This is a genomic window from Amycolatopsis sp. NPDC003731, assembly GCF_053586895.1.
The window spans coordinates 1-55142 of record NZ_JBSFNC010000055.1 but is presented as its reverse complement, the minus strand read 5'-3'; the positions used below and the strand labels follow the sequence as shown (position 1 = coordinate 55142).

Here is a 55142-nt window from a genome sequence, read left to right as displayed (position 1 = left end):
AACGGGCGCGGTTATCCGGCCGACATGCTCGAGGTCTACGGGGTCGAACCGCCCGTGCTCGGCAACGACCTCGACGTCATCGCGGCGCCCACGGAAGCCTGACGTCCGTGCGACCATGGGTGCGGGACGGGATGGCTCCCGGGAGGCGCGATGCGCGACGACGACATCGCCTCGGAACGCTCCGGCGGCGTGCTGGTCGTCGAGATGTGCGGCGAGCCGGGTATCCGGACGGTGCTCGCCTGGGCCTCGCTGCTCGAAACCGCCCTTTGCGAGCTGCCGAGCCCCCGGTCCCTGGTGATCGACCTCGGCTCGCTGGGGTTCTTGACCGCCCGCGGGGTCCGTGGCCTGTTGAGCGTGTTCGAGGTGTGCCGGAAGCGCGAGATCTCCGGCTGCCTGATCGTCTCGCCCGGGGGTGACGTCGAACGAGTGGTCCGGCTCACCGGGCTGGCCGGCCAGGTCCCGGTCTTCCCGCACCGGCTGCTCGCGGTCGCCCGCTACCAGCCGGCGGAGATGCGCTGGCTGCTGTGCTGAGCGTCAGCCGAGGCCGTAGGTCTGCGGGTGGTCCACGGTGCAGACGAGGGCGTCCCGGCGGGCGCGGCCGCCCTCCGGGGCGATCAGCGGGCTGGCCGTGTGCAGGAACCGCGCGTCCTCGAACACGATGAGCTGCCCCGGCTCCAGCCGCTGGGAGTGCACCACCGTGTCCGGGGCCTCGGGGCGGAAGAGCGTCGTCTCTGCACCGGTGCCGGCGCGGTCCACGACGTAGACGAAGACGAACTCCTCGCCGTCGGCGTGCGGGCGCGTGACGACGTTGGTGAACGTCCGGAAGAGGTTGACGCCGAACGTCCCCCGCGCCCGGCGCCGGCCGTCCGGGATGAGGCCGAGCGCGGCGCGGATCCAGGCCGCGAACAGCGGATCGTGCGCCACCGGCGTGCGCGCGTACTCGCGCCGCTCGGGGCGGCCGCCGCGGTCCTCGATGGCGATCTCGGGGTGTTCGGCCAGCACCGGCGTCTCGCCGTGCCAGGCGTACTCGACGACGTCCCGGGCCCGCTCCCGGTCGGCGGGGATGTCGCCGGGGTAGCAGTGCAGCACGTCCGGGGTGAAGTACGTGCGCAGGAGGTGCTCGCGCAGGCGCGTGCCGGGCAGGCCGAGCTCGTCGTCGGACACGACCAGGAAGCCGTCGGTGTCGAGCCGCTTCCGGTGCAGCCGGGCGTTTTCGGAACCGGGAAAAGCGAAAGCCATGCGTTGTCCCAACGTGAAGGGAAGGGGATCAGCCGAACTGCGCGGTCTGGATCTCGCGGATCAGGGCGCGGCTTTCGTCGGGCTCGAGGGACGCGGCCACGAGGGCGTCGTGGTAGCCGCGGTAGTGCTCGACCGTCTTGGCGGTCTCGATGTGCCGGAACCCGGCGTGGGTTTCGATGTGCACGATGTCCCGGTCGAGCTCGTCCTCGAACTCGAAGTAGGCGTACATGCAGCTCATCGAGAACAGCGGGGGATGGGCGAAGGGGAACACGCGCAGCTCGATGTTCGGCGCGGTGGACCGCTCGACCAGGTGGTCCAGCTGGGCGTGCATGATCTCGCGGGAGCCGACGAACTGCCGCAGGGCGGATTCGTGGGTGACCGCGACCAGCCGCAGCGGCTCCATGTCCTCGCGCTCGGCGAGCACGTGCTTGCGGTGCTCCCGCAGTTCGACGAGCCGCTCGACCTCCGTGGCCGACCACCACGGCTCGTGCGTCGAATACTGGGCGCGGGCGTATTCGGGGGTCTGCAGGAGCACCGGCAGCAGCGGGATCGTGTAGATCCGGGCCACCGTCGCTTCGGACTCGTACGCGAGGTGGGCGTCGAGGCCGGGGGTCGCCGTGGTCTGCGAGTAGTCGGTCCACCAGCCCTGCCGGCCGGACGCCTTCACCCAGCGCATCAGCCGGTCGGCCAGCTGCGTGTTCTCGATGCCGTAGAACCGGACCAGGTCGCGGACGTCCCTGGCCTGCGGGCTGCCTTGGGCGTTCTCGAGCCGGGACAGCTTCGACGTCGAGATGAGCAGTGCTTCGGCCACTTCTTCGAGGGTGCGCCCGGACTCGTCACGCAGGCTCTTGAGCGTGTCCGCGATCCGGCGGCGCGGCACGATCGGACCTTGCGTGGGGGCCATGGGACCTTCGTTCTCGCGGTGGGCCGTCCGCGATGGGACCCGGTTGGTGGGTTTCCCATCGCGTCGCGACCATACTCCATCTGGCCGCTTCCCCGGTGAAGGGCGGCCCAGTGGCGTGTCGAGCGAGGAGTTTTTCCTGATCAAGCCGCTGTTGCGCCGAACGGGTGTTCCATGCTGGGATTCCTCAGTGGGAATTGCAAAGCAAGCTTTCCCGGAGTGACACTTGCAGGGCAAGGCCGGAGTCCGGCCCGGGACCCGAGGACAGTGAGGACGCGCCAGAACGACGACCAGGGGACCGCGCCGGCCTCGGCGGACGGAACCGAGGGGAAGGAATGGCCGTGTTCGTCGTGCTGAAACCAGGGGTGCTCGTCCGGGTGCTGGCCGCCACCGCGTTCCTGGCCGTCGCGCTCTTCCTGCTGCTCGGCGGCCTCGTCTCGGGCCCGCCCGGGTCATCCGGGACGCCGCCCCCGGATCCCGCCGGCGACCTGCTCGCGCGCACCACGCCGGTGCCGTACGTCGTCACGGGAACGGGTCGGCACGGCCTCAACGTCCGGTCCTGCGCGGCCTCGACGTGCCGCCGGGTCGGCTGGGTCGCCGAGGGCGGCACCTTCGAGGCGGAGTGCTGGACGCACGGAACCCCCGCGTCCGGCGACGACCGGTGGCTGCGCGGCACGGCGGCCGGGCGCACCGGCTACGCGGCCGCGCACTTCCTCCGCGGCAGCGGGACGCCGGAGTGCGGGACGGATCCCGCGCGCCGCACGTGAAGGGTCACTCGCCGCGCATCGAGCGGCGGATCTCGGCCAGCCTGTCCTTGGCGGCCTGGTCGCGATCGGCGATCTTCTTGTCGAGGGTCTCGGCCGTGTTCTCGGTCCCGAGGCCGGCGACGTCGACCGAGCCGAGCGACGTGGTGTACCGGTTCTCGATCTTGTCGCGGACGAAGTCGAAGCTGGGCACGCCACCCTCGCTGTAGTCCGCCTCCGGCAGCGGCGGCGACGGGATCGCCAGCGCCTCGGTGGGGGTGTCGTCGACGATTTCGCCCTCGACCACGTTCGGGTCGCCGTCGGGTTTGCTCATCTCCCGACTTTAGCGCCGGTGTGGGCACTCCGGCCGTGACCAGTGGGTAATTCGGCCGTGGGCCCGGCCGGCGCGGTGGGGAATTCTCGGCGTGCACAGCCGGTGTCCGGAGGGAGCAGACCATGAGTGCCGGGGCCTACCGCGCCGAAACCGCGGAAATGGGAGCGGTCGTACGGGCGGTCGAAGACGTCGGGTCGTCCTTCCTGTCGGCCACCCGCGACCTGGAAGGCCTGGTGCTGGACGCGTTGTCCTTCGCCGGGATCGGCAGCGGCGTCGCGGCCGCCAACACGGCGCTGCACTCCACGCTGGGCAGCGCGCTGCAGAAGCTGCTCAGCTTGCTGGTCAACGTCAACCAGAACGTCCAGAAGGCCGCGGACGGGTACCACGCGGCCGACTCCGACGTCGCCCAGGCCTACGGCGGCGGTGGGCAGGGCGGGGGTGGCGCCGCGGCGGCTGCGGCACCGCAGCAGCTCGACCCGCGGGTCGTCGACTCGATCATGCGGTCCGAAGGCGCGACCGGGGAGCAGGGCGGCGTGCCCGAGGCGTACGGCTTCCGGCAGAACATGCACAACGGCTACGACCGGATCATCGCCGCGCGCGAGCAGTACGGGATCGGCAGCGCCGAGGAACGCGCCGTCGTCGCCGACCTGATGACCGCGAACGCGCGCACCGCCGGCGCGCTCAACTTCACCGACCCCGGCACCCAGGCCGCGATCATGTCCGGCGCGCACATGCGCGGCGCCGGCGGGGTCCGCGCGATCCTCAACCACATGGCGGGCGAGGACATCGTGCGCAGCTCGCGCACCCTGAGCGACGCGACGATCCAGCACGTCCAGGGGCTGACGCCCGAGCAGTTCCAGCAGGAGTTCCGCGACGCCCGCGTCGAGTACGACCGCCAGGTCTACGGCGGGACGACGACTACCCAGGGCGGGCACACGCAGAACTGGTGGGACCGCTACGGCAACGGCCTGACCCGCCGCTACGACCGCGAGCAGGCCGAATTCCTCGGGCTTTCGCAGCCGCCGAACTGATTCGAAGATCGCCCGAATGGGCACTCCCGTTGAGTAGCCGAACGACAACGGGAGGCACACGATGAACCGGAGGATGATCGCACTTCTGGGCGGGGTCGCCGCGATGGCGGGGACCGTGGCGTTCGCGGGAACGGCCGAAGCGGCGTCGACGCCGTGCAGTGCCGAAGCGAAGGCCTGCGTCCAGCGCAGTTCGAATACCGCGTGGCTGACCGACGGCGCCGGGAACGTCACCTACGGCGGCGTCCCGATCACCGTGGGGCTGCCGAAGTACCCGACCCCGGTGGGGAAGTTCCACGTGCAGTACAAGGACATCGACCACTACAGCAAGCAGTACAACGGGCCGATGCCGTACTCGGTGTTCTTCACCACCACCGGGGTCGCGTTCCACCAGGGCAGCCTGAAGGTGAAGTCCCACGGGTGCGTGCACCTTTCGCACGCGGCCGCGGTGAAGTTCTACACCTCGCTGCACCCGGGTGACGTCGTCGAGGTCGTGCCCTGATCCGTCCGGTGTGGACGGTCGAGGAGCGCGCCGGTGACGGCGCCGAACACCAGGTGGTCCAGGATCTGCGGCCCGCGTGGCAAGGCCCGCACGGCGGGGTAGGCGCGGGCCGCGATCCCGAGATCGAGTGCGGCGATGGCGAGTCCCGCGATCGCGCCGCCGCCGGCCCCGAGCCGGTGGCGGCGCGCGATCGTGGCGAGCACGCCGGTCCAGGCCGCGGAAACGGCGAGGTGAGCGATCAGCCCGGCGACGACGCCGGGCCGGTCGCGCCGTCCGGGGAGCAAGGTGCCGGCCGCTCTGGTGGCGGCCAGGACGTCGGCGCCGGTGAAGAGCGCGTGGGTGGTCGACGGTAGCCCGCTGACCACCGCGGCGATGGCGCCGGCGTGGGACGGTCTCACCGTCATCCCGCCAAGTAAGCCGCTACCCGGATCCGCAGGCCTCGGACGCGGGGGAACGCGATGGTGAACGCCTGCGCCGGCCGGTATCCGGGCCAGGGGTCACCGTGTGTACAAGGGCCGGCGAAGTAGACGAAGCCGTCTTCGTCGTCGTAGCGGCCGGGTGACCAGATGGCCGCGTCACCCGCGCGACGGTCCGGACAGGCCGCCCGGGCGATCCAGTAGTCGTCCTTCTTCATGACGCGGCGCAGCTGCGCCGCGAACTCCGGCAGTTCGGCCTCCGGCAGGCCGAGGCCGCGTCCGCTCCACACCCGCGGCGCGCGTTCCGGCGTGCGGGCGGGGCAGCCGAAGGTCACCGCGGCGTCGGCGTACTGCCGGGTCCAACGAGCGGTTTTCGGGGCCGGTGCGGCGAAAGCGGGTCCGCCGGTGAGTTCCAGCGTCATGGGGGAACGATAGTCGATCAAGCGGCCAGGGGTACCGCCGCGCGGGTGCCGATCTTTCCGTACATAGTGTATACAGTATCCAGTAGCCTGGCGAAGGAGGCCGCTTTGTACACAGTCACCAACCCGGCGACGGGCGAGCTGGTCGACGAGATCACGAACGCGGCCGACGAGGAGGTCCGCGTCGCGATCGAGCGGGTGCACCGCGGGTACGCGGCCTGGCGGGCCCGGCCGGTCGCCGAGCGGGCGGCGGTCGTCCTGCGCGCGGCGGACCTGTTCGCCGAACGCGCGGACGAGCTCGCCGCGATCATGACCCTGGAGATGGGCAAGCGGATCAACGAAGGCCGCGGCGAGGTCGGCGTCGTCGCCGACATCTTCCGGTACTACGGCGAGCGCGGCCCGGACCTGCTGGCGGACGAGCCCCTGCCGATCCGCGGCGGCCGGGCGGTGCTGACGAAGGAGCCGATCGGGGCGCTGCTCGGCGTGATGCCGTGGAACTTCCCGTGCTACCAGGTCGCCCGGTTCGTGGCGCCGAACCTGGTGCTGGGCAACACGATCCTGCTGAAGCACGCGTCGATCTGCCCGCGGTCGGCGGTCGCGATCGAGTCGGTGCTGCGGGACGCCGGCGTGCCCGCGGACGCGTACGTGAACGTCTTCGCGTCGAGCCGTCAGGTCCCGTGGATGCTCGCGGACCCGCGCCTGGCCGGCGTGTCGCTCACGGGCAGTGAGCAGGCGGGCATCGCGGTGGCGGCCGAAGCCGGGCGCAACCTCAAGAAGTGCGTCCTGGAGCTGGGCGGCTCCGACCCGCTAATCGTCCTGGACGCCGACGACCTGGACGAAACGGTCAGAACCACGGCAACGGCCCGGATGCGCAACTGCGGCCAGTCGTGCAACGCGCCGAAGCGCATCATCGTGCTGGGCGAGCTGTACGAGGAGTTCGCCGACCGGTTCGCCAAGCGCGTGACGGAGTATTACGTCCCGGGCGACCCAGCGGACCCGGCAACCACCCTGCCCCCGCTGGCATCAGCGTCGGCGGCCGACAAGGTGGCGGCCCAGATCGAGACGGCGATCGCCGAGGGAGCAACGCTGCGAGCGGGCGGCCACCGAATCCCGGGCCCGGGGGCGTACGTGGAGGCAACGGTCTTGACGGACGTGACACCACAGATGGCGGCCTACCACGAGGAGATCTTCGGCCCGGTGGCGCTGCTGTTCCGCGCATCGACGGAGGAAGAGGCGGTGACCTTGGCGAACGACACCCCGTTCGGCTTGGGGGCGAGCGTGTTCGCCACCGACCGCGTCCGAGCGGCCCGAGTGGCCCGCAGGATCGAGGCGGGGATGGTGTACGTGAACAAGTCGGGCGGCTCGGAGGCGGACCTGCCGTTCGGCGGGATCAAGCGGTCGGGGCTGGGTCGGGAGCTGGGGGCGTTGGGGATTGAGGAGTTCATGAACAAGAAACCGATACGCCTCTGACCTGCTGTTTTGTTGCGTTTAGCCCCGCCAGGCCGTCGTCAGGCCGTCACGGAATCCTGGGCCGGTCGGCGGGGCTTGAACACTCGGTTGGTCGCTGCGCGAGCCCGCTTGTGGCTCGACGGGACGAGGTGGGTGTAGATCCGGAGCGTGTATCCGGGGTCGTGGTGGCCGAGGTACTCGGCGACCTCCTTGATCGACACGCCATTGGCGAGCATCGTGGACGCGAAGAAGTGCCTCATGGCGTGCATCCCGTCCCGACGTTCGACGTAGTCGAGCCCCGCACGCGCGAAGGCCGGCCGCCAGGCGTGGTACGCGAAGTTCGATCCCTTGATCACGTTCCCGATCGGCTGCCCGGCATAGGCACTGCGCTTGATGACCCGGCCGATCAGGACGCGCACCGTCTCCGGCCTGCCGCCCGGTTCGAGCCAGGGGAGCGTCAGCGTGACGGGCTCGAAGGTGGCCATGTAGTCGTCGATGTCATCGAGCACGCCTTGCCCGAGCGGCACCACTCGCGTCTTGCCACCCTTCGGCGGTGAGAACACCGGCTGAGTGCCGATCCACCGGATCTGACGCTGAACGTTGACAATCATCTCGTCCCGGTCGATGTCGTCCGGGCTGAACCCGAAGATCTCCATCTGCCGCAGCCCGAGTCCGGCCCCGAGCGGCACCGTGACGGTGTACTCGGCGGGCAGAGCGAGCCGTACCGCACGGACCCGGCTGTCCGGCCACGGGATGACCTTCCGCTGGACAGGCTTGGGCCGCTTGACGCTCTTCGCCCGGCAGGGGTTCGCCCGGATCTTCTTGTCGTCGTAGGCCGCCTGGAGGATGGCTGACACGGTGTCGAACAGCACCGCGCGTGTAGACGCCATCAGGCCGCGTCCGCCTTCGCTCTTCGGCCGTTCCAACCAGTCGAGCCAGTCACGAATGGTGTCGGTCTTCGCGGCCACCTTGAGTGGCTTGTCGCCGAGGAACGGGAAGATCCCGGTCTTGAGGTGGTTGCTCACCGTCTGCCGGGTCCCCGCGTCGGCGGACTGGCCCTTGCGCCACTGGGCCGTGTAGTCGCGGAACTTCTCTTCGCCGGACTCGGCCGAGATGTACTCACCGGCGAGCACATCGTGTTGCATCTTGGTCAGGAAGGTCTTGGCCTTCGTGAGTTGCTTGTCCGGAAAGGACTTGCTCCGTTCGTTGCCCTCGGGGTCGTAATACCGGACCTTGTACCGGTCGCCTTTGCCGAACAGTTCGGTCTTCTCGCGGACGGGATGACCCTTGGCGTTGAAGACCGGCTTACCGTCCTCGTCTTTCTTCTGCCGCCACCATCGATCTTGCACGTGGCCTTTCATCGTTTCTCCGATCCTGGTTGGGTTTTGATGCGGCTTAACCCCATGCCCGGGGTTGATCGGGCATGGGGTGTCGTAGCCGGGAACTCTTACGCGGCACCGTCATGGCTGAGCTGGTCGATCCAGGCTCGAACCGTGTCAGGGGAGTACCGGACGTGTTTGCCCATCCGAAGCCACGCGGGGCCGTAGCTCTTGAAACGCCAGTCCCGCAGGGTCTTCTCAGGTATCCCGAGGAAGGTGGCCAGGTCCTCAGGCGTCCACAGGCCCTCGATGCTCACCACCTTGATCCGTGCACTCATGTCTGCCCCCTCAGGCCGCCAGAGATGGAGTTGCCGAAGAAACTTCGCCCGGTGGTCCGGCCGCGAGTAGCGCCAGGTCGTACTCGGCCTTCCACGTGATCCGCTCCGAGATCGCCCGCATGACCAGTTGGTCCCGTGGCGGGCAGTGGGTGTCGCCGGGCTCGACTTTGCGCCACACGAACCGATCCGGGGCCGGTTCCGGTTTGCTGATCCCAACCGCCGCCAGGGCGGACAGCACGAAGCCCCGGCGGTCGGCCTTGTGACCGGCCACTGTCTTGCCGGACCACTTGCGCGACACGAGGACTCGCCGCCCCGGTAGCCCGAGGGTTGACCGACGATGCGCACGCCCCTTGCAGTGGCCCGGAACGGTCTTCCCGTTCGCTCCCTTAGGGTTGATGCCATACAGCAGCCACACCGCGCAGCGTGGCGAGCACGGTGTCACGGCCAGGTGGGCGTGAAGCATGTCGTGGTGGTCCCGCTGGCCGGCCGTGTCCGCATCGACGACCTCGCCGGTCGACTTCGTCAGGTACTTGGTCAGGTAGCCGATGTGCCGCCCGGCCTCCTCTGTCCCGCCGAGGATGCCCTTCGAGTGCACCTGCGTGCCGAACCGCACGACATGAGCCGGTTCCTCCACGGCAGCCACCGCGTCATCCCACGCCGTCAACGGCTCCCCGGTCTCCGGGTCCACAAAGGAACGGAAATCGGGATCCCACAACGGGTTCCGATCCGTGTAGACCAGTTCATCGTGAGCAGGCCACCATACCTGGTGGTAGGTCGCTTCGGTGACGAGCCGGATGGTTTCGTGCGAGATCGCACCCCGCAACGCCGTGTGCAGATGCGGGGCCGCCCGTCGCTGCGGCTCGACCGTGGCGAAGTACTGCACGTCCCAGCCGACGACCCGGCGCAGATTCTGCCACCACCGATCCACCAGCGCCGCAAAGTGCACCGCATCCCGAGCCGCCCGCCGGTAGTCGTATGACGCCGGGTCGACCGGGGACCCATCGGACCGGACCCTGCCGTAGGTGTCGCATGTCAGCGTGACGAACATCGACGGCCGGAACTTGCCCGCGAACTCCCGCCCCACCGTCGTCTTTGCGACCTTGCGCCGGGGCAGGTTCGGCGCGTCCTGCCGCCGCTTGGTCGAGCGCTTCACCGCCTTCCGCTCCGGCACGTCCAGGGCGGGCAGGCGACCGGTCATGCCCGAGGCCCGCAGTTCCGCGTCCACGCCCGCGACCTCTGCCCGCAGCTCTTCGGCCTCTGCCTCGTCCCCGGCCGCCATCACGTCGCGGTAGTGTGCCGCCAGATCGGCCCGGTAGGTCAGCAGCTCGGTTTGGGTCTCCGAGGGCTTCTCCCTGGTGATCATCGGCTCTTCGGTCAGGTGCCACCCCTCGCGGCACTGGGCCTGCCGCAGCGCCTTCGCCTTCCGCGCGCACGGCAGGCACACCGACTCCACGGTGGAGCCGCAGGGGACGGGGACGTAGCGGACTTCGCCGGTTTCGGTGTCGCCGACCTCCATCGTGAACGGCCGGATACACACTCCGTGCTTCTCCGCCGTGGCTTTGACGACATCGGCGGATAGAGCACCGCGGATTCGCTCGATCGGGGTGGCCGGCACCGTCGGGGCCTGCGGGTCTTCGCTGGTGGTGGTCATGCCGACCTCCCTTCGCCCGTGCGTCGATCGGACAGGCTGATCACCTGGGCGCCGCCGTTGGTGACGTAGTGCTCCAGTTGCTTGATCGTGTGATCGGGCACCCATCCGGCCCGCACACGCAGCGGTTCGCGGATGCCTTCGCCCCAGACGTACCCGACGCCAGCCGCCGATTCCGGGATGCGGTTGGCCCACGCGCCACGCTCGTACGCGCCGTCGCCGAGGACCATCGGGACCTGCGTCTTCGAGGTCAGCCGCATCGCGATGCGCCGGGGCAGCAGCTCCCGCACCGGCACCGTGTCTTTCGTCGGCTCCTGCACGTAGCCCCGGACCGTGAACCCGAGGGCCCGGCCTTGGGTGGTCAGGATCGCGACCTTCTCCACGATGGCGTCGCGGGCCTTGCGGTCGGTGTACTTGGTCAGCGCGCCGATCTCGTCGAACTCCAGCAGCTCCACCGGGTAGTCGGTGGAGATCGGGACCTGCCGGGTGTGTCCGGCGAACTCGCGCTTGCGCGTCTCCAGCTCGTCCAGGAGCGCGTCAAGGACCTGCACCGCTTCCTGGCCGCTCTGGCCGTAGCGGGCGAAGATCCCACGACCGTAGGACAGCTCCATCGCCTTCGGATCGATCCCGGACACCCGCACCAGACCGGCCCGGATCGCCGAGGCCGCCGCGACTAGCGGGCACCACATCACCGAGTTCTTGCCCGACCCGGTGGCCCCGGCGACCAGGGTGTGCGCGCCGGTACCGACCAGCGGGAGCCGCCAGGGCTTGCCGTACTCGGTGGACCCGGCGAACACCGCCCGCAGGTCCACCCCGGTTCCGTCCACGGAGATGAGGTCGGGCACCGGCAGGCACGTCACCGGCGAGGCCAGGAGGTCCCGGCGCATGAAGTCGATCGACACGACGTCGGGCTCGAGTTCCCGGATCTGGCAGCGGGTGACCTTGCGGGCGACCGCCAGCGCGCGGGCCCCGTCGTCGAAGTCCTCCGGCTTCTGCCCCGGCACCAGCCGCACCCGAACCTCGTCCCACGAGGCCCCGGACCGGACCGACAGCAGCATGGGCACCGCGACACCCGCCGAACGGTCCTGACTACGGGCGACCGTGCTCTTACCGCGCCGACGGCCGACCAGGGACACCGTCACGTCGACCGGCACCGATGCGTCTCGGATCACCAGGCCGCAGGCGGTCAGCCAGCCGGGCAGCTTCCGGCCGTAGAGCGCCCAGCGCAGCCACCACGAGCGCAGCCACCGGCCGCACCACTGGTCATAGCTCACCGCGTCCAGCCGCCACCAGACGAGCTGGACCAGACCGAGCACGACGAGGGTGACCAGGAGCGAGAGTCCGCCGAGCCATCGCCACCAGGCCCACGCCGCGACGAGGGTGAGGCAGGTCCGCCAGTGCGTCACGAGTTGCCGAACAACCCAGGCGACCACGCGCGCCAGGCCCCAGAGCACCATCCCGAGGACGGCGAGCGCGGCCAGCATCTCCGCCAGGCCGGCTAGTGCACGGCCGATCTTGGCCAGCACCCACAGCAGGACGGCCAGGCCGCCGCCGACCGCCATCAGCGTCATCACGCCGTGCGCGTCCATCAGCGACCACCCCGCACATCAGCCGTGCGGAGCACCAGCGGCAGCATGCCCAGGCACGGGGCGCACTTGGTCTCTCCGGGCAGCAGACGCGCGAACTTCTTGCATTCCGCGCAGCGCATCCGGGTGACCCCGCTTGACTGGCGTTGGTTGTCATCATTTATCGTTCGCATTGTTCACTTCTCCAGTGGACAGACGCAGAACCGGCGAAAAGGTTGGTAGCCAGGGAACCGGTTCTGCGTTCTTAGGGATCGTTTTAAGTACGTGAGGACGCGTTTATCCGTCGCACGTCCCCACGTGCGAAATTCTCGATATTCAGTTCTTTGGACGTTTGCTACTGCCCAGCGGCGTCCGTGTGTCCACGCAAGGCCAGCAGTGCCAATACGACACGATCCTCACCCAGCGCGTCAGCGAGCGCGGCGATCACCTGTAGTGACCCTGGGCGACGCGATCCCGTCTCGATCGCTTGCAAGGTCGACTTTCCGACCTTCGCGCGCGCCGCAACGGCCGTGAGGCTCAACGACTCCCGTTCCCGTGCCGCTCGGAGGTACGCACCGAATTCGACGTCCGGCAGCGGCGGAAGCTGTTCCTCGCTCAGGCGGGCCGCAGGAGCAACGGGGGCGCCTGTGGGATCTACTCCCTCCCGTCCGTAGTCCGATTTCCACTCAGGCTTCTTGGTCAGGGTCTCCACTTCGCGCCGCTCCCGGTCGGACCAGTAGAGCGCTTCGTGGTGGTGTCCACGGTCGAGATCGGCCACGGCCCGGTACATCCGCGCGTTCGCCCGCCGAAACGCCACCCACGCCGACACGGGCGCGTCGCGTCCCGGCATCCGCGCATACGAATCTTCGTGCGCCTCCTGCAGCGTCCGAGGCGGACGAGCCTCAGCTTTCACCGTTGCCGTTCCCATCACGCCCGCCCGGAGTCGCCAGGCGAGCCGTCAGCAGCGTCGCCAGGTCGTCCACTCCGTCGCGGAGCCGGAGAAGGAACGCCACGCATGCCGGCCATTGGTCCAGGTCCTCCGGCACCGCGAGCGAAACCACGGTCTCGCCGGTCACGACGAGCATCGGGGGACTGGCTGGATGTGTGCCGGTCTCCTCCACCGTCACCGAGTCCCGTGGCTCCACTGTCCACGTCACGCCGAACCCGTCGACTCGAAGCTTCATCGCCGTCTGCCTTACTCGCCCAATCCTGTGCCAGCTCGGCGAACCCTTCGGCCGCCGACTCCAGAGCCGCGACGCACCACCACGGCAGGCCGCGCGACCGCGCCAGCGCATGCCACGCCCGCGACACCCGCCCCGCCGCATTCGATGCGTTGATCGAGGCGCCCGGCGAGAAGACCCGCGTGCCGTGCTCCCACGCCGCCATGTAGTCGCGGTACGCCGATTCCCACGCCCGGACCAGCTCGTCGAACGCCGCAGCATCGCGAACCGGCCCGGACGCGTTCATCCCGCTCACGCCGCCTTTGTCGCAGCTTCGCCAGCCGTGGCGGAGCGTGCCGACTTCGAACCGCTCCCGGCCGCCTTGAAGCCGGTCGCCCGGAAGGCGTAGGACTGGTACTTGAATTCGCCCTGACCAGCCACCTTCGGTTCGGCCGTCAGCCCCTCCAGCTCGATGGGACGCATTCCGGGCAGAGCTTCCGAGGTGGCCGGGACCGGCTGGACGTCGGCCAGCAACGTGATCTCGAACGAAGCGCGCTTCGCCTTCGTCTCATCTGGGTCGGTGACCGTCGCTTTCCACTGGCGCTTGCCTGTCACCTCATCCACTCGTTGACGCGCCGGGCGACCTGCCGTCCGGTCCTCCCGGGACTGGTACTCGGTGTCCGCCGTAACCTCTCCGATCATGACGAGCCCCTGGGGGAACGCCTGGTCAAACGCAATTTCGAACCTGAAACCCTTGGCGATAGCCATCTTGTTAGCTCCCTGGATATTGCTTCTCAGTCAGTGACTTCCGGCGCCTGGTCGTCGACTCGTGCCGTCGAGTTCAGTGCGGCTCGCACCTCTTCGAGTTCCTTGCTCAGCACCGCAATGGCGTCCGAATCCACGAGCAGGACCACCGGGAACGCCTTGCCGAACCGGATCTCTGCCCGGTTCGCGTAGGCGAGCGCCCGGACCCGGATGGGGAGGTCTGCCGTGACGTGGATCTGGACCGTGTCACGCATGCCGGTCGCGCCTACGCCGCAAGCCGGTCGAGTGCCCGTGTTCCCCTGCCACGCGACACGCTTCGAGTCGTCATGCCTGCCTTCCTCTCTTCGCCGCCGGGCGGACCCCGGCAATCTGACCTCCAATCTCCGGCAAAAGGCGGGACATGATCACCACGTGGCGGGACATCTCGGGACGTCCCTGGTACGGTCGAAGACGTCCCTAAAAGTCCCAAGGGGTGCTGATGCCGAACGAACGCCTGCGTGACGCGCTACTGCGCAACGGCCTGACCTTGGAACAGGTCGCCAAGGCCGTCGGCGTCGACCAGAAGACCGTTGAACGCTGGATCACCAAGGGCCGTCTGCCGTACCCGAAGCACCGGCACAAGATCGCGGCGATGGCGCGCGAGTCAGAGACGTACCTGTGGCCGGACTCGGTCGCACCGGAGCGCAAGGCCGAGACGGCGGCCGCCGAAGTCGTGCGGGTGTTCCCGCACCGCAACGCCATCCCGGTCGAGCTGTGGGACCGGCTGATCAAGGAGGCGTCGGAGACCGTTGAAGTCCTGGTGCACGCCGCGCTGTTCTTAGTCGAGCGGCCGCGCTTCATCAAGGACCTGATGGCCAAGGCTGCGGCCGGCGCGAAGATCCGCCTGGCGTTCGGTGACCCGGAGGGGGGAAGCATCGCGCTACGCGGCGAGGAGGAGCAGCTCGGAGACGGGACGCTTCCGGCGCGTATCCGCAACGCCCTTGCGTTCTACCGACCGTTGATCGGTGTGGAAGGCATCGAGATGCGATTCCACAACACGACGCTCTACAACTCGATCTTCCGGTTCGACGACGAGATGATCATCAATACGCACGTGTATGGGTTCCAGGGGGCACATGCCCCGTCACTCCATCTCAGGCGGCTTTCCGCCGGGGACCTCTTCGAGACGTACTCGGAGAGCTTCGAATCAGTCTGGAACCTCGCTAAGCCCGCCACCTTCTAGGAGGCAGCATGACCCGAGTCGACTACTACAACGACCCTAACGCCCCTAAGGCAAACAGCATCGCTGTGGCGGTGTCGGCATTCATACAGGATGGCGATGACCGCATTTTAATGATCAGGCGCACGGACAACGACCTGTACTCCATCCCGGGGGGTCAGCTGGAACTAGGCGAGACTCTATCTCAAGCGGCGATCCGGGAGGTCCGCGAGGAAACAGGTATCGAGTGTGAGGTTACTGGGGTGATCGGCTTGTATTCAGATCCCAAACACGTCATCGCGTACGACGACGGAGAAGTTCGCCAGGAGTTCTCCATCTGCTTTCGAGCTCGCTACTTAGGTGGCACTGAAGCTGTTAGCGATGAAAGCAAGGAAGTGCTATGGGTTTCTCTGGAAGACCTGGCGAGTCTGCGAATTCATCCATCCATTCAGCTGAGGTTATCTCACGCCATGAATGTTGGTGATCCTCCGTTCTTCACGTGATTCAGGTTGTGGGCGGCTATGGATATATGGTCGGTGCCAAGCGACTACTGATTTGTCTAAATTGCTTATAGTCCATTTGCTGGTTGGCGCGACTGTTGATTGTTGACTCGGGTATGCCGGCTTCGAGAAGTATTGCGCATCCTAGCATCCATCTTAGTGAGTGGGACAACGCGTAGCTCACTTCCCATTCCTCGCCGACTCCGTCGAGCATGTGAGCGTAGCCGTTCCTTGCGTTTTTAACACGTCGAATCCACTCGGCTTCTCGCCCTGTGATTCCTGGTAGGGATCCTTCCGTTAGTCTGATAAGTCTATTGAGTCTTTCCGGAAAAGTGCTCCGATCGAATTGCCCGAGCGCCTCTCTGGCCCTATTGGCAATCTCATTGCCAAGCTCGTCCTCGATGGACTTGACGGCAATGCTCCGGGCTCGCCTGGCTCGACTCCGGGGGATGACCTTTTTGTCGCCGTATTTCCTCCGGTCAAACCCTTCGGCGCAAGCTGCAAGCTGAAGAACTAAACTTTCGATGGCCTGGTCGTCATTCGTCCCGAATGTTGAGTAGATAATGTTTGGAATTGGCGCGAAATCTGCCGCCTTTGCAATCCAATTCGCCAAGCTTTCGATTCCTATGTCTGACAGGAGTAGAAATTCGAAGCCTGGATCGATCTCAGGCTGCTCTGCATCTGGCTTGATGGTGGGATGGTGAACACTAGATCGCTTCCCGTGAGGCTTGAAGGAAACATCAAGCTCTGTTAATTCACACTTTCTGCCAACCATTATTGTCATAAGGGACAATGTTGGAAGTATGATGGACTCAAGTAGGATGCTAAGTGAATCTATCTTGAGGTCAGTGAAGCTTAACCATGCTCGATGCTTCATATGTATCTCCCTGCCTACTAGTGGCAGAATTGGAGATTGGAATTCGGTCTTGACTGTGCCGCGCCCCTCTGGGATATCGGCAGACTTCGAGGCGGGTTGACGATACTCAAGTATCAATGGCTCTTCGCTGTGGTTGGTCAAATCCGTTAATCCGTCATCGTCAATCCATCTATCTAAGTGCGTGAATTGAATTGACGCATACTCGATTACGTCGCCCGGACTCACATGGCAACCTCTGATTGTCCACACTCCACTAACTTCATGTGTTCCATTAAGCATCCCATCAGTGGAGTGTGGGTGATGAATACCGTTTGTCCGGCGCGATTTAGTGAAAGCATCAAGTATTGTAACCTTGCGTAGTCCTCCGACGGTTAGTTCGCCGTGAATAGTAAAAGATTCTTCCCTTGCGGGAACCCAGGGCGTGAGTTGCCCGCGGATCGTGACCGTGGGTCTTCCTGTCGAGAGGTCCAATACTCCTGGAAGGCGACGTTCAGGGGCATCTGCTAACCAGAAATCGCCCCAGTGTTGAGAATCCGATTCTAGTGGCATATCTAGACCTTCGATTGGTGTTTGCCGAATTTGGCTCTATGGGATCAAGGCGCGCCGCCGTCGGCGGCGCGCACGTCACCACCCGTGCGGCGGGCCCGCCCTCATGCGACACGGACGGCCTGCCGCTCCGCTTCGGCCGCCGGTCGCCGGGCGGCCCGCCGGAGGGTCGGCCGCGTACGCGCGCCGCCGTGAGCTGGTTGATCCACTCGTCCCCATACGCCCACAGACGTCGCCGAGTCGATCAGCGTTACGCCGACCGGAGCACGACCTGGTGGCCGCTCCCTCGTCAGCGATCGTTTAACACCGGCCGTCCGCCATCAAGGGCGCCTACGGCGTCGCTGCGCGATGGACGCAAGCGCCCACCCTTGACACCGGCCCTCCGGTGCTAACGGCAGCGGGGACGAGGAAGACGGGGGAGAGCTGCCACCAGGACAGATGGGCACAGGGCCAGCGAGGAGCCAGGCCGTCTACAGGCCGTCAGACGTCCAGACAGGCCCGGACGCGACCGGACCCAACAGACGCAAAAGAGCAGGTCAGAGGCGGTAAGCCCAAGAACGCCCCCAGGCCCATTGACCGCCTGGATAGTTCATGAACAAGAAGCCCATCCGCCTCTGAGGCCTACTTCTTGATCGACTGCATGCAGTACGTGGTCGCCGTGAACGAGCCCGGCATGCTCCAGGAGGCCGCCTGGTCCGCGCCCGGGAAGTCCTTGCAGATCTCCTGGATCGTCTTCGACAGGCCGTCCAGCTTGCTCAGGCCGTCCACCTGGCCGAGGACCTTCGCCGCGCCCTTGGTGCAGGGGGCTATGTGGAGCTCGTCGTTCGCGCCGGGTGCCATGCAGTCGCCGGGTTTGGGCCTGCGGTTGTCCGGGTTCTTCAAGTCCTCCAGGCACAGGATCTTCGAGGACAGGCTGCCCTGGCGCTTCCACTCCATCGAGGCTCCGGCGGAGGGGACCTTGGTGCACACCGCGGTCGTGACCCCGGCCAGTGCGCCGCCGTTCTCGATGCCGGCGACCTTGTAGGTCGCCTCCGGTCCGCATGGGACCTTTTCGGTGTGGGCGGCGTCGGAAAGTTCGCCCTTGAGGCAGTCGCCCACCTGGGGCATGCCCTTGCCCGGGTTCTTCAAGTCCTCCAAGCAGAACAGCGTGCCCGTCGAGACCTCGGTGCCCTCCCAATACGCCGCGGTCGCCGTCGGGAACTGGTCGCAGCCGCCGAAGTTCATCGATACCTGGTGCTGGTCCGGGACCTTTCCGACGATCTTGTAGCTCGCCTCCGGGCCGCAGGCCACCGAGCTCACGCTGTCGGCGTGGTCCGGGTTGCCCTTGAGGCAGTCCCCGACGTTGCTGCTCTTGGCCGGGGCCGACATCAGCGCGGTCGCGACCGCGATCGCGCCCACGATCGCGAGGAACACGAGGGGAAGACCGACGCCCAGCGCGAGTTTGAGGCCGCTGCGCTTCTTGGGCGGCACGCCGACCGGGTACGGCGGGTAGTACGGCGTCGGGACCTGGAAGGGATTCGCTTCCGGCGCGGGCTGCTGCGGTCTGTCTTCGGGCGTCGTCATGGAAGGTCCCCCCAGATTTGAGCATGACTGGTGGCCAGAGCTTAGCCGGAGATCAACTCGTCGAGGAGAACGCGCACTTCCTCCGCCTCCGGTGCGCGCAACTCCGTGTAGGCAACCAAAGCCGCTTGAAGGTGCGACAGCGCCTCGACGTCGTTCCCGGCCGCTCGGTGGGCGACCCCCAACCCGTGCTGGGCGATTGCTCGTTCACGAAGGTGACCGGTCCGGCGGGCCAGCGCCAACGCCTTCTCGTACAACGCGATCGCCTCGTGGCCCGTCTTCGTCGCCGCCAGGTCGTTCAGGGCCGTCACTTCGAGATTCGTGATGCCGCCGACCCGGGCGAACTCCAGCGCGCGGCGGAAGTGATCGTCGGCTTCCCGCGGACGGCCCAGGCCCGCGTACGCGCTGCCCAGCGCCGACAGCACCGGGCCGCCCAGGCCCGGCGAGCCGAGGTCCTCCGCGATCCGGCCGCTCTGCCGCAGGTACTCCACCGCCTCCAGGTGGTTGCCGCACCAGCGGTGGTGCTCGCCGATGTTGCACAGCGCGATGCCCTCCAGCAGCGCGTGGCCCGTCCGGCGCGCCGCCGCGAGGGCCAGGTCGTACTGCCGGCGGGCCTCAGGGCGGTGGCCGCGGATGTCGTCGATCGTGGCGATGCTGTTGCGGGTCATGCTCTCCAGCAGGTCGTTCCGCTGCGCCAACGCCAGGGAAAGGGCCTGCTCGAGGTGCTCGGCGGCCGCGTCGAACCGGCCGAGCAGGACCAGCGTCATGCCGACGGCGTGGTTCGCGAAGCCCCGTTCCCGCGTGCCGGCGCTCGTCAGCGCCAGCGCCGTCGTGTGGAGCGTCAGCGCTTCGTGGTGGTGGGCCGCGATGTACAGGTAGCGCCAGAGCGTCGCCGACAGATCGATCACGTGCCCGGCCAGCGCCTCCGGAGTGCTGGTGGCCAGCGCCACCAGCGTGGTCCGCTCGGTGTCCAGCCAGGCCCGGGCGGCCTCGCCGGACGCGAAGGCGGGGCGCGGACCGGGCGGGCGCGGCCGCAGGTAGGGCTCGTGCGGGGAGAACAGGTCCATGGCCGCCGACGCCGAGGACAGGTAGTGGTCGAACAACCTGGTCGACGCCGTGAGGCGGGTGGCCTCGTCGTCGGTCGTGGTCACCAGCTCGGCCGCGTAGAGCTTGACGAGGTCGTGCATCCGGAAGCGGCCCGGCTGGTGCTCCTCCAGGAGGTTGGCCGCGCACAGCACGCGCACCGCCCGGGCGTCCCCGAGCAGCGCCGTCGCGGCCGCGCGGCCGATGTCGCCGGCCGGCAGCAGGCCGAGGAGGCGGAACGCGGCCGCGGCGGCCGGGGAGAGCGAGCGGTGGGAAGCGTCGAACACCGCGCGCAGGCTCGCCGTCAGTTCGCCGGTGTCCAGGGCGTCCAGCCGGCCTTCACGCAGTTCGGCGGCCAGCGCGGACAGCCGCCGGTCCGGCTGGGCCGCGACGCGGGCGGCGACGATCGCCAGCGCCAGGGCCATCCCGCCGCACTGGGTCAGGATTTCCTGCGCCGCCTCGGGTTCCTCGGCCAGCAGCGGCGCACCCACCTTGTCCGCGAGCAGCTCCCGCGCCTGGTCTTCGTCGAGGGTGCGCAGCGGCAGCGCGCTCGCGCCGTGCGTGGTGAGCAGGCCGCCGAGCTCGTGCCGGCTGGTGATCAGGACCGAACAGGACGACCCGCCGGGCAGCAACGGCGTCACGTGCCCGGTGTCGCGCGCGTTGTCGAGGACCACGAGCAGCCGTCGCCGGGCCGTGAGGCTGCGGTACAGCGCCGCCTGCCCGTCCGGGTCCGGCGGGATCGACGCCGGCGCGACGCCCAGCGCGCCGAGGAAACCGCGGACGGCCCGCTCGGCCGGGACCGCCGGCCCGCTCGGCCGGGACCGGCTCGTGGGCCGGGTCGAAGCCGCGGAGGTCGACGTACAGCTGGCCGTCGGGGTAGCGGTTCGCGTGGTCGGTCGCCCACCGCACGGCCAGCCACGTCTTCCCGAGGCCGCCCGCGCCGGAGATCACCGCCACCGCGCCGTCGCACGACAGCATCCGGTCGAGCGCCGCCAGTTCCGCGCTGCGTCCCGAGAACGACGGCGCCGCGGCCGGGAGCTGCCGCGGTTCCGGGCCGCTGCCGGTCAGGATCCGTTCGTGCAGGCCGCGCAGCCGCGGGCCGGGGTCGGCGCCGAGTTCGTCCGCCAGGCGTGCCCGGACTTCCTCGTACTCCCGCAGCGCGTCGGCCGGACGTCCGTCGAGGAACAGCGCTTCGATCCGCTGGGCCGCCGCCCGTTCGTCGCTGCCGCCGGGGACGGGCCGGGCGAGCACGGCGGCGTGGGCGCCGGTGCGCAGCCGGAGGTCGTCGCGGTCCAGCACCGCCGCGTCGCGCCGGCGCTCCAATTCCCTGCGGACGCCGTCGACCCAAGGTGAGTCCAGTTCGCTGAGCGGGGTGCCGCGCCAGAGGGCCAAGGCTTCGTCGTAAAGCGCGAGCGCGGCGTGCTCGTCGCCGGTCTGCTTCGCCTGCCGGAGGAGGCTGTCGAACCGGTGGACGTCCACCAGCAGCGGATCGGCCTTCAGGAGGTAGCCGTCACGTTCGCGCTCGATCGTGACGCCGTCCAGCGCACCCAGCAAGGTCCGCAGCCGTGAGACGTACGCGTACAGCGAGTTCCTCGGCTGCCGCGGTGGCCGTTCGCCCCACACGCGGTCGATGAGCCGGTCGGCCGGGACCGCCCGGCCGGCGTCGAGGAGCAGCACCGCGAGCACGTCACGCTGCCGCGCGGGCCCGATGTCGAGCCGGGTGCCCCCGGTCACGACCTCGACCGCGCCCAGAACCCGCAGTTCCACCACGTCCGCCCCTCCCTGCCTCAGGCGTAGCGGATCGGCGGCGTCCCGGCAAGGTCCGGCCAAGGTTTTCCCAATGGCCCCCGGGCACCGTGACGGCACGGACGACGAGGGGAGCCCCGATGATTTCCGACGCCTACCTCCGCGCACGCATCGCCGAGGTCAAGCAGGAGTTCGCCGCCGCCTACCGGTGGCGGCGGCGCCTGACGCGGCTGCTGGCCGCGCCGGGGAGGCGCCGGCGGAGTTGTCAGAACCCTGATAATCGGGCTCGATGACCTTCCTCCCTCGGAGTGGTGTCGTTCAACGGCGCTGCTCCGACCTGCAGTTTACCGTCCGTTAGCCTGTTCGGTCGATTGCGGTGGAGTCGATCACGGTGTCGAATAATCGCCTACAAGGATTAATCGCCGTGAGGAGCTGGCTGTGCACTGGGGGACCGCGCTCGAAGACGGAGGGGCGGCGGGGCTCGTCCGTCCGTACTTCCGCACCCATGGCCGGACGCGCCCGACGCGGGACCTCCCCGTCGAGACGCTCGTCTCGACCACCGCGCGCGGGCGGGCCATGACGCGCGGGAGCACGCAGGAAGAGTCGGAGATCTGCGTGCTGTGCCGCACTTCGCAGTCGGTCGCCGAGGTGGCCGCGCGGCGGCGGCTGCCGCTCGGCGTGGCGCGCGTCCTGCTCTCCGACCTGGCGGACCGCGGCCTCGTCGCCGTCCACACCGCGAAGCGCGGCAACGGCAACCGCCCCAGCATGGACCTGATGAAGCGCATCCTGCACGGCCTCAGCCGGCTCTGACCCCGGCCGGTAGCGTTGCCCCGGACGGGGAGGGGCAGCGGTGCGGGTTCTGGTGACCGGGGGCAACGCGGGAATCGGCTACTTCGCCGCCGAGCAGCTCGCTTCGGCGGGCGCGGAGGTGGTGATCGGCAGCCGCGACCCGGGCAAGGCGCAGGCCGCGACCGAGTCGATCCGGACGCGGGTCCCCGGCGCGAAGGTGGGACACGTCCGGCTGGACCTGGCCGACCTGGGTTCGCTCGAGCCGGACGTGGGCGAGCTGGACGCCGTCCTCTGCAACGCCGGTGTCGCACTCGACGCGCCGCCGCGGCGGGAAACCCGGGACGGGCACGAGCTGATGTTCGGCACCAACCACCTCGGCCACTTCGCGCTGGTCGCGCGCCTGATGCCGGTGCTGGCCCCGGCCGCGCGGATCGTCACGACGGGCAGTTTCGCGGCGAAGTCGTCGAGCCTCGATTTTTCCGATTTGCAGAGTGAGCGGGACTACCGGCCGAAGCGGGCCTACGAGCGGTCGAAGCTGGCGCAGATGTTGTTCGCGCTGGAGCTCGACCGGCGGCTGCGGGCGGCGGGTTCCCGGCGGATCAGCGTGCTCGCGCACCCCGGCGGCGCGCTCGACTCGCTGACGCCGTCCCGGCCGCCGGTGCACACCCGCACGGCCGGCGCGTGGCTGCGCGGGCTGCCGGCGCGGGTGGTGCTGCACGGCAAGGACGCCGGAGCGCGACCGGCGGTGCGGGCCGTCCTCGACCCGGACGTCGAGGGCGGGCAGCTGTGGGGCCCGCGCGTGTTCGGCCTGCGCGGCCGGCCGCGGTCGGAACGCCGGTGGGCGAACCTGACCGACGACGCGGCCGCCGCGCGGCTGTGGACGGAAAGCGTGGCGCTGACCGGGCTGGAGCCGCTCGGCTAGTTGTCGTCGTCCCCGCCGGTGACGTTGCCGATGCTGGCGGGCACGCCCTTGATCATGTCGACGACGGTCTTGCCGGCCAGGCCCGACTTGCCGAACCACGGGTCGGTCATCACCTTGATGGCCGACTCGAACTTTTCGGCGCCTTCCTTGCCGAAGAGCTTGCCGAGCTCGTGCACGGAGAAGTTGCTGATCTTGTCGAACTTCTGCATGATCTCGGGCGTCACACCGTCCATTTGGGACAGTTTGGTCTTGATGACGTCGGTCATCTGGTCGGTGAACGGCTTGTGCGGCTTGGGATCCGGGGTGGCCGGGGTGGTGTCCGGCTTCGGATCCGGGGTGGTGTCGGGCTTGGGCTCGGGAGTGGCCGCCGCGGGGGCGGGCTCGGGTTTCGGTTCCGGGGTGGCCGACGACGACGAGGGTGCGGGCTCCGGCTTCGGTTCCGGCTTGGGCTCGGGAGTGGTGTCCGGCTTGGGCTCGGGCTTCGGCTCCGGAGTCGCCGAGGAGGGCGCGGGTTCCGGCTTCGGCTCGGGTTTGGGGTCCGGCTTCGGCTCGGGGGTGGTGTCCGGCTTGGGCTCGGGCTTGGGTTCCGGGGTGGCCGACGACGATGAAGGCGCGGGCTCCGGCTTGGGCTCGGGCTTGGGGTCCGGTGTCGTGTCCGGCTTGGGCTCGGGCTTCGGCTCCGGAGCGGCCGAGGAAGGGGTGGTGTCGGGCTTGGGTTCCGGCTTGGGCTCGGGTGTCGTGTCCGGTTTGGGCTCGGGTTTCGGCTCCGGGGTCGCCGAGGAGGGGGTGGTGTCCGGTTTGGGCTCGGGTTTCGGCTCCGGCGTTGCCGACGAAGGCGTGGTGTCCGGCTTGGGGGCCGGGGCCGGGTCCGGCTTGGGGGCCGGTGTTGCGTCCGGCTTCGGCGTCGGCTTCGGAGTCGGCGTCGGGGTGAGGCTGCTCGTCGGGGGCTTGGCCGCCGCCAGGTCGTCGCCCGCCTTGCCCAGCTTCGTCAGCGCCTGCAGCAGGTCGCCCAGCTTCTTCGCCAGCTGGGCCAGCTTCGCGCCGATCTTGCCCAGGGCCGTGGCCACCGTGCCGATCGTCGTGCCGATGAAGATCGCGATCGACGCCCCGAACGTCACCGGGGCCAGGGCCGCCGCGATCAGGGCACCCTTGATGATCGTCGCCAGGAGCATGGCGATCAGGTCGCGGAGGATGCCGCGGAACGCGCCGACGATGCCGCCGGCGATCTTCATGTTCTTGCCGGCCTCGTCGAGGTAGCCGCCGAGGGAACCCAGCTGCGCCGTGACCGCGTCCATGTCCTTCTTGAACTGGTCCGCGGCCTGCCCGCTCCAGTCCTTCAGCAGCGTGTCGAGCGCCTGCTGGTGGTCGGCCGACCACTGCTCCAGTTTCTTCTTCTCCGCCGTGAGCGCCTCGCTCGCCGCCGCGATGCCGATCGGGTCGCCCATCAGGATGTCCAGCGGCCAGCGCAGGATCGTGATGTGCTCGATGAGCCAGCCGATCCCGGCCGTCAGCAGGCTGCCGATCGGGTCCAGCACGAGCCCGATGGTCTCCAGCGCCATGCCGGCCGAGCCGATGCCGATCGCGACCTTGTCGTGCTCCTTGACGGCCTTGTCCAGGCCGATCGCCGCCTCGAAGAAGCCCGCGCCGGCCGACGCGTTGTCGCTGTTGAACAGTTCCGAACCGTGGAGGCTGACGTCCTTGCTCTGGTAGTCGTCGCCCACTATCCGAACCTCACGATCGAGTTCACGGCGTCTTCTTCGCCCGACTGGTAGCGCTTCGCGGCCTCGGTGACCTTGTCGGCGAACTCGCCGATCGTCTTGGCGTACTCCCCGAACTGGTGGTGCGCCTTGTCGGTCCAGGTGCTCGCGCCGGCCGCCATCAGCTGGCACGCCGGGTTGATGCCGAACATGCCGGGGTCGCACACCATGCCGCCGACGAGGTCCGCCGTGCTCTGCAGGTTCTTCTGCAGCTCGTCGAGGTGCTTGCCGAAGTTCGCCAGTGGGTCCGCCGAGACGCGGAAGCCGCCGCCGGTCACCAGGGGTTCGATTCGTCGTCGGAACGGTCGTCGGCCGCGGGACGGCGCCGGGGCGCGGACGGCGGAACGGCCGGGGGCGGTGGCGGTGGCGTGGGCTCGGCGTTCTCCGGCGCCGCGAAGTCGCCGTCCGGCGGCGGGTCCGGCGGGAGGAAGGACCGGACCATCGCGGTCGACTCGCCGTCGCCGTTGATCGTGGCGAACGAATCCGCGACGGCGCGGGCGGTCTGGCGCTGGGCGTCGCGCACCGCGCCCATGATCGCCGCCGTCAGCCGGGCCGGGCCCAGCTCGCACGCGCGGTGGCCGAGCTCGAGGTTCGTCAGTGCGCCGTTCGGGGCCAGGGTCACCGTGACCGAGCCGTCGCGGGTGCGGACCGTCGCCCCGGCCGCCGAGAGCGCTTCGTTCAGCGCGGCCGCCTTCGACTGCATCTCCCGGACCTGCCGCTCGAGCAGGAGCTGGAAATCTTCGCCTGGCCCCAGGTTCGGTTGCACTGGATCGACTCCTCGAAACGCCGGCGCACTCGGCCGGACGCCTTGATCGGCCAGGTTAGCGCACACCGGATGGTCGTCCGGCGTTAACGGGGAGTATGCCTGGTTGTTCCCTCGATGGTGCCCTTGTGCCCTCTACTGTGGACCCTCGGCCGCCCGGGCGGCCCGCTCCACCTCGGCGTACCGGGCCTCCCAGAAGCTCCCGTCCCGGTCCGACGCGGTCGTGCCGTCCAGGTGCTCGCGCAGGAGGTCCGCGTGGCCCGCGTGGCGGTTCGTCTCGGTCAGCACGTGGACGAGGACGTTGAACAGCAGCACGTCCGGACGCGGCCACCAGGGCACGTGCCCCGGCGCGTCGACGGCCAGCTCGGTGATCGTCGCGTCGGAGTGGGCCCACGCCCGGCGGTAGCGGGCGACGATCTCCTCCCGCGACTCGTGCTCCGTCGCCCACATGTCCGTGCCGCGCGCCGCGAGGTCGTCCCACCGGGGCAGCGGCTCGGGGAACGGCCTGCCGAAGACGTCGCCGAAGTACCGGGCCTCGGTCAGCGTCAGGTGCTTGACCAGGCCGAGCAGATTGGTCCCCGTCGCCGTCAGGGGACGGCGGACGTCGTACTCGCCGAGCCCGTCCAGTTTCCCGAGCAGCTCCTCTCGCACTTCGCGCAGGTCGCCGTGCAGGTAGTTCTTCGCGAACTCGTCGATCATGGCCGCCAGCTTGTCAGCCCACGGGCACCCCGCGCACCGAAACCGGGCCGCGTGTCGGATCCAGCTCCAGCCTCTGGTCCACACCGGACGGCGTCAGCACGTCGAACGCCTTCGGCGCGGTCGCCGGGTCGGCGGCGCAGATCGGGGCCGTTCCGCCCGCCGCGCACAGGCCGAACGTGTACTGGCCCGCCGTCGGCGTGAACGGCCGGGCCTGGTCCGGCGAGTTGCCGTCCTGGCCGGTCAGCACCACCGCGAACGTCCAGCCCGGCCCCGGTGTCCCGAAGGCCGACTTCGCCACGCTGACCGTGATATACCGCGTTGCCTGCGAAGCCTGCACCGACGGCGTTGCCAGCGAAGCGCCCGAAGCGTCGACGAGCGCCGGGTCGGCGAAGCCCTGGACCTCGATGCGCCTGCTCCACGCGTCCTGCGGGGCGATCGTGTACGCCCGGCTCGGGAACGGCGCCGCGGTCGACGTCGCCGTCGCCGCCGGATCGTGGCCGTAGATCGTCAGGAGCTGGGCGCCCAGCGGGGAGCCGAACGTCGGCGACAGGTCGCGGACCTGCGCCCGGAACACCAGCGTGCTGCCCGAATCGATGATCTGGAACCGCTGCAGGTCGAACGCGCCCGCGTGGAAGTCGCCCGCCGTCGGGTACGTGTACGTCCCCGGGCCGTTGTCGTCGCCGTCCGGGTCCGTCGTGTCCAGCAGCACCGTTCCGGTGACGAAGTCCGAGCTGATCGTCTTCTGCGCGTAGCCCGTTCCGGCGCCGGTCACGGTCGCCGTGACGACGTTCGCGCCGAGCGGCGTCGGCACCGTCGCGCTGAACGTCCCCGCCGCCGAAGCCCGGGTCGACAGCACCGTGGTCGTCCCCGCGTCGGTGGCCGAGACGGCGAGGTCGACGCGGCTGCCCGCGGGCGCGGTGCCGGTGACCTGGGCGGTCGCCGTGGACACCGACGCGGGCGCGTCGAGCGTGACCGGCAAGGCGGCCGGGGCGGCGGCGTACCGCGCGCGGACCTCGGCGGGCTGCTCGGGCAGCCGGCCGTCGGCCAGGGCCCGGGCCAGGCGCACCGACTGCGACTGCGCCCAGCTCAGCGGCGCCACCGAGCCGACGGACTGCCCCGGGGTGAAGCCGATGGACGCCGTCTTCGGGTCCGTGCCGTACGGGGACGCGGGCAGCGCCGGGTTCTCCCAGATCTGCTCGGGGATCAGGCCCGTCCCGTTCGTCTGGGCCCGCATCGCCCGCAGCAGGGCGGCCGCGCCGGCCCGGTCGCCGGTCTGGACCGCCTGCTCGCCGCGTTCGCCGGCCAGCACCGGCCACAGGTGCCCGGACCCGGTGTTCGCCGACGGCCAAGGCGCGCCCGTCGGGCCGCAGTTCGTCGGGTCCGGCTCGTAGCAGTCGCCGTAGCCGTCCTCGCTGCCCGCCGCCGACGTCCCGTAGCGGTACCAGCCCGGCCCGGCCGGGGTGTCCCGCTTGATCACGCGGTCCACGACGGCGAGCGACGCGGCGACGTCGGGGTCGTTCGCGGGCAGCACGCCCAGGCGGGTCAGTTCGAGGAAGCCGGCGTCGACGACCGCGCGCTGGTCGGCGTCGATCGAGCCGTTGCCCAGGTTGTAGAACCACTCGGAGTTCGGGTCGCCGTTCTTGGTCAGCCGCAGGAAGTACCGGCCGCCGTACGGCCCGTTCGACGTCACGGTCCAGCCCTTGATGCTGCGCTGGAAGTGGTCGGCCGTGGCCCGGTAGACGTCCGCGCGCGCCCGGTCGCCGTTGCGCTCGGCGATCACGCCCGCGGCGACGAGCCCGGCGATCTCCGCGGCGATCGTCGAGGGGGAGAAGCCGCCCTGTTCCTCCCAGCGCTCGGACCCGAACGCCGGGCCGTGCGCGACGACGAAGTCCGCGGCCGCGCGGATGTGGTCGGTGTACAGCGTCCGGTCGCGGTCCAGCCCGGCCTGCAGCGCCATCAGGATCGGGTACGCGCTCTCGTCGAGCTGGTCGCCGCCGGAGTCGGGCGCCTTCTTGCCGTTCAGCATGGAGTTGCGCGGGAAGCGGCCGTCCGGCTGCTGCTGGCGGGTGAACAGCCACCGGACGCTCGCCCGCGCCGTCTCGCGGTCGCCGGCGGCCAGGAGACCCGAGAAGCTTTCGTAGAGGTCACGCGCGAAGATCTCGCGGTAGGAGCCGAAGTAGACCGGCTTGCCGCCGGGCGCGTCGCCCGCCGGCACCGCCTGGCCCCACGGGCTGCCGAGCGACGCGACGACCGCGCCCGGGAACGTCTTGTCCTCGCTGGCCTTCAGCACGTTGACCGACTGGTAGTACGCGTCGGAATCCTTGCCTCGCAACGGAATCAGCCCGTTGTCGTAGTCACGCCACTCGCGCGCGTACTGCCGGTAGCTCGCCTCGAACGGCGTGCGCAGGCTCGCTCCGGCGGTGGCGACGGCGGCCCGGGCGTCCGCGCCGAAGCCGAGCGCCAGCACGGCCGGGCGGCGCGGCTGCAGGTCCAGCTGCGCGGTCTGGACGACGTTGCCGTCGGCCGCCGACGGCGTCGTGTCGGTGAGCCGGTGATCGCGATCCAGCTGGGCGAGCCCGTCGCCGGCGGTGCCGGCGAACCCGCTGGACGTGCTGAGGAACCGGCGGTCGGCGCGCAGGGCGGCGGCCAGCGGGGTGCCGTAGTCGCGGGCCGGCGCGCTCGACACCGTGTTGCGGTCGGCGCTGACCAGCGCGGACGTCGCCGCGTCGACCGTGGCGGTGTCGCCGCCGCCGTTGGCCGGGCCCCCTCCGCCGTTGCCGTTGATGCTCGCGTCGAACCGCACGTAGACCTTGAGGTCCTGGCCGGAGCCCCGCAGCGGCTCCAGCCGGGTGCGGATGAGCACGCCGGTCCGGGCCGGGTCGGTCAGGTACTCGGTGACCAGCCGGTACCGGCCGCTGCGCGGGGTCGACGTCACCTCGCAGGCCATCCCGCCCGCGCTTGTCCGGACCGTGTAGGTCATGTCCCGCGCCTGCAGGTCGGTGAAGCTGCGCCCGTCGGTCACCGCGAACTGCAGCGTTTCGACGTTCGTGTTGTCGATCACCGGCGCGTAGACGTCGGACAGCACGCCACCCGCCACGGTGAACCACGCCTTGCTCGCCGTGTTCCGCGCGGTGCCGAGGCAGTCCTTGCGGGCCAGGCCGAAGTGGGAGAGGGCGCCCGGTCCCGGCGCCGGTGCCGCGGTGGCCGCGGGGGCGGGCAGGAGGGTCGCGGCCAGCACCGCGCACAGCACCACGGACGACGTCGACCGAATCATCCGCCCATCCGATCACGGCCGCCCCGGGCCGCACCAGGTCCGAACGGTGCCCGGATGCCGTTACCGGTGATTGAGAATCCGAACTCGTGGGTAGCAAACCTGATGTCCCCCGAGGAGGTGAACGTGGAAGAGCTGGGATCGGACGGATGGCGGTACCGCGGCACGATTTCGCCACGGACGCTGCCGAGCCTGCGCCGGCACCTGGTGTCGTGGTTGCGGCGGCGGGCCGGTGACGAGGTCGGGCGCCAGGCCGACGACGTCGTGCTGGCCTGCTGGGAAGCGATGGCCAACGTGCTCGACCACGCCTACCACGGCCGCCCGGGGCTGATCGACGTCCGCGCCCGGATCGACCAGGAGGTGCTGATCGTCACCGTCGCCGACCAGGGCCGCTGGACGACCCTGGAAGAGCGCGCGGACGGCGGCCGCGGCCTGCGCCTGATCCAGGCCCTGGTCGACGGGCTCGACCTCCGCTCGACCGACGGCGGCACGGTCATCACGCTCACCTGGCCGTTCCCGGCCCGCCGTACCGCCTAAGGCGATTCCGCCGAGGACAGGTCTTCGACGAACCGGGCCGCGATGTCCCGCAGTTTCACGTTGGTCCGCTGCGACTCGGTGACCAGCCGCTTCATCGCGTCGTCGGCACCAATCCGGTGCACGGCCATCAGGATGCCCTTGGCCTGCTCGATCACCGCCCGCGACCGCATCGCCGCTTCCAGCTCGACGGCCCGCTGCCGGGCCTGGTGGTAGCGCCGGGTGGTGCGCAGCCCGAACGAGACGACCGTGGTGTAGAGCTGCAGCAGCCGCGAATCGGTCTCCGCGAAGCCGTGGTTGCCGTAGCCGAAGAGGTTGAGCGCCCCCGACAGGCGTTCGTCGACGCGCAGCGGCGCGGCGAGGTAGCTGCCGACGCCGAGGTCCAGGGCCCGCGCGGTGAACTCGGGCCACGCCGCCCCGGCCGTGGCCAGCGGCACCCGGACGATCTCGCCGGTTTCCGCGGCCTGCAGGCAGGGGCCGGCAGCCGCCGCGTACTGGGCCCGGTCGATCTCGACGGCGCGCTCGTCCGTGGCGGCCGCGGTCGTCGGCTCGCCGTCGCGGATCGCGGTGATGCTCGCCATGTCGGCGCCGGGTACGGCCCGGACGGCTTCCGCGCAGACGGCGTCGAGGATCTCCGCTTCGGTCGGCTCGGTCTCCAGAGCGCCCGTGAGGTCCGCCATCGCGGCGGTCAGTTCGTCGAGGTCTTCGGGCAGGATCGGTTCACCGGTCACTCGATCATCTCCCGTCCCGGACGGCGGCGGCTCGTGCCGGACCGCTGCTGCTTCAACGGAACGGCAGAACCTTACTCGCGTATGCGGCGCAATCCGCAACACCGGATCGGAGAGAGGGCGGTGGCACCCGGCCCGTCGCTCGCTGCTGAACGTCGTGGGTTGGGCGCCGGGGCCACCTCGCGACGGACGGCAGCACAACCCACCCGACGCACCGTCGCTGCGGCCTGCTTACCCCGTGTGCCCGAGGTCAACCGTTCAGCGGACCATGACCTTCGTGACCTGGGTGAGCCCGGACACGCGCAGCACCCGGTCCAGCAACCGCGGCGCGAGCAGCCGGAGGTCGTGCTCGCCCGCCCGGTCGAACAGCACCGCGATGCCGGCGCTGTCGAGGTAGGTCACCCCCGTGAGGTCCACGGTGACGGCCGGGCCCGCGGCCAGCTCGCGGTCCAGCGCCGCGCCGAACTCGGCGGCGTTGCCCATGTCGATCTCACCGGTGACGGTCAGGACCCGGTCGCCGTCGTCACCCGGGCCGCCGACCAGTGTGAGTGCCGTCGTCACGAACCGATCCTCCATTCCAGCGTGACGGTGGTCCCGGACTCGTCGTGCCGGAAGGCGACCGCGTCGGCCAGCGCTTCCATCATCGGCACGCCGCGTCCGCGCAGCACGTGGTTGTCCGGCGGCGGCTGCTTCCAGTGCCCCCGGTCGGTCACCGTGACGACCAGGTGCGCGCCGGTGAGCCGGGCCGCCAGGTGCGCGGTCGCCCCGGTGCCGTCGCCGTAGGCGTGCTCGACGGCGTTGGCGCAGGCCTCGCCCGTCGCGACCAGCACGTCCTGGGCGAGGTCCGGCTCGAGGGCCGCGTTGGCCAGCCACGCCCGCAGCCAGTGCCGGGTCGAGGCGAGGTGGTCCGGGTGGGCGGCGAATTCGAAGTCCAATGCGGGCACCGATCTGCGGTAGAGCAGCAGCGCGACGTCGTCCTCGTAGCCGCCGTCCGGGCGGAGCCGGTCCATCAGGGCGGCGGCGACGTCGTCGAGTTCCACTTCCCGCGTGTCGTGGGCGACCTTGGTGGCCCGGTCCATGCCGTCGTCGAGCGACTCGCGGCGCCGCTCCACCAGCCCGTCGGTGTAGAGCATCAGCAGCGAGCCGATCGGCACCACCGCGGTGGCCTCCGGACGCGGTTCCGCGACCCGGACGGCCAGCGGCACGCTGGTGCCGGCATCGAGTTGCTCCGCCGGGCCGTCGAGGTGCACCAGCGTGGCGGGCAGGTGCCCGGCGCTGCTGTAGGTGAGCGTGCCGGTGGCCGGGTCGAGGACGCCGCAGAACACGGTGGTGCACAGGGCTCCCGGCAGGCGCCAGGCGAAGCGGTCGAGCGCCACGAGCGTGTGTGCCGGGCTGCTGGCCTCCAGCAGCAGCGCGCGGCAGGCGCTGCGGAGCTGGCCCATCACCGCGGCCGCGGCGAGCCCCCGGCCGACGCAGTCGCCGACGACGATGCCGATCCGGTCGCCGGCCAGCGGGACGACGTCGTACCAGTCGCCACCGACCTCGAGAGGCGGGTTCGCCGGCTCGTAGCGCACCGCGAACCCGTCGGGCAGCCGGGCCGGGCCGAGGATCGAGCGCTGCAGGGCCAGCGCCACCTCCCGCTGCCGGTCGTCGCGGTGGGCACGGCGCAGGGCGTGCGCCAGCGTCCCGCCCAGCAACGCCAGCAGCGTCCGGTCCTCGGTGCCGAGCGGGCGGTCCGGCGCGGGCTCGACCCAGAGCGTCAACCGGCCGCCGGGGTGGTCGACGGTGGTGCCCGCGCCGCTGTCGGCCGGGGTCGCGTGCAACGCCGGGAGCGAGCGGACGTGGTCGAGTGTCGCGCGCAGCGGCGCGGTGAGGTCCGCCCAGTGCCGGTCGGCGGGATCGGTGGACGCGAGCTCCGGCTCGCCGTCCTGCGGCCAGGTCACCGCGAGGACGCGCTGGGCCTCCCACAGTTCGCGCAGCAGCGCCAGCGCCGTGCGGAGGACCTCCGGCGCTCCGCTGATGCCGGCCAGGCGCTGGTTCATCGCGGCGAGCGCACTTTCGCGCTGCACCGCGTAGCGCTCGGCCGTGACGTCGCGGACCGTGCCGACCACCCGGCGGCGGCCCTCGTCGTCGTGCAGCTGGTTGTAGGCGATCGCGGTCCACACCCGGTGCCCGTCCCGGTGCCGCATCGGCAGGACCAGGCTGCCGGCGCGCTCACCCCAGGCGTGCTCGGACGCCTCGACGACCTGGCGGTGGGCGGCGGAGTCGGCGCCGGAGTCCGGCCACCACGGGAACGGCGGGGCGTAGGGCAGCCCGTCGGTGCCGAAGCCGAGCAGTTCGGTGAACGCCGCGTTGATCTCGACGACCCGGCCCTCGGCGTCGCAGACGAAGAAGCCTTCCTGCAGCGAGTCGATCATCGCCGCGCGCCACCGGGTGTGCTGGGTCCGCAGCCTCGCCAGCTGGACGGTCGTGCGGACGCGGGCGAGCAGCTCCCGCGCCGAGAACGGCTTCACGAGGTAGTCGTCGGCTCCGGCGGCCAGGCCGTCGACGGCGGCTTCCTGCCCGGCCCGCGCCGAGAGCAGCAGCACCGGCACGGCGGCGGTGCGCGGGTCGCCGCGCAGCTCGGCGAGCAGGCCGAGGCCGTCCAGCCGCGGCATCATGACGTCGCTGATGATCAGTTCGGGCGGCTCGGCGCAGGCGGCGGCGAACGCCTCGACGCCGTCGCGCACCGCGGTGACCGCGTAGTCGTCGCGCAGCAGCCGGACGAGGTAGTCGCGCATGTCGGCGTTGTCGTCGGCGACCAGCACCCGTGCCCCCGCGGCCGCGGCGGGCGCGGGCCGGGTCTCTTCACCGGTGTCCGGCAGCCAGCGCAGGGCTTCCTGCACGTACGGTTCCGCGGACTCCGCGACGGGCCCGCCGCCCGTCGGTTCGGCGACGACGTGCTCGGCGGGCAGGTGCCGGGTACCGAGCGGCACCCGCACCCGGAAGGTCGTCCCGGCGCCGGGTGTGCTCTCCACGGTGACGCTGCCGCCGTGCATGCCGACGAGCTCGCGCACCAGCGCCAGGCCGATCCCGCTGCCCTCGTTGGACCGCGCCCGCGCCGACGGGATCCGGTGGAACCGCTCGAACAGGCGCGGCAGCTCGGCGGCGTCGATCCCGATCCCGGTGTCGGACACCGAGACCACGGCGTGCCCGGCTTCGACCGTGCTGGTCACCCGGATCGCGCCGTCGAAGGTGAACTTGACCGCGTTGGACAGCAGGTTGAAGACGACCTTTTCCCACATCCCGCGGTCGACGTGCACCGGCTGGTCCGACGGGCGGCAGTCGACTTGGAACACCAGCCCGGCCCGCTCGACGGCGGCGCGGAAGACGCTCGCCAGCTCCGCGGTGAACGTGCCGAGGTCCACCGGTTCGAAGCGCGCCTGCATCCGGCCGGCTTCGATCCGGGAGAAGTCGAGCAGGTTGTTCACCAGCCGCCCCAGCCGCAGGGCGTTGCGCTGGATGACGTCGACCTCTTCGCGCACCCGGTCGCCGGCGCCGTCGAGGGCCTCCCGCAGCTCGGCGGCGGGGCCGAGGATCAGCGTGAGCGGGGTCCGGAACTCGTGGCTGATGTTGGCGAAGAACGTCGTCTTCGCCGCGTCCAGCGCGGTCAGCTCCTCGGCCCGCTGCTGCTGGGCCTGGTACGCGATCGCGCTGTTGACCAGCGCCGTCGTCTGCTGGGCGACCAGCCCGAGGAACGTCCGGTACGACTCGTCGAGCGCGCGCCCGGAGCTCGCCGCCAGCACGATCACGCCGGTGGCCGCGTCGCCGGCGTCGCCGGGCAGCGGCAGCACGACCGCCTCGGTGGGCGGGGTGGACCAGCCGCCCGGCGGCAGCTCGCCGATCGTCCCGCCGGACACGGTCCGCGCGACGCCGTCGGCGAGGACGTCCTTCAGCGGCCAGGCGGCCGCATCACCCGCGCCTTCGCCGCCGGGGGTGACGGCCGCGAGCGCGAGTTCGCCGTCGCCGTCCCGGATGTGGATCGCGGCGTAGGGGACGTCCGCGCCGGCCCGGCCCAGCACGCCGGCGACCAGTTCGCAGGCCTCGCCCACGGTCCGGGCGACGCCGGCCTGCGCGCCGAGTTCGCGCAGCGTCGCCAGCCGCCGGGCGCCGATCACGCGCTCGGTCGTGTCGGTGACGGCGGTGAACACGGCCCGGACCTGGCCGAGATCGTCGTGGACCGGGCTGTAGGAGTACGTCCAGTAGGTCTCTTCCCAGTAGCCGTGCCGGTTCATCGGCAGCAGCAGGTCCTCCGACCAGGTCGCCTCGCCGGTGGTCATCACGCTGTCCAGCATCGGGCCGATGATGTGCCAGATCTCGCCCCAGACCTCCGCGCCCGGCTTGTCCAGCGCCGGGTGCTTGGTGCCCAGCAGCGGCAGGTACGCGTCGTTGTAGAGGAACCGCAGCTCCGGCCCCCACCAGACGATCATCGGGAAGCGGGAGGTGAGGCAGATCCGGACCGCCGTGGTCAGGCTGGCCGGCCAGTCCCGGGGCGCGCCGAGCGGGGACGACGTCCAGTCGAAGTCCCGCATCCGGGCGGCCATCCGGCTGGTCCCGGGAAACACGGCGCGGTGGCCGGCCTCTTCCCCGACGCTCATCACACTCCAGGTTCACGCGGCCCAGGCCGAGCCTACCCGTCCGGGCACCGCTTCGCCGGGTGCGTGCGGCGCCGCGTCCGGGTGATCAGCCGCCGGTCAGCCAGGTCATGGTGACCGTGGTGCCGTCGTCGCGGTGCACCTGCGCGCTGTGGTCGGCGAGGGTGTCGATGAGCAGCAGGCCGCGGCCCCGCAGCCCGTTCGAGGCGACCGGCGGGCGCCAGGTGCCGTAGTCGGTGACGGTCACGGTCAGCCGTCCGGGCAGGGCCTCGGCCCGGACGTCGACCGGGCCTGTCTCGCCGGCGGGGTAGGCGTGCTCCGCCGAGTTGGCCATCGCCTCGTAGCCGGCGAGGACGATGTCCTCCCGCCGTTCGAGGCCCAGCGGCAGCGTGGCCAGCCACCGGGCCAGCGCTTCCCGCAGTTCCGGCAGCCGCTCGGCGATCGCGGCCGTGCGTCGGTGGAAGGAGGCCGGGGGAGCGGGCGCGCCGGGTTGGAGGGGGTCCGTCATGGGCTGTCCTCTCCGCGGTGGCGCACGTGGATCACGGCGATGTCGTCGTCGTGCCGTCCGCGCGTCAGTTCGTCGACGAGCTTGTCCCACGCCGTTTCGAGGTCGGCGGCGGTCAGCAGGCCCGGGATACCCGCCAGCAGCCATCCGACGCCCAGCGTGAGGTCACGGGTGCGGCTTTCCACCAGCCCGTCGGTGTAGAGCACCAGGTCCGCGCCGACCGGGAAGCCCGCGGTGCGCTGCGGGAAGACCGAGCCGACGCCCAGCGGCTGCGCCAGCGCCTCGCCGATCTGCTCGGGCGGCTCGCCCGGGCGGACCAGGATCGCGGGCAGGTGACCGGCGTTGGCGTAGGCGAGCGTCCCGTCGGCGGGCCGGTGGACCGCGTAGAAGCAGGTCACGAAGCTTTCGCCGAACAACCCGGTGGTCAGCTCGGAGACGTTGCGCAGCACCTCCGACGGCGGCAGCTCCAGCAGGGCGTAGCTGCGGACGGCCGTGCGGACCTGGCCCATCACCGTCGCCGCGGTGACGCCGTGGCCGACGACGTCGCCGATGACGAACGCGGTGGCCCCGGACGGCAGCCGGATCACGTCGAACCAGTCGCCGCCGACCTTGCTCCCGGTGGCCGCGGGCAGGTACCGGGTGAACACGTCGAGGCCCGGGGTGGGCGGGGCGACCGGCAGCATGCTGCGGGACAGCTCCGTGGCGAGGGTGCGCTCGCGCTCGTAGAGCCGGGCGTTGTCCAGCGCGATGGCCGTGTAGGCGGCGATGCCCTCGGCCAGGTACTCGTGCCGCGCGGTGAACCGGTCCGGCTCGGGGTGGCCGAAGAAGAACCCGCCCAGGACCTCGCCGGAGGTCGGGCTGATCACCGAGACGGCGAGGTAGCTGCACACCGGCAGGTGGCCTTCCGGCATCCCGTGGTGCGGCGCGTTCCGGCCGAACCGCGGATCCTGCGTGATGTCGGGGCTGCGGACGGTGCCGGCGCCGTCGAACGTCGGCGCGAACACGTCGGTGTTGCGCGGCATGGGGAACCGGGCGAACGCCTCCCGCGGCACCCCGGAGATCGTGTACAGCGTGTACGACTCGCCGAACTCGTTGGCCAGGTTGTAGAAGAACGCGCCGAAGCCGGCTCCGGTCGCCTTCGTGGCCGCGTCGGTCGCGTCCTGCACGATCCGGTCGATGTCGAGCTGTGCGGTCAGTTCCCGGCCGGTGGAGTGCAGCGCGTCCAGGACCGCGGCTTCGCCCCGCAGCCGCCGGACGGTGGCGGCCAGGCCGGCAGTGGCGGCGTCGATCGCGGCGGCGACGGCCGCGGGCACCCCGCCGAGGTTCTCGGTGGTATAGACCAGTGCGCCGCGCTCGCCGCCGTCGGCCGCGACGGCGACCGCGTGGGTGATCTCCCTGCCGGGCACCAGGTCCGCGAGCACCTCGGGATCGGTCACCGCCCGCGCGAAGTGCTCGCCGAGCACCGCGCGCACCTGGGCCGGGCCGAGGGGGTGGACCTCGGTGGCGGCCGGGACGCCGTCGCCGCCGACGAAGGCCCCGCGCACCGCGTCGAGGACCGCGTCGAACTCCGAACGGGACGCCATCAGGGAGCCAGCGCTTCGGACAGCGACGGGTAGATGGCGAACTCGTCGATCAGCCGGGTCAACTCCAGCGGGCGCAGGGTGATCCGGCCGGTGGCCACCACCCGCAGCGGCGCCGAGGCGGCCGGCCCGCGATGGGCCCGGACCAGCTCGGCCATGCCCGCCGAGGCCAGGAATGTGACGTCGGTCAGGTCGATGACGAGCAGCGACGGCTGCAGCCGCGCGGCTCGTTCCGCCAATTGGCGCAACTTTGGGGCGAGCGCGAGGTCGAGGGCGCCGTCGACGCGCAGCACCGCCACGCCGTCCCGGTGCTCCAGCACGACCGATCCCGCGGGCTCGGCGGCGTCGTCGAGTGAGTCCCCCGTCACGTCCCGTTCGCCCATGGCGCCCATCTTGCCTGCTGGGAGAGGCGGCTGAAAGCGGAGGGGGGTGCTGACACGGCGGCGGGCCGCCCGGGCAGGCATGATTGACAGCGGTTGAGCAGACAGCCTTCGTGATCACGCACGCCCGCCGGTTCCCCGGTGGAGCTGCCGAAGGCGAGGAGAAAAACCCATGACCGAGCACACCCACCTCGAAAGCTCGGCCACCGCTGTGCCGTTCGGGGAGTTCCGGATCGCCCGGACGGAGCAGGGAGAAGCAGTCGTCGTCGAGGTCGTCGGCGACGTGGACACGACCACCGCACCGGCGCTCGTGCAGGCCGCGGACGAAGCACTGGCGGAGCAGCCGCCGGTGCTGGTGGTCGACCTGACCCGCGTCGAGTTCCTCGCCTCACCCGGTCTGACCGCGTTGCTGACCATCCACCGCAACGCCGGGACCGGCACCGCGGTGCGGATCGTCGCGTCCGGCCGGGCCACCCTGCGCCCGATCCAGCTGACCGGGCTGGAGGAGAGCCTTTCGCTCTTCCCGACCCGCGAAGCGGCGCTCGCCGGGTCCTGACCCGATCGTCCCGGCCGCTTCACCCGGCCGGGACGGCACGGCGCCGGATGGCCAGCACGGCGACGTCGTCCTGGGCCGCCCGGTTGCCGATCATCGTCGCCATCACCTGGGCACAGATTCGCTCGGGGTCCCCGGCGCGGACGGTTTCCGCCAGCTGTGTCATGCCGACGTCCACCGGGCGGTCCCGGCGCTCCACCAGGCCGTCGGTGTAGAGGACCAGCACGGCGTCTTCCGGCAGCTCGACCACCGTCGTCCGGCGCTCCGGCACGCCGATGGTCAGCCCGATCGGGGGATCCGGGGGCGAGTCCACCAGCCTGCCCGGCTCGCCGGGCTCGGCGAGCACCGGGGGCAGGTGCCCGGCGAGCGACAGCGTCAGCGCCTCGCGGTCCGGGCCGATGATCCCGTAGGCCACCGTGGCCATCGCGCCGTGTTCGAAATGGTTGGCCTTGCGGTCGAGCTTGGCGAGGACCTCGGCGGGGCTTTCGGAGTCGAGGGCGTAGGCGCGCAGGGCACTGCGCAGCCGGCCCATGATCACCGCCGCGTCGAGCCCGTGGCCGGAGACGTCGCCCATCACCACGCCGAGCCGGTCACCCGGCAGGGAGAACAGGTCGTACCAGTCCCCGCCGAGCCCGGTCTCGGCACCGGGCACGTACCGGGCGCCGAAGTCCAGGCCGGGCACGTCGGGCAGGCTGCTGGGCAGCAGGCTGCGCTGCAGCGCCATGGTGGCGGTGCGGTTCTCCTCCAGGGCCTCCACCTGGATCGCCATCGCGAGGCGGTCGGCGAGCAGCTGCATGGTGGCCACTTCGGGCTCGCCGAACGCCCGGGGCGTGACCGAACCGACGTGCAGCACCCCGACGAGCTCGCTGCCCGCCAGCATCGGCACGCCGAGCATGGAGTGCAGACCGCGTTCCCACAGCAGGGAGTTCACGACGGTGGTTTCGTCGACGTGGTCCAGGATCACCGGAGCGCGCTGGAGCGCCACCGTGCCGGCGAACCCGCTGCCCACCGGCACCCGCACGCCCTGGTGGACCTCCTCTTCGATGCCCGCCGCCGCGAAGGCCACCAGCTGGCGGCCGCTGGGCTGGTACCGCAGCACGGTCGCGGTGTCGACCGCCATGACCTCACGCAGGCGGTCGAGCGTCTCGGCGAGCATTTCGGCCAGACCGAGGTGCGCGGCCGGAGCGCCGATGATCGCCTCCAGCTGCTGCAGCCGGTTCTGGGCGTCGAGACTTCGCGACATGGAACGACCCTAGCCGCAACTGCTTTGCGGTCCTAACCATCCCGGGTTTCGACGGCGGGTCCCGCGGGGTAACCAGCCGGTCGTGAACGTCGACTTGGACTGGGTGGGTGTGCTGCGGCACGGCCAGAGCACCGGGAACGTGGCCAGGGAAGAGGCGGAATCGGCCGGCGCGGACGTGATCGACATCGCCGAGCGCGACGCCGACGTGCCGCTCACGGACCTGGGCCGGGAACAGGCTTCCGCGGCCGGGAAGTTCCTCGCCGAGCACCCGCCGGACGTCGTCGTCACCTCGACCTACCGCCGTGCCTGGGACACCGCCCGGCTGGCCGCGCCCGACGGCATGCCGATCGTCCCGGACGAACGGCTGCGCGACCGGGAGCTCGGCGTACTGGACCTGCTGACCTCGCACGGCGTCGCCGAGCGGTGGCCCGACGAGCTGCGGCGCAAGCGGCGGCTGGGCAAGTTCTACTACCGGCCGCCGGGCGGGGAGTCCTGGGCGGACGTCGTGCTGCGGCTGCGGTCCCTGCTCACCGAGCTGAGCGTGGAGCACGCCGGAAAGCGCGTTCTGCTGGCCGCGCACGAGATGACCGTCTTCGCCCTGCGCTACCTGCTCGAAGGGCTGCCCGAACCCGATCTGCTGCGCGCGGCGAACGCCACCGAGGTCCCGAACGGGTCGGTGACGGCCTGGGAGCGCGACGCCGACGGCGGGTTCACCATGGTGCTGGCCCAGGAGGTCGGCCACCTGCACGCCACCGACACCCCGCCGACGGCGGACGACGATGCCGCGCAGCAGCTCACCTGACCCGGCGCCGATCAGCCCGGCCCTGCTGCGGGACTGGCGGATCGGCGCGGAGGACCGGGGCACCGTGCTCGTGATCGGCGGCGCCCGGACGGTGCCGGGCGCACCGGCGCTGTCCGGGACCGCCGCCCTGCGCGCCGGAGCGGGCACGCTGCAGCTGGCGGTCGCCGAACGGCACGCGACGGCGATCGGCGTCTCGGTGCCCGAGTCGTCGGTGTTCGGCCTGCCGGAGACCTCGACCGGGGCGATCGCCGCCGACGACCGCCTGACCGAAGTGCTCTCCGGCGCCGGCACCGTCGTGGCCGGCCCCGGCCTGACCGGCGTTGCGGAGACCGAGGAGCTGCTGCGCCGGCTGGTGCCGGCGATCGCCCCGGACGCGCGGGTGGTGCTGGACGCCTTCGCGCTCGGCGCGCTGAGCCGGGACCCGGCCCTCGCCGAGCCCCTGTCCGGCCGGCTCCTCCTGACGCCGAACCGGGTGGAAGCCGCTTTCCTCGACGGCTGCGAGGAAAAGGACGTCGACGACCTCGAGACGGCGGTCCGGATCGCCGGCCGCTACGGCGGCGTGGTGCTGCTGATGGGCGTGGTCGCCGCGCCGGACGGCCGGGTCTGGCGCGACGGCAGCGGCCACGTCGGCCTGGCGACGTCCGGCAGCGGCGACGTCCTGGCCGGCCTGACCGGCGGCTTCCTCGCCCGGGGCGCGGCCGTCGACCAGGCGGCCTGCTGGGCGACGCACGTCCACGCCGTGGCCGGCCAGCGCCTGATCCCGGACACCGGCAGCACCGGCCTGCTGGCCCGGGAGCTGGTGGCCGAGATCCCGCGCGTCATCGCCGAATTGGAGCGCTGAGCGTCACCGTGTCGACCCCGCAATCACGCGTGTCGACCTCCTGATCACGCGTGTCGACCCGGCAATCACACGAGCCGGCCGCCATGCCGTGCGGAAACGGACGACACGCGTGATTGGAGGGTCGACACGCGTGATTGGAGGGTCGACACGGCTTACCGCTGGGCGGTGGGCCGCACGATGACCTCGTTGACGTCCACGCCGTCCGGCTGCCCGATCGCGTAGGCGATGGCCCCGGCGATCGCGTCCGCCGGGAGGGTGACCGCGCGGTAGGTGCGCATCGCTTCCTGCGCACCCGGTTCGGTGATGCTGTCGGCCAGCTCGGACTCGGTGACGCCGGGGGAGATCGTCGTCACGCGGATACCCGGGTCGGCCTCCAGGCGCAGGCCCTCGGTGATCGCCCGGGCGGCGTACTTGGTGCCGCAGTAGACCGCGGCCGTCGGCACCACCTCGTGCGCGCCGGTGGAGGCGACCGTCACGAAGTGCCCGCCGCCTGCGAGCCGGAAGTGCGGCAGCACGGCCGCGATCCCGTGCAGCAGGCCGCGGACGTTGACGTCGATCATCCGGTCCCATTCGTCGACGTGCAGCGAATCCAGCCGCGACAACGGCATCACGCCGGCGTTGGCGACGAAGACGTCGATCCGCCCGTGCGCTTCGACGGCGGCGTCGGCGAAGGCGGCGACGTCCGCGCGGTCGGTGACGTCGAGGCGGTGGACGTCGGCGGTGCCGCCCGCGTCGTGGATTTCCTTGGCCAGCGCGGTCAGCCGGTCTTCGCGCCGGGCGCCGAGCACGACGTGGTGGCCTTCGCCGGCCAGGCGGAGCGCGGTGGAGCGGCCGATGCCGCTGCTGGCGCCGGTGATGAGGACGGTCTTCACAGGGTTCCTTCCGGGAAGTCGGCGGCGAGGGTGGTCTCGCGCCAGGTGTCGAACGTGGAGCGGAGGGCGTCGAGCCGGGCGGTGGCGATGTCGTAGGCGGCCCGGCCGAGGAGCAGGCGCAGCGGCGGTTCGTCGCTGCCGACGGCGGTGAGGACGGCTTCGGCGGCGCGGGCCGGGTCGCCCGGCTGCCGGCCGTAGGTCGCGAGGGTCGCCTCCCGGCGGGCACCCGCGGTCTCGGCGTAGTCGTCGATGCGGACCGCCGACTGCCGCATCGACGGGCCGGACCAGTTGGTGCGGAACGCGGCGGGCTCGACGATGGTCACCTTGATGCCCAGCGGCGCCACTTCCGCGGCGAGGGACTCCGACAACCCCTCCACGGCGAACTTCGTCGCGTGGTAGTAGCCGGTGGCACCGAAGGCGGCCAGGCCGCCGAGCGACGACACGGTGACGATGTGGCCGCTGCGCCGTGCCCGCATGCCGGGCAGGACCGCGCGGGTGACGTCGGCGAGGCCGAAGACGTTGGTGTCGAACAGTTTCCGGATCTCCTCGTCCTCGCCTTCTTCGACCGCGGCGAGGTAGCTGTAGCCGGCGTTGCCGACCAGGACGTCGATCCGGCCGAACACCGCCTCGGCCCGCTTCACGGCGGCGACGACCTGGGCGTGGTCGGTGACGTCGAGCGGCAGGGCGAGCGCGCGGTCGCCGTGCGCTTCGGCGAGGTCGGCGACCCGCGCCGGATCGCGGGCGGTGACGACTGCGCGCAGTCCGCGGCCGAGCACGGCTTCGGCCAGTGCGCGGCCGAGGCCAGTGGAGCAGCCGGTGATGAACCAGACCGGGTTTTCGGGCACGACGAAGTACTCCGTCCATTGTGGAGGGATTCGGAAAGGTGGGGTCAGGAAGCGGCGAGACTGCCCAAGAGCTTCAGCGCCGCTTCCGACGGGCTGCCCGGCTCGGCTTGGTAGACGATCAGCTGCTGTCCCGGGGCGCTGTTCACGGTCAGCGCCTCGTAGCTCAGCTCCAGCTCGCCGACCAGCCGGTGCCGGAACCGCTTGGTTTCGTGGGTCTTCTGCCGGATGTCGTGGCGGGCCCACAACCGGCGGAAGTCCGCGCTCTTGACCGACAGCTCGCCGACCGTGTCGATGAGCCGCGGGTCGTCCGGGTCGATCCCGGCGGCCGCCCGCAGGCCGCCGACCGTGTTCACCGCCACGCGCTCCCACTCCGGGTAGAACTCGCGCGCGTCCGGGTCCAGGAACACCAGCCGGACCAGGTCGCCGCTGTGGGTGTGCCCGGCGAACAGCGCCTGGCCCAGCGCGTTGTGCGCGAGCACGTCCAGACACCGGCCGAGCACGAGCGCGGGCGTGTCCGGCCAGCCGTCCATCAGGCGCAGCAGGTTCGGGCTGACCTGCTCACGCCGCCGGGCGCGCCGGCGCCGGACCGGTTCCGGCCGGGCCAGCCGGTGCAGGTGGGCGACGGCGTCGTCGTCCAGCGCCAGCCCGCGGGCGAGCGCGTCGACGACCTGCGCCGACGGGTTCCGCTCCCGGCCCTGTTCGAGCCGGACGTAGTAGTCGGTGCTGACGCCGGCCAGCAGCGCCACCTCCTCGCGGCGCAGGCCCGCCACCCGGCGCGACCCGCCCGCGGGCAGGCCGAGCTCCTCGGGACCCACCTGTTCGCGGCGGGCCCGGAGGAACTCCCCGAGGGTGTTGTCCTTGGCCATGATCCGAGGCTAACCCGGAATCGGCGCACGAGCCTGGCCGTGGCGCACCCACCCTCAGACCAGCCGGATCGGCTTCTCGTCGTCGGCCGGGTCGGCGCGCAGCAGCGTCGCCGTGGCCGTCCGGCCGTCGACGTCCAGCTCCATGACCGCGTTGCCGAAGTGCGGCCCGGACACGCAGTGCCACGACAGCGGCGCGGGCGGGACACCGGTGCGCCGGGCCAGCCATTCACTGACCCGGGTGAGCGAGCGCGCCCAGCCCGCCCGGAACAGCCGGTTCATGTACCACGGCACGGTGTTGTGCACCGGCGAGCAGGTCAGCTGGTGGACCGGCGCCGCGGTGCCGCCCGGGAACCACGCCTGCGCGACGTACGCGTGGTGGACGTCGCCCGAAAGCACGCTGACCGACGCGGGGCCCTCGTCCGCGACCCGGGCGATCAGCTTCGCCAGCCGCTCGAACGACGCGCGGAAAGCCGGCCAGTGCTCCAGGTCCACCAGCTGCCGGAACCACTCACTGGCCCGCCCCACGAGCCCGGGCCGGGTGCAGAGCCGCTCGTTGACCGACTGCGCGGCCGACAGCGCGGTGGGCAGCAGCCACGGCAGCGACGTGCCGATCAGCAGGTGGTCGAACTCGCCCGACGCCTGCTCTTCGATCCAGCCGAACTCCTCCTCGCCGATCATCGAGCGCTGGCCGCCCTCGAGGATCCGCCCGGCGCGGGAGTCGATCACCAGCAGCCGGACCGGGCCGAAGTCGCGCCGGTAGGACCACCGGGTGCCCTTGGCGCCGTCGGCCTCCCGGTCGGCGCGGTCGGCGAACTCGCGCAGCAGCTCGGCGTTGTCCTCACCCGACTTGCTGACCCGCTGGTAGAGGTCGTCTTCGGCGAGCTCGCGCGGGCCGAGGTTGCCGAGGTGCTGGTAGACCCAGTACGAGACGAGCGCGCCGCGGATCCGCTCCGGCCACCAGGACGTCCGGGCCATCTTCTCGCGCCAGGCCTGCGAAGTGTTCCAGTCGTCGCGGACGTCGTGGTCGTCGAAGATCATCGACGTCGGCACGGTGGACAGCAGCCAGCGGACCGCCGGGTCGCACCAGGCCTCGAAGTACAGGTGGCAGTACTCCTCGAAGTCGGCGACCTCGTTGCCGGGCGGCTGCTCGGTGTCCCGCCGGGTGGCGAGCCACTCCTGCGTCGCGTCGGTGGTTTCGTCGGCGTAGACCTGGTCGCCGAGCAGCAGCAGCGATTCCGGCCACTCGGCCTCGTCGAGGCCGGCGATCCGGTGGGCGTAGGCGGCGAGCGCGTCCGGCCCCAGCGCGTCCTGCTCCCGCGGCTTGCGGCAGGACCCGAACACCAGCCGGAACCGCGGATCGCCGGGTTCCAGCGTCCGGATCCGGCTCGGCGGCAGGTCGCCGTCCGGTTCGGGCCAGACGACGGCGCCGTCGAGCCGCACCTCGTACGGCGTGCTCCGCCCCGGTTCCAGCCCGGTGAGCACGACCAGCGCGTAGTGGTGGCCGGCGACCTCGAACGTCCGGGCGCCGGCCTCGCCGATGCGCACTTCGCACGGGCCGTCCGTCTCGACCCAGATCGTCGCCGAGGTGGCGTCGACGTGCCGCAGCAGCGGGCCCAGCAGGAGCTCGGTCATCCCGGAATCCTGCCAGAACTCCGGCGGCGCGGCCGATCGGTGAACCACTCGAAAGTTCCCGAAACATTTCGATAATCGTTGACCGGCCGGGCGCGGCGACGAACCATCGTCGCAGCTGCGTTCCCGCCCCCGGAAAGGATTTCCTCGAGTGCGAAGACTCCTCACCGCCCTTTCCGCCGCCGTCCTGGCGATCGCCGCGTCGATCGTGCTGGTCGTGGCGGCGCAGCCGGCGTCCGCGGCCAGCCTGACGCGGGTCACCGACTTCGGCAGCAATCCCAGCAACCTCAACATGTACACGTACGTCCCGGACCGCGTCGCCGCCCGCCCGGCGCTGCTGGTGGCCGTCCACTACTGCACCGGCTCGGCGTCGGCGATCTTCAACGGCTACGCCCGCGACTACGTGACCGCGGCCGACCAGTACGGGTACGTCATCGTGTTCCCGGAAGCCACCCGCAGCGGGCAGTGCTTCGACGTGTCCTCGCCGCAGGCCCTCACCCGCGGCGGCGGCAGCGACCCCGTCGGCATCCTGTCGATGGTCAACTGGGCCAAGCAGCGCTACAACGTCGACTCCTCCCGCGTGTACGTCACCGGGTTCTCCTCGGGCGCGATGATGACGAACGTGCTCGCGGCGGAGTACCCGGACGTGTTCGCCGCTGGTTCGGCGTTCATGGGCGTGCCCGCCGGCTGCTTCGCGACCACCGACGGGTCCAGCTGGAACAGCCAGTGCTCGGGCGGCCAGCTGATCAAGACCGCGCAGCAGTGGGGCGACCAGGCCCGCCAGATGAGCGGCGGCCGCACCGGCCCGTTCCCGCGCATGCAGCTGTGGCACGGCACGGCGGACGACACGCTGCGCTACCCGAACTTCGGGGAAGAGATCAAGCAGTGGACCAATCTGCAGGGGCTGAGCCAGACGCCGTCGTCGAGTGATGCCCCGCAGTCCGGCTGGACGCGCACCCGCTACGGCGCCACCGGCACGCAGGCGCCGGTCGAGGGCATCAGCGTCCAGGGCGCGGGCCATTCGCTGCCGCAGAACGGGATGATCCCGTACGCGATCGCGTTCCTGGGCCTGAACAGCGGCGGCTCCACGACCACGCCCACTACCACCACGTCTTCCACACCGCCGGCCGGGACCACGCTGGGCAGCGCGGCGGCGAGCAGCGGGCGGTACTTCGGCACGGCGGTCTCGGCGAGCAAGCTGTCGGACAGCGTGTACACGGGTATCCTCAGCCGCGAGTTCTCCATGATCACCCCGGAGAACGAGATGAAGATCGACGCGACCGAGCCGGCGCAGGGCCAGTTCTCGTACACCAACGCGGACCGGATCGTGAACCAGGCGACGAGCCAGGGTGCCCGGATGCGCGGGCACACGCTGGCCTGGCACCAGCAGCAGCCGGGCTGGATGCAGGGCATGGAGGGTTCGGCGCTGCGGCAGGCGATGCTGAACCACATCACCCAGGTCGCGACCCACTACCGCGGCAAGATCTACGCGTGGGACGTGGTGAACGAGGCGTTCGAGGACGGCGGTTCCGGCGCCCGCCGCAATTCCAACCTGCAGCGCACGGGCAACGACTGGATCGAGGCGGCGTTCACCGCCGCGCGGGCGGCGGACCCGGGCGCGAAGCTGTGTTACAACGACTACAACACCGACGACTGGAACCAGGCGAAGACCCAGGCCGTGTACCGCATGGTCCAGGACTTCAAGTCCCGCGGCGTGCCGATCGACTGCGTCGGCTTCCAGTCGCACTTCAACCCCAACAGCCCGGTGCCGTCGAACTACCAGACGACGTTGCAGAACTTCGCGAACCTCGGCGTCGACGTCCAGCTCACCGAGCTCGACATCGAGGGCTCGGGAACGGCACAGGCGGCCAACTTCCGCACGGTGACTTCGGCGTGCATGGCGGTCACGCGGTGCACGGGGATCACAGTCTGGGGCATCCGCGACACGGATTCGTGGCGGGCGTCGGGCACACCGTTGCTGTTCGACGGCAACGGCCAGAAGAAGGCGGCCTACACGGCGGTCCTCGAGGCGCTGAACGGCGATGTCCCGCCGACTACCACGACGCCCACCACACCTACCTCTCCCACCACGACCACCCCGGCGCCTGGCGGCTGTTCGGCGGCGTACTCGCGGACGGCCGAGTGGAACGTGGGCTTCAACGGCCAGGTGACGGTGTCGGGGACGAACAACTGGACGCTGACGATCACGTTCCACGCCCCGCAGAAGGTGATCGGCAGCTGGAACTACACGGGAACGTGGGACAGCACCGGCTACGTCCTGACGGCCAAGCCCAACGGCAGCGGGAACGTCATCGGCTTCACGGTCCAGCACGGCGGCAACCTCACCGACCCCACGGTGACCTGCACGAGTCCGTAGTGGTCGTGATCACAGGTTCCAGGTGCTGCGAAAACTGTCGGTGGTGACGGATAGCCTCAGCACATGAAAACGGACGACGCGACAGTCCCGGCGCACCAGCTCACCAAGGGCCAGTGGTTCTGGCACGAGCCGGCGCCGGGGCTGCCCGCGTGGCAGCTGCAGGTGAATTCGGCGGAGTTGCTGGAGGACTCCGTCGAGATCTTCACGACGGACGGGGAGCGGGAGCTGGTTTCGTACCCGAGGAACAGGCTGGTCCGCCTGGCCGAGGTGGCTTGAGGGGGTTGCTGGGGGATTGATGCAGGTTTGATCGGCGACGCGTGCCCGCCCGCCCATGGTTTGAGCCGGGCATGACGCTGCAGGGCGGGCACCGTCCGGCGCGTGGTTCGAGGCGGGCGTGACTCTGCGGTGCGGGCACAGTCCGGCGGCGTGAATGTCGCCGGCCGGGCGGGTGCGTCCGGGATCTGAATTCAGCGAGAGCCGCCCGAGCCGAAGAGGGCGCGGTTTGCGAGGCGCTCGCGTTTACTGGGGTTGCCTCGGGTGGTTCGTGGTCCGCCAAGCCCGCCACGAGGCGTGCCCTGGCTGAGTCTGCCTTGGTCGTTCGTGGTGTGCCAAGCCCGCCGCGGGCCGTTCGTGTCCTGCCACGTGCGCCGTGGGTCGTTCGTGTCGTGCCAAGCCCGCCACGGGCCGTTCGTGTCCTGCCAGGCGCGCCGTGGGTCGTTCGTGTCCTGCGAGGTGCCTCGGCAGTTCGGGGTCTGCCCGGCGCGCCGCGAGCCGTTGGTGCCCTGCAGGTCCATTTCGGGCAGAGGCCGAGCCTTCGGCCGCTCCCAGCGGCGCCGGCGTCGGCCGATCTCGCTCGCCTTTCGAGCGAAACCCGCCAGGCGCAAACCCGCCGGCGCGCGGTCAGGCGAGCCGGCGGGTGGTGCGCCGATTGGTGCTCGGCCGGCCGTTGCCGCGGCCGGCCCGGCGCGTCAGCCTGCGTTCCTGAGGGCCGGTGGGCGCCACGTCATGCGGACCGTGGTTCCCTTTTCTCCCGAGTCGATGTCGGACTGGTCCGCCACCTGGTCGATCAGCAGCAGGCCGCGGCCACCCGAGGTCCGCAGGCCCGCCACCCTCGGGCGGGTCGCCGGGATGCCGCAGCCGGTGTCCGTCACCGTCACCGTGATCGCGTCGCCCTCCCGGCGAGCCTGCAAGCGGGCCCAGCCGTGGCCGTCCGGGTAGGCGTGGGCCGCGACGTTGGCCAGTGCTTCGTACGCGGCCAGCGTGATGTCGTGCGTGCTGTCCGGGTCGAGCGGGAACTCGCCCAGCCAGTGGATCAGCTTGCGGCGCAGGCCGGCCATCTCGTTGGGCAGGGCCGGCGCCAGTTCTTCGAAGGTCGAGGCGACCACGGCTCCGGCGGCAACGCGCTCCGGGGCCGTGGTCCCGGCTTGGTCGGCGTCGGTGCTCTCGCCCGTATCGACGCCAGTTTCCGGGGTATGTCGATACACGATCCGCTCCCATCGTTCAGCCGCAGTTCCCCCGTTTCAGCGGGCTTCTCTCATGGACTACCCACCGCCACGAAGTCTTACCCGTTGTGCTTCGTGAGATGAGTCGCTACAGTGGAGACGCTCCTCGCGGATGCCGGCCCCTCGGCCGCCCGGAGGCAGCTCCCCGGATCCAGGCCACTCGGCCTCTTTCCTTCTTCGCGGCCTCGCCGTCCGTGCGCAGGCCCATCACCACCTCAGGAGACACCCATGCCTTTTCACGGAATCCTCGACCTGTCCGGCAAAACCCCGTTCGTCCGGCCCGGTTACCGGCCCGCGCCCGACGACGTCGCGATCCCGCTCTCCCTTGTCCGCAAACACAATCTACGGCCCGGCGACGAGGTCGCCGGCACCCCCGAGGAGATCATCAGCGTCAACGGCCGCGACCCGCGCGAGCCGCGTCCGCGGTTCGCCGACCTCGTGCCGGTGCACCCGGACCGCCGGCTCCTGCTCGAAACCACGCCGACGCGACTGCTGCCGCGCGTCATCGACCTCGTCACCCCGCTCGGCCGGGGACAGCGCGCCCTGGTCGTTTCGCCGCCGAAAGCCGGGAAAACCACGGTGCTGCGGGAAATCGGCCACGGGCTGTCGGTCAACCACCCCGACTGCCGGCTGCTGGTCCTGCTTGCCGACGAGCGTCCCGAAGAGGTCACGGAGCTGAGCCGGACCGTCCGCGGTGAAGTGATCGCGTCCACTTTCGACCGGCCGCCGGCCGAGCACGTGGCGGTGGCGGAACTCACCGTCGAGCGCGCGAAACGCTTGGTGGAACAGGGCGAAGACGTCGTACTGCTGCTCGACTCGCTCACCCGTCTTGGCCGCGCGTACAACCTTTCGGCGCGTCCCTCCGGCCGCACGCTGTCCGGCGGCGTCGACGCGGCCGCGTTGCAGCCGATGAAGCGAATCCTGGGCGCCGCAAGGAACATCGAGGGCGGCGGCTCGCTCACGATCATCGCGTCGGCGCTGGTGGAAACCGGTTCTCTGGCGGACACGGTGTTCTTCGAGGAGTTGAAGAGCACCGGAAACCTCGAACTCAAGCTCGACCGCAAGACGGCCGAGCGACGCATCTTCCCGGCGGTCGACGTGGCGGCATCCGGCACCCGGCGCGAAGAACTGCTGGTCACCCCGGGCGAACTGGCGGCGATGCGCGAGGTCCGGCGGGCGTTGCCGGGGCCGCACGCGATCGAGCAGCTGCTGGAGCAGCTCCGCAAGACCGGTTCCAACGCCGAGTTCCTGCTCCGCGTGACGGGCGCGGCGCTGCCGCAAGCGGCCTGAACGGTCAGCTTTCGCGACGTTCCCGCAGCTCACCGATCACTTTCGCCCCGACACCGCGCGTCTCTTCGGGGTGATCGGCCGGCTCGCCCTCGCCGGGGCGGTAGAGCGGGTCCTCGGCTCGGCCGGGATCCGGGGTGCCGGACCGGGCGATCTCGGGCTGCTGTTCGTTCGGCTGGGACATCCCCGGGAGGTACCCAGTGCGCGCGCTTTCACTCATCGAGGTGGCTGGTAGGGGGTCGAACGCGGGTAGGACGGCCGTTCCGGCCCCCGATTCAGGGCGGCAACGAGAAAGCCGAACCCGACAACGGTGACGACAAGCGCAGCCGCACCGGGAGCAAAGGCCCACCACCCAACCCCGGCGGCGGCCACGACCCAGGCCGCGACGAGGGTCCGCTTCGCGGTGAGGGGATAGGACTTCGGCAGCTCCCGGACGGCGACGCCACCGAGCACGAGCAGCCCGGCGAGGCTGACGAGCAGCACGGTCAGGTACACGGGATGTCCTCCTTCGGCAGTAGGGCATCTCGGGTTGGCTACCCGCTGGGGCGGTTCGCAAGCCGTGGTGTGGGGCACACCGATGAGGGTGCGGGCCGGGTGCTGTGCCGGCCGGACTCGGGGAGTGCCGCCGAAGGACGCACCGCGCGCCCGGACAAGCCCTTGTGGCGCCGAACCGCACGTGGACGGTGGTGCTTGCCTCGGCTCAAGCGCTGGGGCGCCAAGGCGACCTGGCGGCTCGGCGGACCGGAAGGCGTGGCGTGGGCCGGCTCAAGCCCGGCGGCTCGCTGAGGGTCGATCGGCGCGTGCGGCTTGCCTGGGGAGCCGCGACAGACGTCTTGGCGAGAGGGTGCGCAGGCGCGGCCCGGCGAGGGTGCGCGGGCGCGGCCCGGCGAGGGTGCGCGGGCGGGGCCGACGTGAGCGCGGCCCGGCGCGGGCGCCATCCGGCGCGGGCGCCATCCAGCGCGGGTGCACCGGCGCGCGTGCGGCCTGGCTAGGGGAGTGGCGGCATGGCGAGGGGTGTGCTCGCGCGGGCGTGGCCCCGCCGGGGCGCACCGGTGAGGCCAACGCGAGCGTTGGCCTGGCGCGAGCGTGGCTCGGCGCGGGTGCCGCCCGGCGTGACCCGACGGAACCGTGGCCCGGCGCGGGTGTGGCCCGGCGCGGGCGCCGCCCGGCGCGGGTGCACCGGCGCGAGCGAGGGCGAGCCGGCGTGAGCAAGGCGAACCTCGCAGCCGGGATCGAAGTCCAGCGGGTGCGGAGCTGCCGAAACCAGGGCACAGTACCCCCATGGCCCATCCGTCCGCTCGGCCCGCGGCCGGGGCCCGGTCACGCCGGGTCTGGCTGCGGATGTTCCTCGTCGGTGCCCTTCTCTGGGTGCTTGCCGTGGTCGTCACCTTCGTCACCGGCAACCCGAACCTCGTGCCCACCGTGGTGCTGCTCGGGAGCTTTCTCGTGCCCGTCACCTTCGTCGCCTGGGCTTTCGGGCGGCGGCGGAGTGGTGAGGTCACCTCCGAGCTGCTCTTCAGCACCTTCGTCGCCGGTGGGGTGCTCGGGGTGCTGGCCGCCTCGCTGCTCGAGTCCTACCTGCTGCATCCCTCCGCTTGGCTGTTCGCCGGGGTCGGGCTGATCGAAGAGGCCGTCAAGCTCGCCGTGCTGGCCGTGCTCACTCGGCACCTCCGGGTCAAGTTCGCCACCGACGGGCTCGTCCTGGGCGCCACCGTGGGGTTCGGGTTCGCCGCCTTCGAGTCGGCCGGCTATGCCTTCACCGCGCTGTTCACCGAACGCGGGCTCTCGCTCATGGACCTCGTCCAGACCGAGCTGCTCCGCGGCGTGCTCGCGCCCGTGGGCCACGGCCTGTGGACCGCGATCCTCGGCGGCGTGCTCTTCTCCGCCAGCGACCACCGCCACTTCGCCCTGACGCTCCGCCTGCTGCTCAGCTACCTCGGTGTCGCCCTCCTCCACGCCCTCTGGGACGCCATGCACGGCATCGCCCTCGTGCTCACCCTGCTGCTCACCGGCACGCCCTGGCAGCACGTCCAGCTCGAACAGGGCTACCAGCCGCAGCCGACCGCGCTGCAGGCCGACGTCTTCACCGTGCTCTCCTGGGGCGGCCTCGCCCTCGCTTCGGTGATCGGCATCGGCTGGCTGCTCGCCGTCCGGGCGCGGGCCCGGCGGGGTGAACGGCAACCCACCGTGCTGTGGCGGATCCCCGCGCGCTGACCCCTCACGTGCCGCGGCCGGTCGCCTTCTGCAGGGCGTCGATCCGCTCGGACGCCTCTGCCTTCGTCAGGCCCTCCGGCACCTCTTCGCCGGCTTCCTGCGCCAGCGTCTGCAGGTACGACTTCTGCGGCCCGGTCATCGGCTCGTCGCCGGTGGTCCAGTCGCTCGGGTCCTTCTCGGGGTTGGGCTCCACCTGATCGGTCACGACTCCTCCAATCGAACGTTTGTTCGTCTGCGGTCGACTGTAGCGCAGGGGTCCGACAATCGCCGGTCAGGTGCCGGCCGGGGGCGTGCTCGGGGCACCCGCCTCGTGGCCCGGCCGCCCGTGCGTGCGGCGGTCGTCCTTCATCTGCTGTTCGTGCAGGTGGCGGCGTCCTCCGGTGAGCGAAGCGAGCAGCTCGCGCTCGAGGTCGCGGCACGCCTTGTAGTAGCCGTCGTCGTACTCCTCGACGACCTGGAATGTCCACCGATCGGGTAACACGTTGAGCCCGATGAGCTCTTCGGAGATCCGCCGCGCCCAGTCGCCGTGCCCGGCCTTCTCCAGCTGCTCCACGGCCTCGCCGAGCGCCAGGTCCGCGCTTCCGGTCAGCTGGTGGAAGGAGTAGAGGTGCCCGCGGGCGCGCTCGATCGTCTCGAGCGCCTCGGTCACCTTGCCGACGGCTTCGACGGTGGCGGCGTCAGGGATGTCTTCCATGCGCGAAAAGTGCCCCGTTCCGCGATTTCTACACTTCGCGGAACGGGGCACCGGTCGTGCGCTCAGGCCGTGGGGCGCGTGGCTCCCGCGTACTGGCTCATCAGCGGCGAGATCTTGACGACGTCGCCGCTCGTGGGCGCGTGCACCATCTTGCCGTCGCCGATGTACATCCCGATGTGGGACACAGGGGAGTAGTAGGCGACCAGGTCGCCGGGTTGCAGCTGGTCGCGCGACACCGGCGTGCCGAACCCGGCCTGGGCCGCCGAGTTCCGCGGCAGGGAGATCCCGGCCTGCTTGTACGCCCACTGCATCAGGCCGGAGCAGTCGAACGTGCTCGGCCCGGTGGCGCCCCAGACGTAGGCGCTGCCGAGCTTGCTCAGCGCCGCGTTGACCGCGGTCTGGGCCGCCGCGGTGGGCGCCTTGACGTTCGGCGCCGCCCCGCCGGTGTCCTTCTGGGCGGCCTTGTCCGCGTTGCTGAGGGACCGGCTCTGGGCCTCGATCTGGTCGATCTGGCCCTGCAGGTCCTTCTTCTTGGCCTCGATGTCCGAGGCCAGCTTCGCCGCCGCGTCCCGGGCGTCCTGCGCCTGCTTCGCCGCGTCGGCGGCCGTCTTCTCGGCCGCCGCGGCCTTGGCCGCCGCGCCGCTGAGGTTGTCCATCGCGGCGTTCTTGTCGGTCGCGATGACCTCGAGCGCCGCCGAACGGTCCAGGAAGTCCTGAGTGGACGTTCCGGCCAGCAGCGCCGACAGCTTGTTCATCTGGACACCGCTGGTGAACGACGCACCGGCGAACTTGTCCACTTCGGACTGGTATTTCCGCTTCGCCTCGATCGCCTGGGCGCCGGCGTTCTTCGCGTTGGTGACGTCGGCGTTGGCCTTGTCGAGCTGGCCCTGCTTCGCGGTCAGGTCGTCCTGGGCGCGGAGCAGGTCCTCGTTGAGCTTTTCCGCCTGCGCCGCGAGTTCGCGGTACTTGGCGAGGGCGTCGGAGCCGGTAGGCGGCGCCTGGAGCGCGGGGACGGGGGCGGCGGTGGCCGGCTGGGCCATGGTGACGACGGTGATCACCGAGGCCGCTGCGAGGGCACCTGACACCACGCGCTTGACGGGATGCGAACGCATTCTCGCGCCGGTCTCCTTTGCTGATCGGCCGCCGGCGGGTACCGGGACGGCGAGTCGGGGGCCTCGCCCGTCCCCGGGGCGTGCTCGACCGCAACAGGAAGAGCCCGCGGTGGGGGTCCGGTACCCGGCAGGGGGTGTCGGCGGCGATCTCGCGTCGCCGTCTGGGGACGACCGGGGGCCGCGAGATCTCGAACAGGTTACGAAACGAGCACGGGAGAGTCCAGTGGGGGCCCCTTGAAACTCTCCGTGACGCCGGTCAACACGGCTGGACCAGTGAAAACGGGCCCGAATGTGGTTGGAATTACATGCCGTCACCGGTGTCGAGGCGGCTTCGTGGTCGAGAACGGGCGAATCCGGTTTGTACGTCCCTTGTATCCGGTTGCGTGATTCTCCTCCCCACAACAGAT

Annotated in this window: 56 protein-coding genes and 1 pseudogene; 18 read left to right on the top strand and 39 right to left on the bottom strand. The window is 70.8% G+C overall.

What is annotated here, in order from left to right:
• The first annotated feature begins 150 nt into the window (after positions 1-150).
• Positions 151-531, top strand: coding sequence for an STAS domain-containing protein (locus tag ACWDN5_RS23430; protein WP_449677785.1), 381 nt, complete (start codon positions 151-153; stop codon positions 529-531).
• A gap of 3 nt (positions 532-534) precedes the next feature.
• Here ACWDN5_RS23430 and ACWDN5_RS23425 read toward each other — a convergent pair whose 3' ends face one another.
• Entirely contained in the window at positions 535-1239 is a 705-nt protein-coding gene (locus ACWDN5_RS23425) for a 2OG-Fe dioxygenase family protein (protein ID WP_449677784.1), read from the bottom strand.
• Positions 1240-1267: 28 nt separating this feature from the next.
• Positions 1268-2143 carry a helix-turn-helix domain-containing protein gene (locus ACWDN5_RS23420; protein ID WP_310971480.1) on the bottom strand — a complete coding sequence of 292 codons (876 nt, stop codon included), beginning with the start codon at positions 2141-2143 and terminating at the stop codon, positions 1268-1270.
• A 332-nt stretch (positions 2144-2475) separates the two neighbouring features.
• Between ACWDN5_RS23420 and ACWDN5_RS23415 the strand changes: the two genes are divergently transcribed.
• Positions 2476-2907 carry a hypothetical protein gene (locus ACWDN5_RS23415; protein ID WP_449677783.1) on the top strand — a complete coding sequence of 144 codons (432 nt, stop codon included), beginning with the start codon at positions 2476-2478 and terminating at the stop codon, positions 2905-2907.
• 4 nt (positions 2908-2911) lie between these two features.
• Here ACWDN5_RS23415 and ACWDN5_RS23410 read toward each other — a convergent pair whose 3' ends face one another.
• Entirely contained in the window at positions 2912-3217 is a 306-nt protein-coding gene (locus ACWDN5_RS23410) for a hypothetical protein (protein ID WP_310971482.1), read from the bottom strand.
• Positions 3218-3339: 122 nt separating this feature from the next.
• Here ACWDN5_RS23410 and ACWDN5_RS23405 point away from each other — a divergent pair, with 122 nt between their 5' ends.
• Both ACWDN5_RS23405 and ACWDN5_RS23400 read left to right on the top strand, forming a co-directional pair.
• Positions 3340-4248, top strand: coding sequence for a hypothetical protein (locus ACWDN5_RS23405; protein WP_310971483.1), 909 nt, complete (start codon positions 3340-3342; stop codon positions 4246-4248).
• Positions 4249-4309: 61 nt separating this feature from the next.
• On the top strand, positions 4310-4747 hold the full coding sequence (locus ACWDN5_RS23400; RefSeq protein ID WP_310971484.1) for a L,D-transpeptidase: 438 nt from the start codon (positions 4310-4312) through the stop codon (positions 4745-4747).
• On the opposite strand, the gene ACWDN5_RS23395 is transcribed toward ACWDN5_RS23400, so the two are convergent.
• Both ACWDN5_RS23395 and ACWDN5_RS23390 read right to left on the bottom strand, forming a co-directional pair.
• On the bottom strand, positions 4702-5151 hold the full coding sequence (locus ACWDN5_RS23395; RefSeq protein WP_449677782.1) for a hypothetical protein: 450 nt from the start codon (positions 5149-5151) through the stop codon (positions 4702-4704). The genes ACWDN5_RS23400 and ACWDN5_RS23395 overlap by 46 nt on opposite strands.
• Positions 5148-5585 carry a hypothetical protein gene (locus ACWDN5_RS23390; protein ID WP_449677781.1) on the bottom strand — a complete coding sequence of 146 codons (438 nt, stop codon included), beginning with the start codon at positions 5583-5585 and terminating at the stop codon, positions 5148-5150. Before ACWDN5_RS23390 ends, ACWDN5_RS23395 begins: the two co-directional genes overlap by 4 nt.
• A gap of 105 nt (positions 5586-5690) precedes the next feature.
• Here ACWDN5_RS23390 and ACWDN5_RS23385 point away from each other — a divergent pair, with 105 nt between their 5' ends.
• Positions 5691-7052, top strand: a complete 1362-nt coding sequence (locus ACWDN5_RS23385; protein WP_449677780.1) for an NAD-dependent succinate-semialdehyde dehydrogenase — start codon at positions 5691-5693, stop codon at positions 7050-7052.
• Between the two features lie 38 nt (positions 7053-7090).
• Here ACWDN5_RS23385 and ACWDN5_RS23380 read toward each other — a convergent pair whose 3' ends face one another.
• The 8 genes from ACWDN5_RS23380 to ACWDN5_RS23345 form a co-directional block, all read right to left on the bottom strand.
• Positions 7091-8392, bottom strand: a complete 1302-nt coding sequence (locus ACWDN5_RS23380; RefSeq protein ID WP_449677779.1) for a tyrosine-type recombinase/integrase — start codon at positions 8390-8392, stop codon at positions 7091-7093.
• 86 nt (positions 8393-8478) lie between these two features.
• Complete coding sequence (locus ACWDN5_RS23375; RefSeq protein ID WP_449677778.1) at positions 8479-8688, bottom strand: helix-turn-helix domain-containing protein; 210 nt, start codon at positions 8686-8688, stop codon at positions 8479-8481.
• A gap of 10 nt (positions 8689-8698) precedes the next feature.
• Positions 8699-10339: a replication initiator gene (locus ACWDN5_RS23370; protein ID WP_449677777.1), complete on the bottom strand. Its 1641-nt coding sequence runs from the start codon at positions 10337-10339 to the stop codon at positions 8699-8701.
• Positions 10336-11925 carry an FtsK/SpoIIIE domain-containing protein gene (locus ACWDN5_RS23365; RefSeq protein WP_449677776.1) on the bottom strand — a complete coding sequence of 530 codons (1590 nt, stop codon included), beginning with the start codon at positions 11923-11925 and terminating at the stop codon, positions 10336-10338. Before ACWDN5_RS23365 ends, ACWDN5_RS23370 begins: the two co-directional genes overlap by 4 nt.
• Before the next feature lie 331 nt (positions 11926-12256).
• Positions 12257-12829: an AMED_5909 family protein gene (locus ACWDN5_RS23360; RefSeq protein ID WP_449677775.1), complete on the bottom strand. Its 573-nt coding sequence runs from the start codon at positions 12827-12829 to the stop codon at positions 12257-12259.
• Positions 12804-13085: a hypothetical protein gene (locus ACWDN5_RS23355; protein WP_449677774.1), complete on the bottom strand. Its 282-nt coding sequence runs from the start codon at positions 13083-13085 to the stop codon at positions 12804-12806. Before ACWDN5_RS23355 ends, ACWDN5_RS23360 begins: the two co-directional genes overlap by 26 nt.
• Positions 13086-13373: 288 nt before the next feature.
• On the bottom strand, positions 13374-13829 hold the full coding sequence (locus tag ACWDN5_RS23350) for a hypothetical protein (protein WP_247021759.1): 456 nt from the start codon (positions 13827-13829) through the stop codon (positions 13374-13376).
• A gap of 26 nt (positions 13830-13855) precedes the next feature.
• On the bottom strand, positions 13856-14080 hold the full coding sequence (locus tag ACWDN5_RS23345) for a hypothetical protein (protein ID WP_449677773.1): 225 nt from the start codon (positions 14078-14080) through the stop codon (positions 13856-13858).
• Positions 14081-14304: 224 nt separating this feature from the next.
• On the opposite strand from ACWDN5_RS23345, the gene ACWDN5_RS23340 reads away from it, so the two are divergent.
• On the top strand, positions 14305-15048 hold the full coding sequence (locus ACWDN5_RS23340; protein WP_449677772.1) for a helix-turn-helix domain-containing protein: 744 nt from the start codon (positions 14305-14307) through the stop codon (positions 15046-15048).
• Positions 15049-15056: 8 nt separating this feature from the next.
• Positions 15057-15527 (top strand): NUDIX hydrolase, encoded by a 471-nt coding sequence (locus tag ACWDN5_RS23335; protein WP_449677771.1) that lies wholly within the window; start codon positions 15057-15059, stop codon positions 15525-15527.
• 16 nt (positions 15528-15543) lie between these two features.
• Here the strand turns inward: ACWDN5_RS23335 and ACWDN5_RS23330 are convergent, their stop codons facing one another.
• From ACWDN5_RS23330 to ACWDN5_RS23315, 4 genes and pseudogenes are all read right to left on the bottom strand, one after another.
• Entirely contained in the window at positions 15544-16950 is a 1407-nt protein-coding gene (locus ACWDN5_RS23330) for an ApeA N-terminal domain 1-containing protein (RefSeq protein ID WP_449677770.1), read from the bottom strand.
• 618 nt (positions 16951-17568) lie between these two features.
• Positions 17569-18510 (bottom strand): LppU/SCO3897 family protein, encoded by a 942-nt coding sequence (locus ACWDN5_RS23325; protein WP_449677769.1) that lies wholly within the window; start codon positions 18508-18510, stop codon positions 17569-17571.
• 41 nt (positions 18511-18551) lie between these two features.
• Positions 18552-20264: a tetratricopeptide repeat protein gene (locus ACWDN5_RS23320; RefSeq protein WP_449677768.1), complete on the bottom strand. Its 1713-nt coding sequence runs from the start codon at positions 20262-20264 to the stop codon at positions 18552-18554.
• Positions 20265-20715: 451 nt separating this feature from the next.
• Positions 20716-21267 (bottom strand): annotated as a pseudogene (locus ACWDN5_RS23315) (AfsR/SARP family transcriptional regulator); the annotation flags it as partial.
• 209 nt (positions 21268-21476) lie between these two features.
• Here ACWDN5_RS23315 and ACWDN5_RS23310 point away from each other — a divergent pair.
• The 3 genes from ACWDN5_RS23310 to ACWDN5_RS23300 all read left to right on the top strand — a co-directional run bounded on the left by ACWDN5_RS23310 (position 21477) and on the right by ACWDN5_RS23300 (position 23047).
• Positions 21477-21629: a hypothetical protein gene (locus tag ACWDN5_RS23310; protein WP_310971490.1), complete on the top strand. Its 153-nt coding sequence runs from the start codon at positions 21477-21479 to the stop codon at positions 21627-21629.
• A gap of 145 nt (positions 21630-21774) precedes the next feature.
• Positions 21775-22146, top strand: a complete 372-nt coding sequence (locus ACWDN5_RS23305; protein WP_310971491.1) for a DUF742 domain-containing protein — start codon at positions 21775-21777, stop codon at positions 22144-22146.
• Positions 22147-22186: 40 nt separating this feature from the next.
• Complete coding sequence (locus ACWDN5_RS23300; protein ID WP_449677767.1) at positions 22187-23047, top strand: SDR family NAD(P)-dependent oxidoreductase; 861 nt, start codon at positions 22187-22189, stop codon at positions 23045-23047.
• Here the strand turns inward: ACWDN5_RS23300 and ACWDN5_RS23295 are convergent.
• The 5 genes from ACWDN5_RS23295 to ACWDN5_RS23275 form a co-directional block, all read right to left on the bottom strand.
• Complete coding sequence (locus ACWDN5_RS23295; RefSeq protein ID WP_449677766.1) at positions 23044-24768, bottom strand: WXG100 family type VII secretion target; 1725 nt, start codon at positions 24766-24768, stop codon at positions 23044-23046. The genes ACWDN5_RS23300 and ACWDN5_RS23295 overlap by 4 nt on opposite strands.
• The gene (locus ACWDN5_RS23290; RefSeq protein WP_310971494.1) at positions 24768-25082 is read right to left on the bottom strand and encodes a hypothetical protein; all 315 of its coding nucleotides are present in this window, start codon (positions 25080-25082) and stop codon (positions 24768-24770) included. The genes ACWDN5_RS23295 and ACWDN5_RS23290 overlap by 1 nt, the downstream gene beginning before the upstream one ends.
• Positions 25079-25570 (bottom strand): YbaB/EbfC family nucleoid-associated protein, encoded by a 492-nt coding sequence (locus tag ACWDN5_RS23285; protein WP_449677765.1) that lies wholly within the window; start codon positions 25568-25570, stop codon positions 25079-25081. The genes ACWDN5_RS23290 and ACWDN5_RS23285 overlap by 4 nt, the downstream gene beginning before the upstream one ends.
• A 132-nt stretch (positions 25571-25702) precedes the next feature.
• The gene (locus ACWDN5_RS23280; RefSeq protein WP_449677764.1) at positions 25703-26266 is read right to left on the bottom strand and encodes a DinB family protein; all 564 of its coding nucleotides are present in this window, start codon (positions 26264-26266) and stop codon (positions 25703-25705) included.
• Between the two features lie 13 nt (positions 26267-26279).
• A complete protein-coding gene (locus ACWDN5_RS23275) occupies positions 26280-29540 on the bottom strand; it encodes a glucodextranase DOMON-like domain-containing protein (protein WP_449677763.1) in 3261 nt (1086 codons plus the stop codon).
• Between the two features lie 123 nt (positions 29541-29663).
• Here ACWDN5_RS23275 and ACWDN5_RS23270 point away from each other — a divergent pair, with 123 nt between their 5' ends.
• Positions 29664-30074 carry an ATP-binding protein gene (locus ACWDN5_RS23270; protein WP_449677762.1) on the top strand — a complete coding sequence of 137 codons (411 nt, stop codon included), beginning with the start codon at positions 29664-29666 and terminating at the stop codon, positions 30072-30074.
• Here the strand turns inward: ACWDN5_RS23270 and ACWDN5_RS23265 are convergent.
• From ACWDN5_RS23265 to ACWDN5_RS23240, 6 genes are all read right to left on the bottom strand, one after another.
• Positions 30071-30802, bottom strand: coding sequence for a GAF and ANTAR domain-containing protein (locus ACWDN5_RS23265; protein ID WP_310971499.1), 732 nt, complete (start codon positions 30800-30802; stop codon positions 30071-30073). The genes ACWDN5_RS23270 and ACWDN5_RS23265 overlap by 4 nt on opposite strands.
• Before the next feature lie 255 nt (positions 30803-31057).
• Positions 31058-31360 (bottom strand): STAS domain-containing protein, encoded by a 303-nt coding sequence (locus ACWDN5_RS23260; RefSeq protein WP_310971500.1) that lies wholly within the window; start codon positions 31358-31360, stop codon positions 31058-31060.
• Entirely contained in the window at positions 31357-35436 is a 4080-nt protein-coding gene (locus ACWDN5_RS23255; RefSeq protein ID WP_449677761.1) for a SpoIIE family protein phosphatase, read from the bottom strand. The genes ACWDN5_RS23260 and ACWDN5_RS23255 overlap by 4 nt, the downstream gene beginning before the upstream one ends.
• 85 nt (positions 35437-35521) lie before the next feature.
• On the bottom strand, positions 35522-35941 hold the full coding sequence (locus ACWDN5_RS23250) for an ATP-binding protein (protein WP_449677760.1): 420 nt from the start codon (positions 35939-35941) through the stop codon (positions 35522-35524).
• A complete protein-coding gene (locus ACWDN5_RS23245; RefSeq protein ID WP_449677759.1) occupies positions 35938-37521 on the bottom strand; it encodes a PP2C family protein-serine/threonine phosphatase in 1584 nt (527 codons plus the stop codon). The genes ACWDN5_RS23250 and ACWDN5_RS23245 overlap by 4 nt, the downstream gene beginning before the upstream one ends.
• Positions 37521-37901 (bottom strand): STAS domain-containing protein, encoded by a 381-nt coding sequence (locus tag ACWDN5_RS23240; RefSeq protein ID WP_449677758.1) that lies wholly within the window; start codon positions 37899-37901, stop codon positions 37521-37523. Before ACWDN5_RS23240 ends, ACWDN5_RS23245 begins: the two co-directional genes overlap by 1 nt.
• Before the next feature lie 169 nt (positions 37902-38070).
• Here ACWDN5_RS23240 and ACWDN5_RS23235 point away from each other — a divergent pair, with 169 nt between their 5' ends.
• Positions 38071-38454 (top strand): STAS domain-containing protein, encoded by a 384-nt coding sequence (locus ACWDN5_RS23235; protein WP_310971505.1) that lies wholly within the window; start codon positions 38071-38073, stop codon positions 38452-38454.
• Positions 38455-38473: 19 nt separating this feature from the next.
• On the opposite strand, the gene ACWDN5_RS23230 is transcribed toward ACWDN5_RS23235, so the two are convergent.
• The gene (locus ACWDN5_RS23230; protein ID WP_449677757.1) at positions 38474-39694 is read right to left on the bottom strand and encodes a PP2C family protein-serine/threonine phosphatase; all 1221 of its coding nucleotides are present in this window, start codon (positions 39692-39694) and stop codon (positions 38474-38476) included.
• Positions 39695-39776: 82 nt separating this feature from the next.
• On the opposite strand from ACWDN5_RS23230, the gene ACWDN5_RS23225 reads away from it, so the two are divergent.
• Together ACWDN5_RS23225 and ACWDN5_RS23220 are read left to right on the top strand one after the other, a co-directional pair.
• The gene (locus ACWDN5_RS23225; protein ID WP_449677756.1) at positions 39777-40496 is read left to right on the top strand and encodes a histidine phosphatase family protein; all 720 of its coding nucleotides are present in this window, start codon (positions 39777-39779) and stop codon (positions 40494-40496) included.
• Positions 40474-41337 carry an NAD(P)H-hydrate dehydratase gene (locus tag ACWDN5_RS23220; RefSeq protein ID WP_310971508.1) on the top strand — a complete coding sequence of 288 codons (864 nt, stop codon included), beginning with the start codon at positions 40474-40476 and terminating at the stop codon, positions 41335-41337. Before ACWDN5_RS23225 ends, ACWDN5_RS23220 begins: the two co-directional genes overlap by 23 nt.
• A 152-nt stretch (positions 41338-41489) precedes the next feature.
• Here ACWDN5_RS23220 and ACWDN5_RS23215 read toward each other — a convergent pair whose 3' ends face one another.
• The 4 genes from ACWDN5_RS23215 to ACWDN5_RS23200 are packed head-to-tail and all read right to left on the bottom strand — an operon-like array spanning position 41490 to position 45552.
• Positions 41490-42209 carry an SDR family oxidoreductase gene (locus ACWDN5_RS23215; RefSeq protein ID WP_449677755.1) on the bottom strand — a complete coding sequence of 240 codons (720 nt, stop codon included), beginning with the start codon at positions 42207-42209 and terminating at the stop codon, positions 41490-41492.
• The gene (locus tag ACWDN5_RS23210; RefSeq protein WP_449677754.1) at positions 42206-43054 is read right to left on the bottom strand and encodes an oxidoreductase; all 849 of its coding nucleotides are present in this window, start codon (positions 43052-43054) and stop codon (positions 42206-42208) included. Before ACWDN5_RS23210 ends, ACWDN5_RS23215 begins: the two co-directional genes overlap by 4 nt.
• Positions 43055-43098: 44 nt before the next feature.
• Positions 43099-43920, bottom strand: coding sequence for a helix-turn-helix transcriptional regulator (locus ACWDN5_RS23205; protein ID WP_310971511.1), 822 nt, complete (start codon positions 43918-43920; stop codon positions 43099-43101).
• Between the two features lie 54 nt (positions 43921-43974).
• Positions 43975-45552 (bottom strand): alkaline phosphatase D family protein, encoded by a 1578-nt coding sequence (locus tag ACWDN5_RS23200; protein WP_449677753.1) that lies wholly within the window; start codon positions 45550-45552, stop codon positions 43975-43977.
• A 148-nt stretch (positions 45553-45700) separates the two neighbouring features.
• Here ACWDN5_RS23200 and ACWDN5_RS23195 point away from each other — a divergent pair, with 148 nt between their 5' ends.
• A complete protein-coding gene (locus ACWDN5_RS23195; protein WP_449677752.1) occupies positions 45701-47926 on the top strand; it encodes an extracellular catalytic domain type 1 short-chain-length polyhydroxyalkanoate depolymerase in 2226 nt (741 codons plus the stop codon).
• 63 nt (positions 47927-47989) lie between these two features.
• Entirely contained in the window at positions 47990-48202 is a 213-nt protein-coding gene (locus tag ACWDN5_RS23190) for a hypothetical protein (RefSeq protein WP_086838852.1), read from the top strand.
• A gap of 692 nt (positions 48203-48894) precedes the next feature.
• Here ACWDN5_RS23190 and ACWDN5_RS23185 read toward each other — a convergent pair.
• Positions 48895-49410, bottom strand: a complete 516-nt coding sequence (locus tag ACWDN5_RS23185; protein WP_449677751.1) for an ATP-binding protein — start codon at positions 49408-49410, stop codon at positions 48895-48897.
• 246 nt (positions 49411-49656) lie between these two features.
• Here ACWDN5_RS23185 and rho point away from each other — a divergent pair, with 246 nt between their 5' ends.
• A complete protein-coding gene (rho, locus tag ACWDN5_RS23180) occupies positions 49657-50718 on the top strand; it encodes a transcription termination factor Rho (RefSeq protein WP_449677750.1) in 1062 nt (353 codons plus the stop codon).
• Between the two features lie 4 nt (positions 50719-50722).
• On the opposite strand, the gene ACWDN5_RS23175 is transcribed toward rho, so the two are convergent.
• Complete coding sequence (locus ACWDN5_RS23175) at positions 50723-50899, bottom strand: hypothetical protein (protein WP_449677749.1); 177 nt, start codon at positions 50897-50899, stop codon at positions 50723-50725.
• Positions 50900-50931: 32 nt separating this feature from the next.
• Positions 50932-51210 (bottom strand): hypothetical protein, encoded by a 279-nt coding sequence (locus tag ACWDN5_RS23170; protein WP_310971517.1) that lies wholly within the window; start codon positions 51208-51210, stop codon positions 50932-50934.
• Positions 51211-51996: 786 nt separating this feature from the next.
• Between ACWDN5_RS23170 and ACWDN5_RS23165 the strand changes: the two genes are divergently transcribed.
• Positions 51997-52929: a PrsW family intramembrane metalloprotease gene (locus ACWDN5_RS23165; RefSeq protein WP_449677748.1), complete on the top strand. Its 933-nt coding sequence runs from the start codon at positions 51997-51999 to the stop codon at positions 52927-52929.
• A gap of 4 nt (positions 52930-52933) precedes the next feature.
• Here the strand turns inward: ACWDN5_RS23165 and ACWDN5_RS23160 are convergent, their stop codons facing one another.
• The 3 genes from ACWDN5_RS23160 to ACWDN5_RS23150 form a co-directional block, all read right to left on the bottom strand.
• The gene (locus tag ACWDN5_RS23160) at positions 52934-53134 is read right to left on the bottom strand and encodes a DUF3072 domain-containing protein (RefSeq protein ID WP_310971519.1); all 201 of its coding nucleotides are present in this window, start codon (positions 53132-53134) and stop codon (positions 52934-52936) included.
• Between the two features lie 66 nt (positions 53135-53200).
• Complete coding sequence (locus ACWDN5_RS23155) at positions 53201-53623, bottom strand: hypothetical protein (protein WP_449677747.1); 423 nt, start codon at positions 53621-53623, stop codon at positions 53201-53203.
• Positions 53624-53685: 62 nt separating this feature from the next.
• Positions 53686-54735: a C40 family peptidase gene (locus ACWDN5_RS23150; protein ID WP_449677746.1), complete on the bottom strand. Its 1050-nt coding sequence runs from the start codon at positions 54733-54735 to the stop codon at positions 53686-53688.
• Between the last annotated feature and the right edge of the window lie 407 nt (positions 54736-55142).

Coding starts and splice junctions, on each gene's coding strand:
- rho (WP_449677750.1), top strand. CDS start 49,657: ATGCCTTTTCACGGAATCCTCGACCTGTCCGGCAAAACCCCGTTCGTC.
- ACWDN5_RS23405 (WP_310971483.1), top strand. CDS start 3,340: ATGAGTGCCGGGGCCTACCGCGCCGAAACCGCGGAAATGGGAGCGGTC.
- ACWDN5_RS23255 (WP_449677761.1), bottom strand. CDS start 35,436: ATGAGCGTCGGGGAAGAGGCCGGCCACCGCGCCGTGTTTCCCGGGACC.
- ACWDN5_RS23425 (WP_449677784.1), bottom strand. CDS start 1,239: ATGGCTTTCGCTTTTCCCGGTTCCGAAAACGCCCGGCTGCACCGGAAG.
- ACWDN5_RS23350 (WP_247021759.1), bottom strand. CDS start 13,829: ATGGCTATCGCCAAGGGTTTCAGGTTCGAAATTGCGTTTGACCAGGCG.
- ACWDN5_RS23375 (WP_449677778.1), bottom strand. CDS start 8,688: ATGAGTGCACGGATCAAGGTGGTGAGCATCGAGGGCCTGTGGACGCCT.
- ACWDN5_RS23430 (WP_449677785.1), top strand. CDS start 151: ATGCGCGACGACGACATCGCCTCGGAACGCTCCGGCGGCGTGCTGGTC.
- ACWDN5_RS23235 (WP_310971505.1), top strand. CDS start 38,071: ATGACCGAGCACACCCACCTCGAAAGCTCGGCCACCGCTGTGCCGTTC.
- ACWDN5_RS23165 (WP_449677748.1), top strand. CDS start 51,997: ATGGCCCATCCGTCCGCTCGGCCCGCGGCCGGGGCCCGGTCACGCCGG.
- ACWDN5_RS23360 (WP_449677775.1), bottom strand. CDS start 12,829: ATGGGAACGGCAACGGTGAAAGCTGAGGCTCGTCCGCCTCGGACGCTG.
- ACWDN5_RS23420 (WP_310971480.1), bottom strand. CDS start 2,143: ATGGCCCCCACGCAAGGTCCGATCGTGCCGCGCCGCCGGATCGCGGAC.
- ACWDN5_RS23390 (WP_449677781.1), bottom strand. CDS start 5,585: ATGACGCTGGAACTCACCGGCGGACCCGCTTTCGCCGCACCGGCCCCG.
- ACWDN5_RS23205 (WP_310971511.1), bottom strand. CDS start 43,920: ATGGCCAAGGACAACACCCTCGGGGAGTTCCTCCGGGCCCGCCGCGAA.
- ACWDN5_RS23395 (WP_449677782.1), bottom strand. CDS start 5,151: ATGACGGTGAGACCGTCCCACGCCGGCGCCATCGCCGCGGTGGTCAGC.
- ACWDN5_RS23230 (WP_449677757.1), bottom strand. CDS start 39,694: ATGTCGCGAAGTCTCGACGCCCAGAACCGGCTGCAGCAGCTGGAGGCG.
- ACWDN5_RS23410 (WP_310971482.1), bottom strand. CDS start 3,217: ATGAGCAAACCCGACGGCGACCCGAACGTGGTCGAGGGCGAAATCGTC.
- ACWDN5_RS23365 (WP_449677776.1), bottom strand. CDS start 11,925: ATGGACGCGCACGGCGTGATGACGCTGATGGCGGTCGGCGGCGGCCTG.
- ACWDN5_RS23345 (WP_449677773.1), bottom strand. CDS start 14,080: ATGCGTGACACGGTCCAGATCCACGTCACGGCAGACCTCCCCATCCGG.
- ACWDN5_RS23355 (WP_449677774.1), bottom strand. CDS start 13,085: ATGAAGCTTCGAGTCGACGGGTTCGGCGTGACGTGGACAGTGGAGCCA.
- ACWDN5_RS23200 (WP_449677753.1), bottom strand. CDS start 45,552: ATGACCGAGCTCCTGCTGGGCCCGCTGCTGCGGCACGTCGACGCCACC.
- ACWDN5_RS23190 (WP_086838852.1), top strand. CDS start 47,990: ATGAAAACGGACGACGCGACAGTCCCGGCGCACCAGCTCACCAAGGGC.
- ACWDN5_RS23155 (WP_449677747.1), bottom strand. CDS start 53,623: ATGGAAGACATCCCTGACGCCGCCACCGTCGAAGCCGTCGGCAAGGTG.
- ACWDN5_RS23415 (WP_449677783.1), top strand. CDS start 2,476: ATGGCCGTGTTCGTCGTGCTGAAACCAGGGGTGCTCGTCCGGGTGCTG.
- ACWDN5_RS23310 (WP_310971490.1), top strand. CDS start 21,477: ATGATTTCCGACGCCTACCTCCGCGCACGCATCGCCGAGGTCAAGCAG.
- ACWDN5_RS23340 (WP_449677772.1), top strand. CDS start 14,305: ATGCCGAACGAACGCCTGCGTGACGCGCTACTGCGCAACGGCCTGACC.
- ACWDN5_RS23380 (WP_449677779.1), bottom strand. CDS start 8,392: ATGAAAGGCCACGTGCAAGATCGATGGTGGCGGCAGAAGAAAGACGAG.
- ACWDN5_RS23370 (WP_449677777.1), bottom strand. CDS start 10,339: ATGACCACCACCAGCGAAGACCCGCAGGCCCCGACGGTGCCGGCCACC.
- ACWDN5_RS23240 (WP_449677758.1), bottom strand. CDS start 37,901: ATGGGCGAACGGGACGTGACGGGGGACTCACTCGACGACGCCGCCGAG.
- ACWDN5_RS23325 (WP_449677769.1), bottom strand. CDS start 18,510: ATGACGACGCCCGAAGACAGACCGCAGCAGCCCGCGCCGGAAGCGAAT.
- ACWDN5_RS23245 (WP_449677759.1), bottom strand. CDS start 37,521: ATGGCGTCCCGTTCGGAGTTCGACGCGGTCCTCGACGCGGTGCGCGGG.
- ACWDN5_RS23175 (WP_449677749.1), bottom strand. CDS start 50,899: ATGTCCCAGCCGAACGAACAGCAGCCCGAGATCGCCCGGTCCGGCACC.
- ACWDN5_RS23250 (WP_449677760.1), bottom strand. CDS start 35,941: ATGACGGACCCCCTCCAACCCGGCGCGCCCGCTCCCCCGGCCTCCTTC.
- ACWDN5_RS23335 (WP_449677771.1), top strand. CDS start 15,057: ATGACCCGAGTCGACTACTACAACGACCCTAACGCCCCTAAGGCAAAC.
- ACWDN5_RS23150 (WP_449677746.1), bottom strand. CDS start 54,735: ATGCGTTCGCATCCCGTCAAGCGCGTGGTGTCAGGTGCCCTCGCAGCG.
- ACWDN5_RS23280 (WP_449677764.1), bottom strand. CDS start 26,266: ATGATCGACGAGTTCGCGAAGAACTACCTGCACGGCGACCTGCGCGAA.
- ACWDN5_RS23330 (WP_449677770.1), bottom strand. CDS start 16,950: ATGCCACTAGAATCGGATTCTCAACACTGGGGCGATTTCTGGTTAGCA.
- ACWDN5_RS23275 (WP_449677763.1), bottom strand. CDS start 29,540: ATGATTCGGTCGACGTCGTCCGTGGTGCTGTGCGCGGTGCTGGCCGCG.
- ACWDN5_RS23220 (WP_310971508.1), top strand. CDS start 40,474: ATGCCGCGCAGCAGCTCACCTGACCCGGCGCCGATCAGCCCGGCCCTG.
- ACWDN5_RS23400 (WP_310971484.1), top strand. CDS start 4,310: ATGAACCGGAGGATGATCGCACTTCTGGGCGGGGTCGCCGCGATGGCG.